60 protein-coding genes, 1 tRNA gene and 2 pseudogenes (2 of these 63 cut by a window edge) are annotated in these 55,137 nt (G+C 60.6%); 26 read left to right on the top strand and 37 right to left on the bottom strand.

All coding sequences use genetic code 11. The annotated features are described in order from the left end of the window. The 9 genes from ACSQ20_RS06700 to ACSQ20_RS06660 all read right to left on the bottom strand — a co-directional run. Positions 1-176: the start of a hypothetical protein gene (locus ACSQ20_RS06700; protein WP_436018377.1), read on the bottom strand. It extends 598 nt beyond the left edge of the window; the window shows 176 of its 774 coding nt (coding positions 1-176); it begins with the start codon at positions 174-176; the stop codon falls past the left edge of the window. Further along, positions 169-525, bottom strand: a complete 357-nt coding sequence (locus ACSQ20_RS06695) for a hypothetical protein (protein ID WP_436018376.1) — start codon at positions 523-525, stop codon at positions 169-171. The genes ACSQ20_RS06700 and ACSQ20_RS06695 overlap by 8 nt, the downstream gene beginning before the upstream one ends. Positions 526-559: 34 nt before the next feature. Further along, positions 560-1,327: an NAD(P)-binding domain-containing protein gene (locus ACSQ20_RS06690; RefSeq protein ID WP_436018375.1), complete on the bottom strand. Its 768-nt coding sequence runs from the start codon at positions 1,325-1,327 to the stop codon at positions 560-562. After that, positions 1,324-1,956: a hypothetical protein gene (locus ACSQ20_RS06685; RefSeq protein WP_436018374.1), complete on the bottom strand. Its 633-nt coding sequence runs from the start codon at positions 1,954-1,956 to the stop codon at positions 1,324-1,326. The genes ACSQ20_RS06690 and ACSQ20_RS06685 overlap by 4 nt, the downstream gene beginning before the upstream one ends. Before the next feature lie 17 nt (positions 1,957-1,973). Continuing rightward, complete coding sequence (locus ACSQ20_RS06680) at positions 1,974-2,543, bottom strand: adenylyltransferase/cytidyltransferase family protein (RefSeq protein WP_436018373.1); 570 nt, start codon at positions 2,541-2,543, stop codon at positions 1,974-1,976. Further along, on the bottom strand, positions 2,540-3,496 hold the full coding sequence (locus ACSQ20_RS06675; protein WP_436018372.1) for an NAD(P)-dependent oxidoreductase: 957 nt from the start codon (positions 3,494-3,496) through the stop codon (positions 2,540-2,542). Before ACSQ20_RS06675 ends, ACSQ20_RS06680 begins: the two co-directional genes overlap by 4 nt. Before the next feature lie 164 nt (positions 3,497-3,660). After that, the gene (locus ACSQ20_RS06670; protein ID WP_436018371.1) at positions 3,661-4,983 is read right to left on the bottom strand and encodes a hypothetical protein; all 1,323 of its coding nucleotides are present in this window, start codon (positions 4,981-4,983) and stop codon (positions 3,661-3,663) included. Between the two features lie 13 nt (positions 4,984-4,996). Further along, positions 4,997-5,200, bottom strand: a complete 204-nt coding sequence (locus ACSQ20_RS06665) for a hypothetical protein (RefSeq protein ID WP_436018370.1) — start codon at positions 5,198-5,200, stop codon at positions 4,997-4,999. A gap of 157 nt (positions 5,201-5,357) precedes the next feature. Next, a complete protein-coding gene (locus tag ACSQ20_RS06660) occupies positions 5,358-5,585 on the bottom strand; it encodes a dodecin domain-containing protein (protein ID WP_436018369.1) in 228 nt (75 codons plus the stop codon). A gap of 209 nt (positions 5,586-5,794) precedes the next feature. Here ACSQ20_RS06660 and ACSQ20_RS06655 point away from each other — a divergent pair. Next, positions 5,795-6,223, top strand: a pseudogene (locus ACSQ20_RS06655) (IS6 family transposase); the annotation flags it as partial. A 412-nt stretch (positions 6,224-6,635) separates the two neighbouring features. On the opposite strand, the gene ACSQ20_RS06650 reads toward ACSQ20_RS06655, so the two are convergent. The 4 genes from ACSQ20_RS06650 to ACSQ20_RS06635 all read right to left on the bottom strand — a co-directional run bounded on the left by ACSQ20_RS06650 (position 6,636) and on the right by ACSQ20_RS06635 (position 8,909). Then, complete coding sequence (locus ACSQ20_RS06650; protein ID WP_436018368.1) at positions 6,636-6,953, bottom strand: hypothetical protein; 318 nt, start codon at positions 6,951-6,953, stop codon at positions 6,636-6,638. Between the two features lie 62 nt (positions 6,954-7,015). Continuing rightward, a complete protein-coding gene (locus ACSQ20_RS06645) occupies positions 7,016-8,272 on the bottom strand; it encodes a hypothetical protein (protein WP_436018367.1) in 1,257 nt (418 codons plus the stop codon). Between the two features lie 88 nt (positions 8,273-8,360). Further along, on the bottom strand, positions 8,361-8,648 hold the full coding sequence (locus ACSQ20_RS06640; RefSeq protein WP_436018366.1) for a transposase: 288 nt from the start codon (positions 8,646-8,648) through the stop codon (positions 8,361-8,363). Between the two features lie 27 nt (positions 8,649-8,675). Continuing rightward, positions 8,676-8,909, bottom strand: a complete 234-nt coding sequence (locus ACSQ20_RS06635) for a hypothetical protein (RefSeq protein ID WP_436018365.1) — start codon at positions 8,907-8,909, stop codon at positions 8,676-8,678. A 324-nt stretch (positions 8,910-9,233) separates the two neighbouring features. Here ACSQ20_RS06635 and ACSQ20_RS06630 point away from each other — a divergent pair, with 324 nt between their 5' ends. After that, a complete protein-coding gene (locus tag ACSQ20_RS06630; protein ID WP_436018364.1) occupies positions 9,234-9,515 on the top strand; it encodes a tlde1 domain-containing protein in 282 nt (93 codons plus the stop codon). A gap of 149 nt (positions 9,516-9,664) precedes the next feature. Here ACSQ20_RS06630 and ACSQ20_RS06625 read toward each other — a convergent pair whose 3' ends face one another. Together ACSQ20_RS06625 and ACSQ20_RS06620 are read right to left on the bottom strand one after the other, a co-directional pair. Then, positions 9,665-11,002, bottom strand: a complete 1,338-nt coding sequence (locus ACSQ20_RS06625; RefSeq protein WP_436018363.1) for an MFS transporter — start codon at positions 11,000-11,002, stop codon at positions 9,665-9,667. 125 nt (positions 11,003-11,127) lie between these two features. Further along, complete coding sequence (locus ACSQ20_RS06620; RefSeq protein WP_436018362.1) at positions 11,128-12,087, bottom strand: MBL fold metallo-hydrolase; 960 nt, start codon at positions 12,085-12,087, stop codon at positions 11,128-11,130. A 177-nt stretch (positions 12,088-12,264) separates the two neighbouring features. On the opposite strand from ACSQ20_RS06620, the gene ACSQ20_RS06615 reads away from it, so the two are divergent. Together ACSQ20_RS06615 and ACSQ20_RS06610 are read left to right on the top strand one after the other, a co-directional pair. After that, positions 12,265-13,080 carry an IclR family transcriptional regulator gene (locus ACSQ20_RS06615; protein ID WP_436018361.1) on the top strand — a complete coding sequence of 272 codons (816 nt, stop codon included), beginning with the start codon at positions 12,265-12,267 and terminating at the stop codon, positions 13,078-13,080. Beyond that, complete coding sequence (locus tag ACSQ20_RS06610) at positions 13,070-13,906, top strand: IclR family transcriptional regulator (RefSeq protein WP_436018360.1); 837 nt, start codon at positions 13,070-13,072, stop codon at positions 13,904-13,906. Before ACSQ20_RS06615 ends, ACSQ20_RS06610 begins: the two co-directional genes overlap by 11 nt. An 11-nt stretch (positions 13,907-13,917) precedes the next feature. Here ACSQ20_RS06610 and maiA read toward each other — a convergent pair whose 3' ends face one another. Genes maiA through ACSQ20_RS06585 form a run of 5 tightly spaced genes read right to left on the bottom strand, consistent with a single transcriptional unit; the run spans position 13,918 to position 19,179 of the window. Then, positions 13,918-14,577 carry a maleylacetoacetate isomerase gene (gene maiA / locus ACSQ20_RS06605; protein WP_436022953.1) on the bottom strand — a complete coding sequence of 220 codons (660 nt, stop codon included), beginning with the start codon at positions 14,575-14,577 and terminating at the stop codon, positions 13,918-13,920. 5 nt (positions 14,578-14,582) lie between these two features. Continuing rightward, positions 14,583-15,890, bottom strand: coding sequence for a fumarylacetoacetase (gene fahA, locus ACSQ20_RS06600; RefSeq protein WP_436018359.1), 1,308 nt, complete (start codon positions 15,888-15,890; stop codon positions 14,583-14,585). After that, positions 15,887-17,221: a homogentisate 1,2-dioxygenase gene (gene hmgA / locus ACSQ20_RS06595; RefSeq protein ID WP_436018358.1), complete on the bottom strand. Its 1,335-nt coding sequence runs from the start codon at positions 17,219-17,221 to the stop codon at positions 15,887-15,889. The genes fahA and hmgA overlap by 4 nt, the downstream gene beginning before the upstream one ends. A 44-nt stretch (positions 17,222-17,265) precedes the next feature. Further along, positions 17,266-17,478: a DUF2783 domain-containing protein gene (locus ACSQ20_RS06590; RefSeq protein WP_436018357.1), complete on the bottom strand. Its 213-nt coding sequence runs from the start codon at positions 17,476-17,478 to the stop codon at positions 17,266-17,268. A gap of 6 nt (positions 17,479-17,484) precedes the next feature. Continuing rightward, positions 17,485-19,179: an FAD-dependent oxidoreductase gene (locus ACSQ20_RS06585; RefSeq protein ID WP_436018356.1), complete on the bottom strand. Its 1,695-nt coding sequence runs from the start codon at positions 19,177-19,179 to the stop codon at positions 17,485-17,487. A 533-nt stretch (positions 19,180-19,712) separates the two neighbouring features. Between ACSQ20_RS06585 and ACSQ20_RS06580 the strand changes: the two genes are divergently transcribed. Beyond that, positions 19,713-20,951, top strand: a complete 1,239-nt coding sequence (locus tag ACSQ20_RS06580; RefSeq protein WP_436022951.1) for an MFS transporter — start codon at positions 19,713-19,715, stop codon at positions 20,949-20,951. Between the two features lie 68 nt (positions 20,952-21,019). Continuing rightward, positions 21,020-21,673, top strand: a complete 654-nt coding sequence (locus ACSQ20_RS06575) for a SphA family protein (protein ID WP_436018355.1) — start codon at positions 21,020-21,022, stop codon at positions 21,671-21,673. 156 nt (positions 21,674-21,829) lie between these two features. Here the strand turns inward: ACSQ20_RS06575 and ACSQ20_RS06570 are convergent, their stop codons facing one another. Further along, entirely contained in the window at positions 21,830-22,849 is a 1,020-nt protein-coding gene (locus ACSQ20_RS06570; RefSeq protein ID WP_436018354.1) for an IS110 family transposase, read from the bottom strand. Positions 22,850-22,920: 71 nt separating this feature from the next. Here ACSQ20_RS06570 and ACSQ20_RS06565 point away from each other — a divergent pair, with 71 nt between their 5' ends. After that, positions 22,921-23,349, top strand: coding sequence for a SphA family protein (locus ACSQ20_RS06565; RefSeq protein ID WP_436018353.1), 429 nt, complete (start codon positions 22,921-22,923; stop codon positions 23,347-23,349). A gap of 70 nt (positions 23,350-23,419) precedes the next feature. After that, positions 23,420-24,118, top strand: a pseudogene (locus ACSQ20_RS06560) (acyl-CoA dehydrogenase family protein); the annotation flags it as partial. Positions 24,119-24,252: 134 nt separating this feature from the next. Here ACSQ20_RS06560 and ACSQ20_RS06555 read toward each other — a convergent pair. The 4 genes from ACSQ20_RS06555 to acs form a co-directional block, all read right to left on the bottom strand. After that, positions 24,253-24,343, bottom strand: a tRNA-Ser gene (locus tag ACSQ20_RS06555). A gap of 61 nt (positions 24,344-24,404) precedes the next feature. Next, the gene (locus ACSQ20_RS06550) at positions 24,405-26,423 is read right to left on the bottom strand and encodes a sodium:solute symporter family protein (RefSeq protein WP_436018352.1); all 2,019 of its coding nucleotides are present in this window, start codon (positions 26,421-26,423) and stop codon (positions 24,405-24,407) included. Next, positions 26,420-26,767, bottom strand: a complete 348-nt coding sequence (locus tag ACSQ20_RS06545; protein WP_436018351.1) for a DUF4212 domain-containing protein — start codon at positions 26,765-26,767, stop codon at positions 26,420-26,422. The genes ACSQ20_RS06550 and ACSQ20_RS06545 overlap by 4 nt, the downstream gene beginning before the upstream one ends. Positions 26,768-26,845: 78 nt before the next feature. Next, positions 26,846-28,828, bottom strand: a complete 1,983-nt coding sequence (gene acs / locus ACSQ20_RS06540) for an acetate--CoA ligase (RefSeq protein ID WP_436018350.1) — start codon at positions 28,826-28,828, stop codon at positions 26,846-26,848. A gap of 279 nt (positions 28,829-29,107) precedes the next feature. Here acs and ACSQ20_RS06535 point away from each other — a divergent pair, with 279 nt between their 5' ends. The 8 genes from ACSQ20_RS06535 (at position 29,108) to ACSQ20_RS06500 (ending at position 35,759) form a co-directional block, all read left to right on the top strand. Beyond that, positions 29,108-30,010 carry a DMT family transporter gene (locus ACSQ20_RS06535; protein ID WP_436018349.1) on the top strand — a complete coding sequence of 301 codons (903 nt, stop codon included), beginning with the start codon at positions 29,108-29,110 and terminating at the stop codon, positions 30,008-30,010. Between the two features lie 147 nt (positions 30,011-30,157). After that, the gene (locus ACSQ20_RS06530; protein ID WP_436018348.1) at positions 30,158-31,693 is read left to right on the top strand and encodes a fumarate hydratase; all 1,536 of its coding nucleotides are present in this window, start codon (positions 30,158-30,160) and stop codon (positions 31,691-31,693) included. A gap of 102 nt (positions 31,694-31,795) precedes the next feature. Further along, positions 31,796-32,275, top strand: coding sequence for a bacterioferritin (gene bfr, locus ACSQ20_RS06525; RefSeq protein ID WP_436018347.1), 480 nt, complete (start codon positions 31,796-31,798; stop codon positions 32,273-32,275). Between the two features lie 37 nt (positions 32,276-32,312). Next, positions 32,313-33,185 carry a glutamate racemase gene (gene murI, locus ACSQ20_RS06520; protein ID WP_436018346.1) on the top strand — a complete coding sequence of 291 codons (873 nt, stop codon included), beginning with the start codon at positions 32,313-32,315 and terminating at the stop codon, positions 33,183-33,185. A gap of 136 nt (positions 33,186-33,321) precedes the next feature. After that, positions 33,322-33,564: a (2Fe-2S)-binding protein gene (locus tag ACSQ20_RS06515; protein WP_436018345.1), complete on the top strand. Its 243-nt coding sequence runs from the start codon at positions 33,322-33,324 to the stop codon at positions 33,562-33,564. A gap of 278 nt (positions 33,565-33,842) precedes the next feature. Further along, a complete protein-coding gene (locus ACSQ20_RS06510) occupies positions 33,843-34,565 on the top strand; it encodes a TonB family protein (RefSeq protein ID WP_436018344.1) in 723 nt (240 codons plus the stop codon). 27 nt (positions 34,566-34,592) lie between these two features. Further along, entirely contained in the window at positions 34,593-35,321 is a 729-nt protein-coding gene (locus ACSQ20_RS06505) for a MotA/TolQ/ExbB proton channel family protein (RefSeq protein ID WP_436018343.1), read from the top strand. A gap of 15 nt (positions 35,322-35,336) precedes the next feature. Beyond that, on the top strand, positions 35,337-35,759 hold the full coding sequence (locus tag ACSQ20_RS06500; protein ID WP_436018342.1) for an ExbD/TolR family protein: 423 nt from the start codon (positions 35,337-35,339) through the stop codon (positions 35,757-35,759). 328 nt (positions 35,760-36,087) lie between these two features. Here ACSQ20_RS06500 and ACSQ20_RS06495 read toward each other — a convergent pair whose 3' ends face one another. Further along, on the bottom strand, positions 36,088-37,065 hold the full coding sequence (locus ACSQ20_RS06495; RefSeq protein WP_436018341.1) for a LysR family transcriptional regulator: 978 nt from the start codon (positions 37,063-37,065) through the stop codon (positions 36,088-36,090). Positions 37,066-37,189: 124 nt separating this feature from the next. Here ACSQ20_RS06495 and ACSQ20_RS06490 point away from each other — a divergent pair, with 124 nt between their 5' ends. The 5 genes from ACSQ20_RS06490 (at position 37,190) to hemP (ending at position 40,225) form a co-directional block, all read left to right on the top strand. Continuing rightward, positions 37,190-38,083: a pirin family protein gene (locus ACSQ20_RS06490; RefSeq protein ID WP_436018340.1), complete on the top strand. Its 894-nt coding sequence runs from the start codon at positions 37,190-37,192 to the stop codon at positions 38,081-38,083. Positions 38,084-38,226: 143 nt separating this feature from the next. After that, positions 38,227-38,655, top strand: coding sequence for an OsmC family protein (locus ACSQ20_RS06485; protein WP_436018339.1), 429 nt, complete (start codon positions 38,227-38,229; stop codon positions 38,653-38,655). Between the two features lie 31 nt (positions 38,656-38,686). Then, the gene (locus tag ACSQ20_RS06480; protein WP_436018338.1) at positions 38,687-39,169 is read left to right on the top strand and encodes an SRPBCC family protein; all 483 of its coding nucleotides are present in this window, start codon (positions 38,687-38,689) and stop codon (positions 39,167-39,169) included. Positions 39,170-39,290: 121 nt separating this feature from the next. Further along, complete coding sequence (locus ACSQ20_RS06475) at positions 39,291-39,869, top strand: hypothetical protein (protein ID WP_436018337.1); 579 nt, start codon at positions 39,291-39,293, stop codon at positions 39,867-39,869. A gap of 161 nt (positions 39,870-40,030) precedes the next feature. Further along, positions 40,031-40,225 (top strand): hemin uptake protein HemP, encoded by a 195-nt coding sequence (hemP, locus tag ACSQ20_RS06470; RefSeq protein WP_436018336.1) that lies wholly within the window; start codon positions 40,031-40,033, stop codon positions 40,223-40,225. A gap of 163 nt (positions 40,226-40,388) precedes the next feature. Here the strand turns inward: hemP and ACSQ20_RS06465 are convergent, their stop codons facing one another. The 5 genes from ACSQ20_RS06465 to uvrB form a co-directional block, all read right to left on the bottom strand. Further along, positions 40,389-41,804: a 4Fe-4S binding protein gene (locus ACSQ20_RS06465; protein ID WP_436018335.1), complete on the bottom strand. Its 1,416-nt coding sequence runs from the start codon at positions 41,802-41,804 to the stop codon at positions 40,389-40,391. Further along, positions 41,801-42,643, bottom strand: coding sequence for an FTR1 family iron permease (locus ACSQ20_RS06460; protein ID WP_436018334.1), 843 nt, complete (start codon positions 42,641-42,643; stop codon positions 41,801-41,803). Before ACSQ20_RS06460 ends, ACSQ20_RS06465 begins: the two co-directional genes overlap by 4 nt. Before the next feature lie 68 nt (positions 42,644-42,711). Beyond that, positions 42,712-43,068: a cupredoxin domain-containing protein gene (locus ACSQ20_RS06455; protein ID WP_436018333.1), complete on the bottom strand. Its 357-nt coding sequence runs from the start codon at positions 43,066-43,068 to the stop codon at positions 42,712-42,714. A 49-nt stretch (positions 43,069-43,117) separates the two neighbouring features. Continuing rightward, complete coding sequence (locus ACSQ20_RS06450) at positions 43,118-43,666, bottom strand: iron transporter (protein WP_436018332.1); 549 nt, start codon at positions 43,664-43,666, stop codon at positions 43,118-43,120. Positions 43,667-43,797: 131 nt separating this feature from the next. Beyond that, positions 43,798-45,888 (bottom strand): excinuclease ABC subunit UvrB, encoded by a 2,091-nt coding sequence (gene uvrB / locus ACSQ20_RS06445; protein WP_436018331.1) that lies wholly within the window; start codon positions 45,886-45,888, stop codon positions 43,798-43,800. Positions 45,889-46,163: 275 nt separating this feature from the next. Between uvrB and ACSQ20_RS06440 the strand changes: the two genes are divergently transcribed. Continuing rightward, entirely contained in the window at positions 46,164-47,363 is a 1,200-nt protein-coding gene (locus tag ACSQ20_RS06440) for an amino acid aminotransferase (protein ID WP_436018330.1), read from the top strand. A gap of 121 nt (positions 47,364-47,484) precedes the next feature. Here the strand turns inward: ACSQ20_RS06440 and ACSQ20_RS06435 are convergent, their stop codons facing one another. Both ACSQ20_RS06435 and ACSQ20_RS06430 read right to left on the bottom strand, forming a co-directional pair. After that, positions 47,485-48,735, bottom strand: a complete 1,251-nt coding sequence (locus tag ACSQ20_RS06435; RefSeq protein WP_436018329.1) for a DUF3734 domain-containing protein — start codon at positions 48,733-48,735, stop codon at positions 47,485-47,487. Between the two features lie 57 nt (positions 48,736-48,792). Continuing rightward, positions 48,793-49,590: a 3-hydroxybutyrate dehydrogenase gene (locus tag ACSQ20_RS06430; protein WP_436018328.1), complete on the bottom strand. Its 798-nt coding sequence runs from the start codon at positions 49,588-49,590 to the stop codon at positions 48,793-48,795. Positions 49,591-49,743: 153 nt separating this feature from the next. Between ACSQ20_RS06430 and ACSQ20_RS06425 the strand changes: the two genes are divergently transcribed. Both ACSQ20_RS06425 and ACSQ20_RS06420 read left to right on the top strand, forming a co-directional pair. Beyond that, positions 49,744-50,715 carry a potassium channel beta subunit family protein gene (locus tag ACSQ20_RS06425; protein ID WP_436018327.1) on the top strand — a complete coding sequence of 324 codons (972 nt, stop codon included), beginning with the start codon at positions 49,744-49,746 and terminating at the stop codon, positions 50,713-50,715. Between the two features lie 195 nt (positions 50,716-50,910). Then, positions 50,911-51,756 carry a 23S rRNA (adenine(2030)-N(6))-methyltransferase RlmJ gene (locus tag ACSQ20_RS06420; protein ID WP_436022949.1) on the top strand — a complete coding sequence of 282 codons (846 nt, stop codon included), beginning with the start codon at positions 50,911-50,913 and terminating at the stop codon, positions 51,754-51,756. Between the two features lie 10 nt (positions 51,757-51,766). Here the strand turns inward: ACSQ20_RS06420 and ACSQ20_RS06415 are convergent, their stop codons facing one another. The 3 genes from ACSQ20_RS06415 to cueR all read right to left on the bottom strand — a co-directional run bounded on the left by ACSQ20_RS06415 (position 51,767) and on the right by cueR (position 53,121). Beyond that, positions 51,767-52,114 carry a hypothetical protein gene (locus tag ACSQ20_RS06415; RefSeq protein WP_436018326.1) on the bottom strand — a complete coding sequence of 116 codons (348 nt, stop codon included), beginning with the start codon at positions 52,112-52,114 and terminating at the stop codon, positions 51,767-51,769. A 226-nt stretch (positions 52,115-52,340) separates the two neighbouring features. Next, entirely contained in the window at positions 52,341-52,487 is a 147-nt protein-coding gene (locus ACSQ20_RS06410) for a DUF3563 family protein (protein WP_436018325.1), read from the bottom strand. A gap of 211 nt (positions 52,488-52,698) precedes the next feature. Continuing rightward, the gene (gene cueR / locus ACSQ20_RS06405; protein WP_436018324.1) at positions 52,699-53,121 is read right to left on the bottom strand and encodes a Cu(I)-responsive transcriptional regulator; all 423 of its coding nucleotides are present in this window, start codon (positions 53,119-53,121) and stop codon (positions 52,699-52,701) included. 114 nt (positions 53,122-53,235) lie between these two features. Between cueR and ACSQ20_RS06400 the strand changes: the two genes are divergently transcribed. After that, positions 53,236-53,457, top strand: coding sequence for a heavy-metal-associated domain-containing protein (locus ACSQ20_RS06400; RefSeq protein ID WP_436018323.1), 222 nt, complete (start codon positions 53,236-53,238; stop codon positions 53,455-53,457). A gap of 7 nt (positions 53,458-53,464) precedes the next feature. Continuing rightward, a complete protein-coding gene (locus ACSQ20_RS06395) occupies positions 53,465-54,373 on the top strand; it encodes a dTDP-4-dehydrorhamnose reductase family protein (RefSeq protein ID WP_436018322.1) in 909 nt (302 codons plus the stop codon). 40 nt (positions 54,374-54,413) lie between these two features. Here ACSQ20_RS06395 and ltrA read toward each other — a convergent pair whose 3' ends face one another. Next, positions 54,414-55,137, bottom strand: the end of a protein-coding gene (gene ltrA / locus ACSQ20_RS06390; protein WP_436018321.1) for a group II intron reverse transcriptase/maturase. Its footprint extends 809 nt past the window's final position; the window shows 724 of its 1,533 coding nt (coding positions 810-1,533); its start codon lies beyond the right edge, outside the window — the gene reads right to left on this strand; its stop codon occupies positions 54,414-54,416.

Genomic DNA, 55,137 nt, shown 5'->3' with positions numbered 1-55,137 from the left:
AACGCGTCGCACGTGTCGGCCCAGCCTATGCTGAGGTCCAGCCGCCTCTCGATGGCTTGGGTGCGGCTGCATACATGCCCCGACTGTCCCATGCTGCCGAGCAGACCCTTGAAGGCAGCATTGACTGCCAATGCGAGGTCCCAGTCGATGCCAGACGGATCCGGCTGCTTAGTCATCGCGTTCCCCCGTAACGCCGGCGGCACTCCGCCTAATGGACGCGAAGAACTGTTGCGCGTCGCGCTCGACGTCAAGGAGCGCGCGCTGCAGTTCTTCATTGTCGCGCTCGATCAATTCAAAATCGGGTAACTCGCCCCAATCCAGTAGAGGTTGTTCTACGAGCTCGAGACTTTCGAGGAAGCGTAGACGCAGTGCGCGATCGTAATCGTGCGTTGACTGCGAGCGATGGCGCTCGAAGCTCGCCGATCTAGCGTGGCCGACACGCGCATCGAGCGCCGCCAGGTCGGCGGCCATGCGCTCGCTGCAAATTGCCTCGGCACAACGGGAACGTTGGAGAAGCAAGGCCATCAGTCGATCCATTGGACTGCCCTTGAGAGTGCTGTCAAATAGAGAGGAGCGGGCACGCGGTGTAGGGCTTGCTGCCATACTGAGCGTAATGAGCGGCAAGCTGCCCGAGATCGAACCCCGGCAGGCGTAGCAGCTCGGGAAACGACTGCTGCATTGCCTGAAGATCTTTGGCTACAAGCGCTGACGAGTAGCTTGAACATGGCGCGCGCGCATAGTCACGCGCTGCGGAGCTGCTGCGCAGCGACCGCCCGGCGGTGCCTGCTTCAAGTACATCGACCAAGTTTTCGACCCCGGCGCGATCAGCCAGTCCCAACGCTGTGCCAAGCGCCACGTTGGTCGCGATCAGTACGAAGTTGTGTAGCAGCTTCGCTGTTACCGCTTGCTCGAGCGTATCGAATCGCACGATGCAGCCGAGCGCAGCAAGATAGGCCGGCAGTGCCTGATTCGGCCCTATGCCCCCCAACAGCAACGAAAAGCCCGGTCTGCCGACTTCTCGCTCGCCGCCGGTGACGCCGCCCGCGAGATAGGTGGCACCTGCGGCCTCAGCGATGCGGCGCGATGCCTGCGCATCGGGCACAGACTGCGTCGTAAGGTCGACAACGAGCGCCCCCCGCGCAAATTCCGCGTTCGTCAGCACATCCTGCGACACGCGCCCGGAAAAGTGAGACATTACGACGGCACCCGACAAGGGCCCGACAGCCGACGATGTCTGAAATACCTGGAACTGCTTCGCCTGCCATACGCGTAGATACGCGCTAGCCATGCGGCCTTCGCCCACGAGCGTCACTGTATCGGCGGTCATGGCTCAACTGCCCGATGGGCGAAAACCATCCTGCTGTGGATGTCCCGAACGCGGCACGCGGCATCGCGTGCGCGCTGCTGCGCCGCCGTCGTACGCGCGAACGTTCTGAGCCCGAGATAGCCGAGTGCGACGTGAAAACGCTCGTCCGGATTGATATGCTCGCGAAACATCGTTGCCGTGACGGGATCGAAGCATTCGAGCGCGCGCTCGTTGCGTTTTAGCGATTGCGTCTCGACGGTGAACTGCTGTGCCGCGAAGAACTCTTCCGGATAGATCAGCGTGTCCAGATAATCTCCGAAGGCCAATTGCTCATCCGTCGGCTGATAGTCGTGTACGCTTGCGCCGAGCTCTTCTATTCGACGCCGACATACTTTTGCATGCTTCGCTTCGTCGCCGACCTGACGGCCAACAAGTACTTTGAGCGTGAGGTCAGGCACGCGACCGATAAAGCGGCCGATGATGTCGACGCCGCGAAGCTCGTTAAACCAACGCACCTGCAGCGCGCGAATCGCATCCTGCCTTGACATACCTGTGTGCCAATACTGAGTTGCGTCATCGGGCAGGGCCGTGAAGAAGCTTTCGTTTTCGCGTTTGAGGTCTTCGATGAACACATCGACATCGATGCTCATGCCGGTCTCCGGTCAGTCTAAATGTCCGCGGCGCAAAAGCGCTGGGGACCGTCGATAGTGCGGAAGTAGTCATGGCACGGCGGCGGCAGGAATTGCTCCCAATTATTGCCTGCCTTGAGCGCGCTCTTGAACTCGGTGGCCGATACGGTAGGCAGTCCCCGAATGTCGATGACCCGGGTCTCTTCTCCGAGCCCGCTCCAGAACACTTCCTTGCTCTTCTCATATGCATCCTTGCCCGTCAGGCAGATGAAGCGGCGGTCGGGATAGAACGCACTCGCGATCTCCCAGAAAAGATCGGGCCGTGGAATGCCGAGCAGGGTGATGCGCTCGGCGACGGGCAATGGCTGTAGCGCCAGCCGCAGCAGGTTGTAGCGTTCCCAAAAGGTCAAGGGATTGCGCGACCGCTTGTGATGCCGGTTTACTTCGGCGCTGTACGAGTCGCGTTCGCCCTCCGTTGAGTGAATGATCATCACCGCAAGGTCTGTGTCGAACTGCTCGATGATTGCCTGGATAACGGCGACGTGCCCTACGTGGAGAGGCTGAAACCGTCCGTCCCAGACGGCGGTCGGCGATGATGGTTTGATCATTCCCATGTGTCGGCAAAATGTTCGGTCAGTTCGACGATCTGCTGCTCGATCCGCGCGCGGCATTCGATGGTTTGCGCGCCCACGTGAGGCGTAGCAACAACGCTTTCCCGACTCAGGAAATCCCAGTCGGGTTCGGGTTCGTCGTAGTGCGCGTCCAATCCGACCGCATGCAGCTTTCCGGTAGCCACGGCTGCTTTCAGCGCGATTTCGTCGATCAGTTCCGCACGTGCGACGTTGACCAGAATTGCCCCGTCTTTCAGGCGGCTCAACGCATCGGAATTGAGCATGTTGCGCGAGCGGTCGTTCAGCGATGCGCACAGGATTACGATGTCCGCTCGGGCCAATCCCTCGTCAAGCGGCACCGCACTCCTGTCCGATAATAATTCCCACGCTTCGCGCTTGTCCGCCTTTTGCAGCGAAGAATCGGTCACGAGTACGCGAAGTCGAAACCCCTGCGCGATGCGCGCAACATGACGGCCGATTTGACCAAAGCCGATGATCAGCAGTGTCTTGCCATCAAGTTCAATGCCCCGTGCGCTGGCCTTTTCCCAACGTTGCGCGCGTATCGAGCGCGTCATGGCTGGAAGCTGTCGGGCTGCGGCCAGCAGCAGCGCAAAAGCATGCTCGGCAACCGACACGCCCGCGAAATTCAACCGGTGAAGCACGATCCCGTGCGCGGTGAGTGCGTCTGTGCAAATACCGTCCATGCCGGAGCCAGCGCGAATGACAACCTTGAGCTGCATCGTCAGTGTCAGCGATGTCGCTTGCAGGCGATAGGGAGAGCGGATCACCAGCACGTCGACCGAATGAAGATGCGATGCTGTCAGATCGACTGGACCGCCGTAACGTTCGACGTCGTAGCGCATCTCGAGTACTGATGCGAGTGCGTCGGAAATTGGACCACAGACAAGCAGGCGCGGGCGTCGCCGCGCGCGTGCCTCGTCAGGCTGCATGAGGGCGTCGCGCCTTGACAGCCAACGAGCGTCCTCTATTCCATTCGACTGAGCCGCCGATCGAAGATCGGCTCTGACGTGTTCCATTGATTTGCTGCCTTCATGACGAGACGACATCGAAAGGCCCCGCCATTGCGTGATGGGGTGCGTTGGTCAGATCGGCTTTATTCGGCGTGCGAGATGAGATCAGGGGTTAGCATGGCGCGGGTATCGACCTCAAGCCTTGCGTCTTTGCTGTCTACCGCCTCACGAAAACGCAGCGAGCTTTCCATCAGACTGTCCTCTATCCGGCGCCTCAATTGCGCACGATCCGCGGGTGGAGCCTGGACCAGGATCGTGACGATCGTCTGACCGCCCTCGTACCGATGAGCGATCGCGTAACACGGATGCCCTACCTGGAAGGGGTCCGCGACCTGCGACGCGTCCCGAAAGCGCGGAATCCGGTCAATGCCGTCGATTTCGTCCAGGGCTTCTAGGATTTCACTGGGTGCGACCACGAAAGCGTCGGCATCCGGGTAAGGTACGCCGTATCGCGCCCGCCCCAGAGGGCGAATGGCCAGCGTCCCGTCGCGGCTCGAGCGCGTATGCGTGACTTCCACGAGGTCGCCTGTCAGGTATCGTATGAGTGGCTGCACCTGCTGGAATGGATAGAGCGCGGTCAGCACCAGTTCGCCTATCCCTTCTCGGACACTGGTTCTGCTACGCGAGCCGACAACCTCCGGAATACATACGGGATCGAAGTGCCACCAGCCCGATTCAGGATCTTCGGTGGCACCGCCGAAGATTTCGCTGAGACCGAAACGGTCGATGACGGGGCAACCCCAATAGGTCTCGTGGCGTTGCCGCCAGCGGCGGGTGAGGTACTGTGAATAAGAAATGATCGATGTCAGCCGCGTCGCCATGCCGTCAGGCGCGATCCTCATCGCTTCGAGGGTGAAGGCACGCAGTGCGCGCTCCAGGCCAATCAGCAAGGAAATGTGGGGATTTACACCCGGGTCGGCGTGTTTCTCGGCCAAAAGCGTGCGGCCGTGACGGAAGCTACCCTCGTCATAGATGCCGATCTTGTGCGAATGAATCGGGACCGGTATCGCGACGAGGTGGCCATGATACGGATTGTTGATCTGCAGCGCGCGAAGCAGCGGCGCCTCGCGCCGTTCGGCAAACAGATTTTGATAAAAAGACTGGATGTAGCGCTGCTCGACATGTCCCTTTGGTGACACGAACGGTTGCCCGGTGGTGCCACTCGTGAACACTTCGTCGCAAATGGTGCCGTCCCTGATCTGCGCGGATACGCCAGCCGCCCGAATCTGCTGTTTCGATACGAATGGAAGCTGTGCAAGGTCGATAGTAGCCGTCGCTTCCGCGCAGCCGTATAACTCGCGATAGAACGGTGCGTGAACGGCATGTTCCAGCGTGGCGGGCAGCAGTGCAGCGTGAAACGCTTCCAACGCTTCTTTTGCCGTGCAATCCGAATCCAGCGCGATCATGTGTGAGCCCGGGTCAGACTTGATCGAGGAAGGCCGCAAGCGTGCGTGCCTCCGCGAGCGCGCCTTCACCAACGCTCGCTCGAAGCACGGCCTGTTCTGCTGCGAGTGCCGTGGTGCGGTCGTCCTTGCCCAATGCGCGTTGGTACAGCTTTCCGAGCTCGACGACATCAGGGACCGTAAGCGAGGTCGAGAACAGGAGCTTCGTTCTGTCAGTCATGGCAGCTTCTCCACAGAAAAAGAGCGCACGGGCGCCCGAAATCGTCGCGGGTAGCGAGAGCGTGGCGCCCGCACCGCCACGGTACGTAAAAAACAGCATGCGTTGAAACTGTTGCCGGCGCGGGCCGCGTCGATGCGACCGCCCCGCGCACCCGAGATCAACAATAGCCGATACGGACGGCGACTTGATACTGCAAGACGTCGCCTTCAAAGCCACCTCTCACTTCGGCTAGCTCGAGCCATTCAAGCGTCCGGCCGGGGAGCTTCTTTCGTGCAGCCGCGACGGCGCCGTCAACCGCCTTCGAAATGGACCCCGGGGCTTGCCCCCAGAAAATTTCCATCGCTCCGCCCTCAACGGATTCTCCGGCCTTCGATTTGATGAACATTTCATTCTCCAAGGTGGTTGGACAAAAACTGGACATGCGACCTAGCGCGCCGTGTCGGCGCGAAGCATCGAATCACGGGGACGAGAACGACAATGCCCAAGCCCACAGGCTGTGTAAACCTATCAACATTGATAGGGGGCGGGTGGTTCGCGGTTGGCCACCACACGCCTCGTTCAACGACGGGCTCTGGTGCAAATCGGAGGAGCCCGCGCTACAAGCTCAGCCTTCGAGACCTTGTTGAAATGATGGCCGAGCGCGGCCTGTCGATTGCGCACACGACGATCATGCGCTGGGTCAAACGGTTCACGCCGGAGTTCGTCAAGCGCTGGGATCGCTTTACTACAGCAGCCGGTCGATCGCGGCGAGTCGACGAGACGCATGTGAACGTCCGTGGCAAATGGGTCTATCTCTACCGTGCAGTTGACCGGGCAGGAAAGATTGTCGATTTCAGGCTCAGCGCCAAGCGCGATGTCGCCGCGGCCAAGGCCTTCTTCGCAAAGGCGATCAAGAGTCAAGGGCGCGCTCCGAAGCCCATCACGCTGGACGGCTACGCAGCGTCTCACCGCGCGGTGCGAGAAATGAAGACTGACGGGTTGCTGCCCGAGGACGTGACGTTGCGATCGTCGAAGTATTTGCACCAGAGCCGCTTCATGAAGGTCTCGTCGCGATGGCTCCGGCCATGTATTCCAGCGCCCAACTGCGCACCCTGCAACGCGGCGTGAAAGCGTGGCGATCGAATCGCGCGAGAGAACTGGGCACCCGGATACTCGGGGATGCCGACACCGTGAAGGCCGGCGCCGCCACGCAGCGCTAGCCTTCACTTGAGTTGGCCAGCCACGGCTATCACTCGCCAACCCCCACTACGAACGCGCCCCGGCCGGCCGAATTGACAAGGACCTTCCCGGATGACCGCAATGCGCCAGGATGAGCAAGCCCCTCTTGACGACGCCCAAAGCAGCATCAAACGACGAACGCAGCCAATCGTCGTTCCGTGTTATAGAAAACGGGTCACCCCATACTGCAAAACGCAAAACGACTCGACTACGACGATTACCACGCAGTAACATCAGCCGACCATGCTGCTTGACGCTGTCTATTCATCAGTTTTCCAGTTGAACAGTCGGCGTTTTCCCCAACGATCAACCCAAGTCCTTCAGCGCGACGCTTACAATCGTAGTAGGCCTCATTAGATGGTCCATCGTAGCGTGGGCCTTCCCATTCTTCGGCTTTCGGGACGCCCGTAACTTGCGCATCGTAATCAGCCTGCGACATCCCATGAAGATTTCTACCATAGGCTGGCATTGACAACTCCGCCGCCGAGAAAATGAGAGTAAGTGCCACACATAACCATATCTTCACTGCATTCATCGCGAGCACCTCGCACGTTCTTGGTTCACACTGGTCCAGCACGCAAACCTCACGCGACCACGTTATGGGATCATCTGCACCTCGGATTGCGCCGCCTGATTGCTGTTTTCGGCCCAGCCAGCCTCGTACACGCCCCCTTTCGACCATGCAGTAACACGAGCATTAGGACCGCCAGCTGGCGCGCCGTCATCAACGGCGGCCAGGCTGCCGGCTTCAACGTGAAACGGATGAACATCTCCCGCCGATGTCTCATAGTTTCCAACCATCTTGCCGTTATTTCCAATGCCAAGCACAACACCGTGAATGGCCCCGAACGGCAGGGCGATGGATGATGCATTGCTACTGGTGGGATTCCAGAGCGCGGGCTCATAGAATCCAGCCTGCCCGGCACCGGCCAGAAACTTCACAGCGACCAGCCCTGTATCACTCAGATCCATGCCGACCGTGCGCAAGGCCGGACTACCATTGATGGTCTGCAGGACCGTCGGTCCAGATCCTCCGCCTCCCCAGACAACCGTGCGGTTTGTATCCGATCCGTAGATGCACTCACCGAGAATCTGGCCATTCACGTTGATCTGGCGTGCACTGCAGTAACTGGCGCCGCTCGGCACCGGTAACGCCGAATACGCACTTCCCAACGTAGGCCAGAGCACCGCCACATTCTTGCCGCCACCGAGGCGACCTCCCGGGCAGTTACCCACGGCCGATGGTGTTTTCGCATCGTTGATGTCCACCGGCACGCAGTTTGCCTGCGGGGCGAGCAAAGGCGAGTTCAGCGGGGTCGCCGAGTTCGAGCCGGTCGCCCAGTACACAGGTAAGATTGAGTCGTTACCGTCGATACTCTTACCGATCACCACGCCTTGCACATTGACACCGGTTGCACCGGCTATCAGGCCATTACCGATGATGCCCAGCAGGCCGGCGAACGGCAGTAGTTGCGTTGGCGCCCCCGGCGAACTGGAGTTCCAGGACACCGCTTGGGACACGTTGTTGGCGTCCCGACACGAGCCAACAACGGTTTCCTTCCCGCTGCCCGCATTGTTGATCATGCTAACCGAGCAGGGCACTCCGCCCGCAGTACCCGGGAGCGCAGCCAGCTGTGCTGTCGAACCGGCGACCGTCACGAAGGCCGCGGAGGTGTTAGCGACTTTACAGTTCTCAACCACCGTCCCAGCATCATTCACATCGACTGCGGCGCATTGACTCGCGCTGCCGGGATTTTCGTTCGTCCAGGCGTAGGCGCTGGGGATATCAACAACTGACAGTACGACGCCAGCCAGACCACAAGTCAGCAAAGAAAAGCAACGAATCGATTTCATTACTCCCTCCATGAAAATGTGACCGCTTATAGCACCTAGTTATAGGCTTTGTTCGGCAGAGTAGGAACCCAGTTGGTTGCGGACGCAACTATGCATTTTTGACGCAAGCGGGCCTGCCGAACAAATTCCATAGGTTCAGCAGGTTGCCGATGACCACGCCCTCGCGCTGCTGCGATTCGATTTTGCGCGTCAGCAATTGCGCTCCGATGCAGCGCATGATTCGCGAGATCTGCGATTCGACCCATGCGCGCTGACCGTACCCGTATTTGTTTCGGAACGCATGAATGCCCTTGTCCTTGATGTACCGAACGAGATGGTCGTGCAAGCGTGTTGCCGGTTGATTATGAACGACCGTATTGGCCGGTGGCGGAATCACCGGCAGCACGCCGCGGGTTGACCACGCCTAGGCCTGCGCAATACTGTAGTACGCTGCGTCCGCAATCACGCAGTCGACGTTCGCTTCAACCGCCAGCACCGCATCCAGGCCCGCCTCGTCCGAGTCGCCGTCGGGGCAGTACAGGCTGAGCTGCCCGCGCCGCCTCAGGCTCTCGTTGTACTCGTGCGCGTTGGTTGCCGCGTAGTTCGGCATCGGCCGATTACGCGGCTCACCCGCTTTCAGTCTCGCCTTGTAAGGCATGAAATGTCGCAAGCCGGATAGGTCAATGTGCCTCTTTTTACCCGCCCTCCCGCCGCAGCGCAAGGACCCTCCTGAACAAAGCCGGGAAAAGCACCAAGCGAACCACCTTCACTAGGTCCTCGCCTATCTTCCCAGTTTCCTTCAGGCCCGGTTCGGGCCAAGAGCGATCGCTCCGGCGTACAACGCGAACGACCGCCCGCTGCATGATCGTTGATACGGTTTCACCTGTGACGTCACAATGATCGCGTAGCGCGTCTTTCAGCGGGCGTGATCAACTGACTTTGGTAGCGTGCGCAAATTGCTACGGATAAAACGAGTGCTGTTATGCCTGCTGCATGTACATTCAGTTTGAATTCTCAAAAAACGTCGGTGCTATCGTGTCCAGGTGCCGGGCTGTTCAGCGCATTTTCAGGCACGTCTACCGGGCATGATAATCCCAAGGCCGTCGCACAGCCAGATATTGGTCCGCTACCGCCGGGACGGTATTTCATAGTTGATCGTCAGTCAGGTGGTCGCGCCGGGTGGATTCGTGATCTGCAACGCGGCGAGCGCGCCCCCGATCGGCTCCCCAAGCGCGACGCAGCCGTGAGCCAGGCCCGCTACTGACAAAGCCGGCATCGATAACGTACCTCGCCGTACGCTGCCCACACGCTGCCGCCCGAGGTCACTACATGCAAAGATTCCTGAGTAGCACGCTGCGACCTCACCCACTTTCTTTTGCTATGCCGGCTGTTCACCCGAGCCGACGTCGCAATTCACTGTGGCTTGGTGGCCGTCTTCTTCACGCCTGCCATCAATGCGATGCCGCTCATCACGAGCAACCCGGCGAGCAGGTAGACCGCGAGATCCATACTTCCTGTGCTCGTGCGAATCTGGCCGATCACCCACGGACTCACGATCCCACTGGTAATGCCAATGCTGCTGATGAGCGCAATCCCCGAGGCCGCCGCATTGCCGGAAAGATAGCTGGCGGGCACGGCCCAGAAAATCGGCAGCGCCGCGAAAATGAGGGCTGCTGCCACTGAGAGGATTGCGAGCATTGCGGCAAAACTGCTCAGATGGAGGGTCAGCGCCGCCAGAGCGACACCACCGCCAATGGTGCAGAAGGCGAAGTGACGACGGCGCTCAGCTTTGCGGTCCGAGCGTCGTGCGATCAGAATGAGCCCGACCGCGCCGATTGCATTCGGAATGACGGTGTAGAGACTGACGTGCACGACGTCCTTGATGCCGAAATCGCGGATCATCAGCGGCATCCAGAAGTTCAGGGTCAGCGACGCGCACGTCAAAGAGAAGTAGATGAACGCAAAGAGGTACACACGCGGGTTCACGAGCGCCGCAACAAAGCTGCGCGTGTCGTGCGTGCTCCTCGATTGAGGGCCCCTATCGTTTTGCGTACACAGCGCGACCAGCCGTGTCTTTTGCGCGTCGCTCAGCCACCGTGCGTCCTGTGGCTTGTCGACCAGATAGAAAAATGCGACGAACGCGAGCAGCAACGCCGGAGCGCCCTCTAGAGCGAACATCCACTGCCAGCCGTACAGGCCTAATACGCCGCCCATGTCGCGCATGATCCAACCGGACATCAAGCCGCCTAGCACGCCCGCCACCGCAACACCGGCAAAGAACACCGACATGACCGCCGCACGGCGATTCGCCGGAAACCAGTAGGTCAGATAAAGCACGATGCCAGGAAAGAAGCCCGCCTCGAAAACGCCGAGCATGAAACGCAGCAAATAAAAATGCGAGGGCTTGGACACAAACATCATGCTGACCGATGCGGAGCCCCACAGCAGCATAATCCGGGTGAAGGTTCTGCGAGCGCCGTACTTCACCAGTAGCATGTTGCTTGGCACCTCGCACAGCACGTAGCCGATGTAAAAGACTGCGGCGCCCAGGCCATACATCGCGTCGCTAAACCCGAGGTCGTGCTTCATCTGCAACTGCGCGAAGCCGATGTTGATTCGGTCCAGAAACGATACGACATAGCAAACGAACAGAAAGGGAATCGTGCGCCAGGCGGCTTTGACGAATAGCTGATGGTCATCCACCGTCGCGCGCGACGCGCGCGACGAACCGAGGTCGAGGCTGTTCTGCATTTTCTGTCTCCGTGGCGCCGCTCCTACCAGAGCGGATCGCGCGTCTTCAGGTGTCTTGCGCACCCTGTTTGGTTTACTCAAAAAGAAGGGCCCCACGCGGGACCCTTCCTACAACGCGGATTCGTTCAGTCCTGAAGCGCACTCCACATCTCTTTGTCGCGCTGCGCTGTCCAGATACGCGGATGCGTGATGCCGCTTGCTTCGTCATAAGCGCGCGACACGTCGAAAGGCAGGCAATGCTCGTAGATAAAGACCTGGCCGAACTTCGGGTCCATCGTCTTGCGAGTCAACGCCATCGCACCCTTTAAATCGAGCCTTTCCGCAACGGCGTCACGGCCGGCTTGTAGCAGTGTCGTGACGAAGTCCTTCGTGTAGTCGAGACCCTTGTTCACTTCCGCCTGCGACAGCAGAGCGGGCCCTCGGCCCGGTACGAGCTTGTCCGCGTTCAGTGCGCGCAGCGCTTCCAGCGTCGCGGGCCATTGCTCGAGTTGGGCATCGCCGCAGTAGCAGGCTGCGTCGTATTCGACGAGGTCACCCGAAAACAACACTTTTTGCGATGGCAGCCAGACGACCGTATCACCCTTCGTATGGCCCGCACCCAGATGCGCAATCTTCACTTCGAGCTTGCCGAGCCACAACGTAATTTCCCTGTCGAAAACGAGCGTCGGCCATGTCAGCCCCGGCACCGTCTCGACGCCGGCGAACAGACGCGGAAAGCGCTCGATCTCCGATTTCATGTCCTGCTCGCCGCGCTCGACGATCATCTCGTAGGTCCCGCGACTCGCGATAACCTGCTGCGCGCCTTCCTTGAAGTACGCCGATGCGCCAAGCACACGGACCGCATGGTAGTGCGACAACACCACGTACTTGATCGGCTTGTCGGTCACGCTGCGAATCTTTCCGATGAGATCCTGCGCCATCGCGGGCGTCGCGGTCGTATCCACAATGAGGACGCCGTCGTCGCCAATGATGACGCCCGAGTTCGGATCCCCTTCCGCCGTGTACGCCCATGCGTTCTCGGACAACTGCGTGAAAGTGATCTTCTTTTCTTCGAGGTCCGCCTGCGATGCGAATGCTTTGGTCACGTCTGTCTCCGGTAAATCAACGATGGATGCTTCATCGTCGCGTCGGATGTGAAATTTGTCAATAGCTAATCTTGTTGCTATATGAAAACTGCGGGAAAATCCTCATGTCCGACGCGATCCCCCAAATGGGTTACGATCGAGCACCATGGTGTAAGCCTGTAGGAGCGAACTTCACAATTGAAAGAAGCAACCTCAAAAGCGCAACGAGGCATTCAGAGCGTCGAAGTCGCTGGACGCATCCTTGAAGCGCTCGTATCCCGGCGCGAGCCGCTGCCACTGAGTGAATTGGCGTCTGCTGCCGGTCTTTCGACAGCGCAGGCCCACACCTATCTGGTCAGCCTCACGAAGCTTGGTCTCGTAAAACGCGACGCTTTGACCAGCTACTATGAGCCTGGGCCGCTTTCGCTGCGGCTGGGCCTGATGCACGTCGAGGAACAACCGGCTTATCGCGTCGCAGTGCCCTATGCGACGCAGTTGGCCGAGCGCACCGGCTTTAGCGTGGCTCTCTGTATCGCCGGCGCACAGGGACCGACGATTGTCCGTTATGAGCGCGGCGGCAATCCGCTGCACGTCAACCTGCACGTCGGCACCGTTATGTCACTGGAGACCACGTCGACCGGCCGCGTGTTCAAGGCTTTTTTCGACGCGGACGAACTCGCCGTCATGATGGAGCGCCAGGGCCTTGGCCAGCCAAGCGTGATCGCCGACGATCCTTCATCGGGCGCGTCCCTGCGGGAGAAGCAGCAGACCAGCCTCGAAGCGATTCGGCGACGCTGCCTGGCACGCAGCATCGACATGCCAAGTCCCGGCATCAGCAGCATGAGCGCGCCGGTACTCGACGAAAACGGCAGGATGTTGCTCGCGCTGACCGTCATCGGGCCATCCGGCGCGATGGACGTCGGCTGGAGTGGAGCGATTGCTCGCGAGATGAGTGAAATCGCCAACCGAATCACTCAAGCCCTGCCTCACAGGACCCTGACCCATGCCATCTGATTCCACCGGCGTCCCGAACGACGCCACGGGACAGGCAGAGGCCAAAGCACAGCGCGGCATCAATGCGCTGGATAGCACCGGCGAACTTTTGACGGCGCTCGCAGCAGCCGGCCAACCGCTCAGTCTGCGCGATCTCGCTTTCGCGGCGGGCATGCCACCCGCGAAAGCGTTTCCTCACCTCGTAAGCCTGCAGAAGATCGGTCTGCTGTTGCGCAACGACGACGGCTGCTTCGCGGCTGGGCCGCTCGCGTTCCAACTGGGGTTGATCGCGCTGCAACGTCTATCGCCGACACGCGATGCGGAGCCGGAAATCGTCTCTCTAGCCGCGTCGACCGAGTTCACGGTTGCCGCGGCGACGTTGGGGCCAGTGGGTCCCACCGTGATCCGGTTAGAAGAGTCGGCACGACCGCAACACATCAGCCTACGTGTCGGCACCGTTTTGTCGCTCGTCAATACCGCAATTGGACGCGTGTTCGCCGCGCATATGACGGAAGACACCCTGAAAGGATTTCTGGTTCATGAGCCAATCAGGCTTGCAGGAGATGCGACTGCGCCAACTATTTCTCGTGCCTATCGGACACGCTTGCGCCATATCCGCGAGGCGGGCATCGACGAAGCTTTCGATACACCCGTGCCCGGCATCAGTGCACTAGCCGCCCCTGTCTTCGATCATACGGGCACCATCCGGCTGGTGATCGCGGTCATTGGGCCGTCAAGCGGTTTCGATCGCGACCCTCACGGCGCGATCGGTCGCGCCCTGCTAGGCGCGACGCAGCGGCTATCGTGGCGCTTTGGGCTGCTCACGCCCAAGTCAGCCCTGGATTGAGCGAGCGGACGTCACGCGCCTGCGTCGGGCTGCCTTCCGGGCTCAGCCGCTGCGAATGCCTCGTAGTCCATCGCATGATCCGCGATCCGAACGATGGTCGGATACGACGCGAGCGGAATCTCGAAGCGGCGCGCATTCCAGACCTGCGGCACGAGGCATATATCGGCGAGGCCGGGAGCCTCGCCGCACACGAAACGGCTCACTCGCGAATCGGAAGCCAAGCGCTGCTCCAGCGACGTGAAGCCCAAATCGATCCAGTGCCGATACCACGCCTGCTTTTGCCCTTCCGATACGCCCAATTCGTCCTTCAGATACTTCAAGACCCGCAGGTTTGCGATTGGATGTATCTCGCAAGCGGCCTGCAACGCTATCGCCCGCACAAATGCCCGATCAAGCGGTGATGCGGGCAGCAAGGGAGGCGTCGGATACATGTCGTCGGGATACTCGATAATGGCGAGCGACTGCGTGAGCACATTCCTCGCCGCACCGTCGCGAAACGATAGCGACGGCACGAGCCCATCGGGATTGATTGCACGATACGCCGGCTTCAACTGCTCCCCCCCGTCGCGCAGAAGATGCACGGTTGCCTGGTCGTATGCCACGCCTTTTAGGTTTAGCGCAATACGCACACGAAACGATGCGGAGCTACGAAAATACCCGTGTAGTGTCAGTTCGCTCATGCGGTCTCTTTTGCCGGCAATACCTGTCCGGCGCATGCGCCGAAACCAACGCGATAGCCGTCGCCTTGGCACCACCCGCGCAAGATCAGTTCATCGCCGTCTTCGATAAACGTTCGCTCTTGCCCGCACGCAAGGTGCAGCGGACGCTGGCCGTTCCAGGTCGATTCGAGCAGCGAACCGCAAGCGTCCGACGTCTCGCCGCTGATTGTCCCCGAGCCCATCAGATCGCCCACCCGCACGTTGCATCCGCCGCTCGTGTGATGCGCAAGCTGCTGCGCCATGGTCCAGTACATAAGCCGGAAATTGGTGCGCGAGATCGTCTGCGCTTGCTGCTCGCCCGCAGCTCGCAAATCCACTTCGAGCGCGACGTCGAAAGCGTGCGGTCCCGCGTGGCGCAAGTACGGCAAAGGCTGCGGCGATTGCTCTGGCTGCTGGCAACGGAACGGCTCAAGAGCATCGAGGGTGACAATCCATGGCGAGATGGTGGTGGCAAAGGCCTTGGAGTTGAACGGACCGAGCGGCACGTACTCCCACTGCTGAATGTCCCGTGCGCTCCAGTCGTTAAGCAGAACCATCCCGAAGATATGATCTTCTGCGCGTTCGCATGCAATCGCCTCACCCAACGCGCTACTTGCCCCGACAATGAAGCCCATCTCCAGTTCTAGGTCCAACTTGCGACATGCCCCGAAGATGGGCCGCTCGGCATCGGGCAACTTGATCTGTCCATTGGGTCTCGTCACCGGCGTGCCGCTCACCACCACCGAAGACGCCCGCCCGTTGTAACCGATCGGAATCTCCAGCCAGTTAGGCAACAACGCATTCTTCGGATCGCGGAACATCGCGCCGACATTGGTTGCATGCTCCCTCGACGAATAGAAGTCGGTGTAGCCTGGAATGTCGACGGGCCGATGCATACAGGCATCGGCTTGCCCCACCAGCGCCCTCTGGCAGACGTCGGCGTTCGCCCGCAGTTCGGTGTTTCGCGCATCGAGTAGCGACGACAGCCGTACTCGCAAAGCACGCCATTGTGTTCTGCCGGTTTCGATGAGCGCGTTGAGTGACGACCGCGCGAAGAGGTCGGCGTCCTGCACTAATAACCCTTCACGGGCGAGCACACCCAGATCGACGATCACGTCGCCGATTGCGACGCCCACGCGCGGCGATGCGTTCACGCTGTCGCTGAAGACACCAAACGGCAGGTTTTGGATCGGAAAGTCGCTATCGGAAGCGTTGGCCGATTCCACCCAGCTTCTCAGCTTGGCGTCGTTCGTGACTTCCCAATCGTTGGCATATCCGGCTGTCATGCTTTGCCTTCCATCGAGAAATTGCTTTGCAGTCCCTGCCAGCACTCGAAATATTCGGCCTGCAGTTGCGAGGTCGTCAGTGCAAACTCGGTCGGGCGAATCACGCGCGGAGTTTCGAACATGAAGGCCATCGTGTTGTCTACTTTGTATGGTTTGCTCGTGTCGCTGCTCGACGCCTTCCTAAACGTCTCAGCGTCGGGTCCGTGCCCGGACATGCAGTTGTGAAGGCTTGCCCCACCCGGCATGAACCCTTCTTCCTTCGCATCGTAAGCGCCGTGTATGAGCCCCATGAATTCGCTTGCGACGTTTCGATGAAACCACGGTGGCCGGAACGTGTCTTCGCCAACGAGCCAGCGTGGCGGGAAGATGACGAAATCCAACGAATGAACGCCGTCTGTCTCGCTTGGCGACTGAAGCACCAGGAAGATGGACGGATCAGGGTGATCAAAGCTGATGGACCCGATCGTGTTGAAGTGCCGCAAGTCATACTTATAAGGCGCGTAATTGCCGTGCCAAGCGACGACGTCGAGTGGCGAATGATCGATTTCTGCGCTCCAGAGATTCCCGCCGAACTTAGCGACGAGCTCGAACTTTCCTTGCCGATCATCGAAAGCGGCTACCGGCGTGAGGAAGTCGCGCGGGTTGGCGAGCCCGTTCGAGCCGATCGGCCCAAGGTCGGGGAGTTCAAGGAGCGCGCCGAAGTTCTCACACACGTATCCCCGCGCCGCTCCATCTGGCAAGCTCACGGTGAACCGCACTCCACGCGGGATCACGGCAATCTCGAATGGCTCGACATCAACCAAGCCCAATTCGGTCGCGAGCGATAATCGTCCCTCCTGAGGTACGATAAGCAACTCGCCATCAGCGGAGTAAAAGTAGCGCCCCTGCATGGACCGATTCGCCGCGTACATGTGAATGGCACAGCCGCTCATTGAGTCTGCTGAGCCGTTCCCGGCCATCGTCACGAGCGAATCGACAAAATCGATCGGCCCGTCGCCGAAAGGCAGCGGATTCCAGCGAAGCTGATTGGGCGGTGTCCTCGGGACAGTCGCAAAGTCACCGACCAATCGCTTGTTTTCGATCGGTTTGAAGGGAAGATGCACGGCCGCAGGACGGATCCGATAAAGCCAGGAACGGCGATTGTGCGCGCGCGGGGCAGTGAACGCCGTGCCCGACAATTGTTCGGCATAAAGGCCTTTCGCGACTCTCTGCGGCGAATTGCGGCCGATCGGCAGCACTCCGGCAATAACTTCCGTGGCAAATTCATTCCTAAAGCCGGATTGGTAGAGCGCCCCCTCTGCGTGCGTGAGGCCGTGATTAAAGTCCGACATAGTCGCTCCAAGTAAATTTCGAAACTGGGTCCGCGTACGCGGCCTCAGTCCTGCGAACTGCCGGTCATACCCGAGCGAGCCTTGAAAAATGCCTCTTTGAGTACGTCGATATCGCCGACGTGATTCGCGAGCAACAAGATGAGCTTTGCATTTAGTGCATGACTATCGGCGTCGCTCAATCCCTGATGGGTATCGATGAGTTGCTCGTAGAACGCATCCATGTCCGCGATGTTGGGGTCCAAAATTAGATGGCTCATGGTCGTTCAACCGTTGAAAGTTGCATTGCAGGTAGCGCGGTCGACGGCCGCGGAGATCGATCGTACATCCAGCACGCGCCAGCGCGCGCACACGTGTTGATCGGGACGGAGCAGATAAAAAGTGCCCGGACGGGCGTCGAACCGACTGGTGACGAGGCCCTCGACGTCTCCCACGAGCGTCACGCCAGGCATGCCCGGTACTTGAGCGCCTTGTGGGATCACGATCAATGAGCGCACGCCAATGGGCAAACAAGCAAGCGCAGCGAAGTCTTCGGACGCCTTGGCGAGGTCCTCATCGAGACCGAGAAAATAAATGCCGGTGAATGCGCTGCTGGCGGTTTGGTTGAGAAGCCACGCTCGCTTGCCGTCGACCACTACCGGCGCGTCGTTGCAGACGGCGCCCGGGACCATCGAGCCGGAGAAGGCATCGGCCGGACCATCGGGAGTATTCAACGGCGAGTTGGACAGCACGGCGGGTACCGATAGCCTGCCGCTGTTGACAATGCGCCGCGCGAATGGACAGTCTTTCGCGAGCTTGAGCGCTGCGTCGCGGAACAATCGCGAGACTGCACTCTTCGGCGTGATGAAATCGGTGGCGCGCGTCGAGTTGAGAATGTTTTCGTCAGCGGCGAATTCGCGTTCGGACGCATAGGTGTCGAGCAACGCCGACGGTGCGTCGCCGTTGAGCACAAGGCGCAGCTTCCAGGCGAGATTGTCGGCATCCTGAACGCCGCTGTTCGCGCCGCGTGCGCCGAACGGCGACACGCCATGCGCTGAATCTCCGGCAAACAATACGCGACCATGACGAAACGAATCCATCCGCAAGCACGAGAAGGTGTAGACGCTTACCCACTCGAGCTCGAATTCCGCGTTTTCGCCGAGCAGCGCCTTAACGCGTGGAATCACTTTTTCAGTGGCTTTTTCTGCGATCGGATCGGCGTCCCAGCCCAGCTGGAAATCGATGCGCCATACATCGTCCGGCTGGCGATGCAGCAGCACAGACTGATTGCGGTGAAACGGCGGATCGAACCAGAACCAGCGCTCCGTGGGAAAGGCCACTTTCATCTTTACATCTGCGATCAGAAAGCGGTCCTTGAACGTGCGGCCATAACTGTCTAGGCCGAGCATCTTTCTCAGAGGACTTCGTGCGCCATCGGCTGCGACGACGTACTGCGCCCGCAGCGGATAGGTGCCATCCGGCGTTTCGATTTTCAGCTCGACGTACTCGTTGCACTGCGTCAGCCCGACTACGTTGCTCTTCCACCGAACCTGTATGTTGTTGCGCTCCATTGCGCGTTCCGCGAGGTAGCCCTCGACGTAATACTGCTGCAGGTTGATGAATGCCGGGCGAGCATGCCCCGCTTCCGGCAGCAAGTTGAACGTATAGATAAGCTCGTCCTGGAAGAACACCTTTCCAACGTTCCAACTCACGCCCTTCTCGACCATACGGTCCGCGCAACCCAAGCGATCGAATATCTCGAGCGTCCGCTTGGCGAAACAGATCGCACGCGAGCCGCTCGAGAGCGTGTCATCGTTGTCCACGAGGATCACGTTGACCCCCTGCTGCGAAAGATCAATCGCCGCCGATAGGCCGACCGGCCCCGCCCCAACTACCACCACCGGGTGCATTGGCTGGGTTGGGGTGTCGTGCTCAGCGGCTCGAACATAGTCGAACCGCAGTTTTTGGTAGTCGATCCCCATGGTGTCTCCCAGACGCTTAATTAATTTATAGCAAGTTACATTGCTATATGCTAATATTAGATCGGCACGACCGCCGCAGGGCATCTGTGTTTACCCTAGGAGCAGGGGAGGCAGGCGCAGTAAAAGGCCCGAAGCTGGGCAGCTTCCATAAGTGCGACGGCAAAGGCGGCCCGCGCGCCGACAGCCATGAAGGTCAAGGGGCTTAGTCGATTGCAGCAGATGCATGACTCGCAAGACCCGTTGCGCAATAGAAGCTCCCTACTCCCACCGCCCGCCGTCCTCAACCCGCTTAATCGATCGGTGTCCTGCACGGGCAAGCGACGCGTCTCACGCGGGCAAACTCCGTCACTTTTGGTTTTCTACCTTGGTGTCTCTCACGCAAGCCGCGCATGCAGGCAAGCGAAATACAGCGGCGTCGGGCAAAACGCGCCGCTAAACCAACGAGGAGACAAGCCCATGGTTATCCAAACATTCAGGATTGCAGGACAAGGAAATCAGGCATTCCCTTCCCTTCCCGCCGTTTGGGAGGCGTGATGCGCATAGGTTATGAAAACAAACTGCTCGCGATCCTATCGCTCAGCTTCGGCTTCGTATTCTTCGATCGGCTCGCACTGTCGTTCTTATTCCCATTAGTGTCGACCGAACTAAAACTGACGAATGCGCATTTAGGCGTGCTCTCGTCGGCGCTCTCGCTGACCTGGGCATTGTCCGGCGCGACACTTGGCGCTTGGTCGGACAAGCGGGCGTCGCGCAAGCCGGTTCTTATCCTGGTCGTGATCGCGTTCTCGGTGCTCTCTTCGCTATCGGGACTCGTGTCCGGCTTTCTGTCCCTGCTGCTCTTTCGCGCACTGATGGGTGTCGCAAAAGGCCCGGCACTGCCGATCTCACAATCACTGCTCGCGGAAGCGTCCACACCTGCCCGTCGCGGGTTGAACATGGGGATCGTCAATGGTTCGGCGCCCGGCCTGTTAGGTGCGGTAATCGGGCCGCCAGTGCTGGTCTGGTTGGCGACAACGCACGGCTGGCGCACCGCGTTCCTCGTTTCGATCGTGCCCGGCATCATGATCGCGATCCTGATCGCGCTGTTCGTGAAAGATTCACGCTCGCGCAGCAGCTATGGGAACGCCGGCCATGCTGCACATCAATCGCGTCCGAGCTGGGCAACTTTGTTGAAGAACCGCAACGTCGCCTTGTGTGTCGTGATCGCATGCTTCTACCTGACCTGGTTCGTCACGATCATCTCGTTCGCGCCGACCTTCCTGATTCAGTACCGCCATTTCTCCCCGCAGACGATGAGCTGCATCATGAGCATGCTCGGTTTCGCGTGGGTCGGCTGGGGCTTCATTGTCCCGGGGATTTCCGATCGCATCGGACGCAAGCCAGCGATGGTGATCTTTTCGTTGATCGCTGCCGTTTGCCCGCTGCTGATGGTCTATGTGCCGAATGCCAACACGATGGCCCCGCTCATCTTGTTGACCTATACCGGGCTCGGCTGCTTCACGCTATTTATGGCAACCATTCCTGCGGAAAGCGCCAATCCACGCGCAATCGCGACAGCACTCGGCTTGATCATGGGCGTCGGCGAACTAGTCGGAGGGTTTCTCTCGCCCACGATCGCCGGTTTCGCTGCCGATCACTACGGTATGCCGGTCGTGATGTGGATTTCAGCCGCTGGCGCACTCGTTCCCGCCTTGCTTTCCTGCTTCTTACGCGAAACGGCGCCCGTGCGCATCAGTCATCAGAGCGTGAGGCCCATGGCCAATGTGGACTGATTCGACCGCATGTCAACGCGCAAACACACAAAAATTTCAGCTACCAAAACGATACTGAGGAGTCACGCATGAAGTGGTTCACGTGGAGAGCGGCCTTCGCCGTCTCGCTGCTCGCGTGCGTTACGGGCAACGCCTTCGCCACCGAGGGCGGCGGCGATACCATCGGCGCTGGCGCGGAGGGGTTTCTTGCCGGCGCACTGCCACCGCCGGGATTCTATGGCGTCCTTTACTACAACTACTACCATGCCAGCCGCTTCAACGACAGCCACGGCAGTTCGGCCGTTCCGGGTTTCGATCTCAACGCGAATGTCGTGATTCCGCGCTTGTTGTACATGTCGAACGTCAAGGTGTTCGGCGGACGCTTGGGCGGATATGGTTTCGTCGCGTTCCCGGCGTTGAATGTTTATGCAGCGGGAACGCACGACAGCCGTGCAGGGCTTAGCGACACAGTCGCCGGCCCCTTGTTGCATTGGGGCGAAAGACAGCGTCTTTCATACCGTCGCGGCACTCGACATATCGCTTCCGACCGGAAGCTACGACAAAGACCGAGCGCTGAATCTCGGCAAGCATTATGCGTCGTTCCGTCCCATCATCGCGTTTATATGAACGCCTCCCGTTTGCGAAGGTTTTTCGTGTGTTGCGACTACGACAGGATGGGTTGCAGCTTTATATCCGGGCTTGTTGCAGCCCGATGCGCTGCGGCCCACCATGAAATCCGCTGACCCGCACCTCATTTCTCCGGCGAGCTTGAAGCTCGAGCGATGATTCAGGTTTAGCGAGTCCCGGTCCGACCTGTCTTGTCATTACATACGATTGCCAGCGCAACCTTTCGACGTGTCATCCTGTAAAAGTTGATCTTTCTGCGCGTCGTTCGCCATTCAAATCGGCTTCACGCTCACGTAACCTTTTTCATATGGCCGGTCATGTGCCAGGATTGCCCAGATCGTGCGGGCCATCTTGTTGGCCTGCGCCACGACCACTACATTCATCGGCCTGCGTGTCCTGATCTGCTCAAGCCACGGCCCCGGCTCCTTCGAGTGGAAGAGCACGCTGCGCGCACCGTGGATCAGCAGCTTGCGCAGATATGTATCGCCTCGCTTGCTGATGCCCAGCAACTGAACCTTGCCGCCCGACCCCGTTTGCCTCGGGACCAGCCCAATCCAGGCTGCGAACTCACGCCCGGATCTGAACGTCTTCGCGTCCCCCATCGTCGCGATCGCCGCAGTCGCCGTCAGCAGACCGACACCCGGTATCGCAACGATTGCCTTGCACGCCTTGTCCTCTTTCAGCCATGTCTGCAGGCGCCGTTCGATTTCGGCAATCTGCCGGTCCAGATCCGTCAAGCCGTTCCATTGCTCGCGCAGCGTGTCGATCAGAATCGTCGGCAGACGGTCCACCAGTCGCGCCAATACATCTGGTATCGCCTTGTCCAGCGCAGCTCGACCCTTGCCCATCACTTCACCGTATTCGGTCAGCAGGCCGCGCAGACTGTTGATCTGCATCGTGCGAAACTTCACCAGCTGTTCGCGCATCCGGTGCAGCCCCAGCACTGCCTGCTGCGTCTCGGTCTTCACCGCAACTGACTTGCCCGGTTGCTGCGCGGCCATCCAGATCGCTCGCGCATCAGCCGCATCATTCTTGTTACCCATCACGAACGCCTTGACGAACTTCGCCGGCATCAGCTTCACCTGGTGGCCCATCGCCGTGAGCTTGCGGGCCCAGTGCTGCGAACCGCCACACGCCTCCATCCCGACCAGGCACGGCGGCAGGTTCGCAAAATGCTCGAGAAACGCCGCCCGCTTTATCGGTTTGTTCACAATCTCGCCTGTCTCAGCGTCGATGTAATGGAGCTGGATCACGTTCTTTGCAATGTCCACACCAACTGTCGTAAGCTTCATTTCGGACCCTCCGGTTTGCCTGTGAAGACCTTGATGATCTTCCACCTTGGGCACTTCGATGCCGTCGGCCCGTGAGGGTCCACCCTCCTTCTTCGCTTCCACCTCTCACGGGTGGGAGGCGTTCATATCATTTCTCATATCTGCCTTCAAACGGCTTTGAGGCATCCGCGAAGGTGACTTACACGTTCAATACGAAGAACCACGCCACCGACTATCAATCAGGCCAGCTGTTCCACTTCGATTACTCGCTGAGCTATGCCGTGACACCGAAGGCAAATGTCGGCGTGAACGGCTACTTCATCAAGCAAACGACGAACGATACACAGGATGGCAGCGTCGTCGACGGCGACGGCTTTCGTGGTCAGGCGCTCGCGATCGGCCCTGCGTTTCGCTATCAGTTCTCCAAAGCGGCCATTGAGTTCCGCGTGCTCAAAGAATTCGCAGTGCGAAACCGGCCCGAGGGAACATCGATCTGGATGAAGACCGTCTTTCCGCTCTAACGCCCCCTTGCGCGGCCGGTGCCATCGCGGCCGCGCCTCATCTGCCCTCTCTTTTGCAGGAACAACCTTCGTGGCAATCGATTTCACGTTGAGCGGCGCGCAGGAAGCACTACGCGCCGAAGCACGGGCCTTCGCGCATACAGTACTGAGCGGCGTGCCCGATCTACTCCGGCCGTGTACGTCGGCCGAGGAGCGGTTCGCCGCAACTCGCCCCGCCTACGAGGAGCTGGTGCGGCGCGGTTTCCTGCGCAAGCTGATCCCCGTGCCAGTCGGCGGCGACTGCATGAGCCTTGTCGACATGGCCGTAATCGTCGAGGAGTTTCATGCCGTTGACGTGAATGTGTCGCTTACCGCGCTCGCGACGGTGCTGGGCCTGACGCCGGTGATCCTCGCCGGCACGCCGAAGCAGCAGCGGACTTTGCTAGCCCCGTTCCTGCTGCAAAGCGGCGCGCCGCTGGCGGCCTTCGCTTTCAGCGAACCGGGCGGGAGCGCGAACTTCGCCGCACCGGCTCCCGCCGAAAGCATGCGTACGGTCGCTCGCCGCGATGGCTCGCAATGGCGCATCACTGGGACCAAGCACTGGGTGTCGAGCGCGAGCGGCTGGGACAAGCTCGGCGCGGACCTGATAACGGTCGCCTGCAGGACGTCGAGCACCGACGGCGCTGAGAACTTTTCGGTATTTGCCGCGCAACCGCGCGGCACCCGCGGATTTCATCACGAGCGCACGTATGAAACCATGGGCCATCGCGGACATCAAACGCCGCGGTTCCGCTTCGACAGCCTCGAGGTGTCCGGCGACGCGAGAGCTGTGCGCTCACGATCGGCCTTGCGTGCATCAATGGGATCGACGCCCTCGGCTAACATCTTCCGGCAGGCAGCGGTAGGCCATGGGAGAAGCTTGACTGGCGGAGAGACGGGGATTCGAACCCCGGATAGGTTATTAACCTATACACGCTTTCCAGGCGTGCGACTTAAACCGCTCATCCATCTCTCCGAGAACCGCGGATTATAGCAAACTTCGCGCGCTGCAAAGCAGCAACTTTCCGCGCGAGCCCCTACGGATGCCTGATGTAATCCACCAGCGCGCGCGTATAAGCATCAGGTTTCTTATCGAAGAGACTCGCCACAATCGTCGCCGCAAAGCCCGCCGGCACACCAAAAACGCCGGAGCTGATCGGCTCGATGCCGAACCACCGCGGTCCCGCCACGCCCGTCAACCGCGCAAAATACGGATGCGTCGAGACGATGTAGTAGACGCATACCCCGAGCCCCGCCACCATACCCGCCACCGCACCGCGCTTCGTTGCCCGCTTCCAGAAGACACCCAGCACGAGCACCGGAAAAAGGCTCGACGCAGCCAACGAAAACGCCGCCCCCACCAAAAACAAAATGTTCCCTGTGTTGAGCGAAGCCACATACGACGCAAGCAACGCCACGCCCAACAGCAAAATCTTCGAGATCGTCACGCGTCGCTGACTCGTCGCGGCTGGATCGACCATGTGGTAATAAAAATCGTGCGAAAGCGCATTCGCAATAGTCAACAACAAACCATCCGCTGTCGAAAGCGCAGCCGCCAGCGCCCCCGCCGCAACAAGGCCCGATATCGTATAAGGCAACCCGGCAATTTCCGGTGCCGCAAGCACGACCATGTCCGGCTGCATTTGGATTTCCGACCATCGAATAATGCCTTCGCCGTTGGCGTCGACAATGCTCATCATCACCGGATTGACGCGATTCCATTGCACTACCCACGTCGGCCAATCAGCGAACAAGTGCCCCACGAGATGCGTCATCACCTCATATTTGATGAGCACCGCCAGCACCGGCACACTCAGGTAAAAAAGCGCGATAAAAAAGAGCGTCCACCCGACCGAGCGCCGCGCGGACGCCACCGAACTCGTCGTGTTGTAACGCACGAGAATATGCGGCAGGCTCGCGGTGCCCAACGACAGACAGAGCAGCAACGACAAGAAATTGCGCTCGTGTATGCGTCGCTCGTCATCGCTCGCAGCGGAAAACGGCGCTTGCATCGGCACCGGGTCGGTTGCGCGCGCAAGCAAATCGTTGCGGGCACGCGTCCACATAACGCGTGCCGCGGCCGTATCACGTGGAAACGCGGCCAGCATGGCCTCATGCTCGTGCACTTCGCGCAACGGCCCGTTGCGGCGCCGCAACTCGTCAAGCTCACGCGTCAGACGCGCTTTCTCGTCGACATACGAACGTGGAAGCGCCGCGATCTGCGCATCGATTTGCGCCGCACGCTCGCGATACCGTGCCCGCACGCTGCGCTCTTCACGCGCATCGCGCACCTGCAACTCGAGCGTTTCCATCCGCGCCATCAGTCGACCGTACGTGGCCTGCGGTATGAGCCCGAGCCCGTCCTTATACGCAATCATCGAAACAGGGACAAGCAGCGCGCCGATCATGATCACGTATTGCGCCACCTGCGTCCATGTGACGGCCCGCATCCCGCCCAGAAACGAGCACACCAGAATACCGGCCAACCCGCAAGCAATACCGATCGCGAAATCGACACCGATAAAGCGCGTGGCGATCAACCCTACGCCTTGAATCTGAGCGACGAGATAAACGAACGAACAAAGGATCGCCGACACCGCGGCAATACCCCGCACAAGGTTGCTCGAAAACCGCGTACCGAGAAAGTCGGGAATGGTGTAGCGCGCCAGCTTGCGCACATACGGCGCGAGCAAAAATGCGACGAGGCAAAAGCCTCCGGTCCAGCCCATCAAGTAAGCAAGGCTGTCATAGCCAGTCGCGTACAGCGAGCCCGCGAGGCCAATGAACGAGGCCGCCGATAACCAATCCGCAGCTGTGGCCATGCCATTGAAAAAAGCCGGAACACGACGCCCCGCCACGTAATATTCGACGACGTCCGAGGTCCGGGAGATCAAGCCGATCACCGCATAGACCGCGATCGGCAGGAACAGGAACACATAGCCGATCCACGCGCCCGCGCCGAACGCGCGCTCGATGCGCCACATCAGATAAACGAAGACGGCGAGGCCGAGTGTGTAGATCGCGTACGCCCGCGTGAGACGCGTAACGAGCTTCACAATACGTGCTCGCGCGACAAATCGGTTGCCGCGGCGCGCCGCAATGCGCGGTCAGCCAAAGTCATCAATGCAATGTAGATAACGATCAAAGCGAGGTAGATCAAGACAGCGCCTTGCGCTCCGAGATAAAACGGCAAGCTGAAACCGGCAAAGTGAACATTGGCCAAGTCGCGCGCAAAAAGCGGCACGACGAACGATACGCAAAAACCGATCACCATCAACACGCCAATCAACACGAGATTGAAACGCCAGTAACGACGATGCGCGAGCGCCATCGCGCACGATACCGGCGGCGGCTCGGGCAACGGTGACACAGGCGGATCGGAAAGGTGCGGCGCAACCATGCGCCTATGTATCAAAAAGGCGCGGCGCGGACAATCGGGGTTATCCGCGCCGCCCATTTGCTGAGTCTCTCTGCGCTCTCAACGCACCTCGCTGAGCTGATCGAGAATAGCGGGGTTTTCGAGCGTGGAGACGTCTTGCGTAATCGCCTCGCCTTTGGCCAGCGAGCGCAGCAACCGCCGCATGATCTTGCCCGAGCGCGTTTTCGGCAGATTCTCGCCAAAACGGATATCGCGCGGCTTGGCGATCGGCCCGATCTCCTTGCCCACCCAGGCGCGCAGCTCGTTGGCCAGTTTCACCGCCTCTTCGCCTTCCGGACGCGTGCGCTTGAGCACCACGAACGCCACCACCGCCTCGCCCGTCGTCTCGTCGGGCCGCCCCACCACCGCCGCCTCCGCCACCAACGGGTTCGAGACCAGCGCCGATTCGATCTCCATCGTCCCCAAGCGGTGCCCCGACACGTTCAACACGTCGTCGATGCGGCCCATGATCGTGAAGTAGCCCGTGTCCTTGTCGCGCACCGCGCCGTCGCCCGCCAGATAGAGCCGACCGCCCAACTCGTCGGGAAAGTAGCTCTTCTTGTAGCGCTCCGGGTCGCCCCAGATCGTGCGGATCATCGCGGGCCACGGCCGCTTGACGACTAAAATGCCGCCCTGCCCGTGCGGCACGTCCTGCCCGGTCTCGTCGACAATCGCCGCCTCGATGCCCGGCAGCGGCAGCGTGCACGAGCCCGGCACCAGCGGCGTGGCGCCCGGCAGCGGCGTGATCATGTGCCCGCCCGTCTCCGTTTGCCACCAGGTGTCGATGACCGGACAACGCGACCCGCCCACGTTCTCGTGATACCAGACCCACGCCTCGGGGTTGATCGGCTCGCCCACCGTGCCAATTACGCGCAACGTCGACAAGTCGTAGCGTTTCGGATGAACCTGCGGGTTAGCATCGGCAAGCTTGATCAGCGAGCGGATGGCCGTGGGCGCCGTATAGAAAATGCTCACCTTGTGCTTGGCGATCATCTGCCAGAAACGCCCGCCGTCCGGGTAGGTCGGCACGCCTTCGAACATGACCTGTGTCGCGCCGCACGCGAGCGGCCCGTACGCGATGTAAGTGTGGCCCGTCACCCAGCCGATGTCGGCCGTGCACCAGAATACGTCCGCGGGCTTGCAGTCGAACGTCCACTTCATCGTCTGCGCGGCCCACAGCAAATAGCCGCCCGTGCTGTGCTGCACGCCCTTGGGCTTGCCCGTGGAGCCCGACGTGTAGAGCACGAACAGCGGATGCTCGGCGCTCACCCACTCGGGCTCGCACGTGTCGGCCTCACCCTGCGTGATCTCGTGCAGCCACACATCGCGCCCGGCTTGCCACTGCACCGCGCCGCCCGTGCGCCGATAGACAATCATGCTCTTGACCGCCTCGCACCCGCCCAGACTCAGCGCTTCGTCGGCAATGCTCTTGAGCGGCAATGCTTTGCCGCCGCGCATTTGCTCGTCGGCCGTGATGAGCGCCACGGCGCCCACATCGACGAGCCGCTCGTTGAGCGACTTCGACGAGAAGCCGCCGAACACCACCGAGTGCGTGGCGCCAATGCGCGCGCACGCTTGCATCGCCACCACGCCTTCGACCGACATCGGCATGTAGATGACCACGCGGTCGCCCTTGCCCACACCGCGCGCTCTCAATGCATTGGCCAGCCGGCACACGCGCTGCAGCAGCTCGCGATAGCTGACCGACGTAACGGTGCCGTCATCGGCTTCGAAAATGATCGCTGCTTTGTCGGCATGACCATTGGCCACTTGGCGATCGAGGCAGTTATACGACGCGTTCAGCTCGCCGTCTTCGAACCAGCGGTAAAACGGCGCGTTCGACTCGTCGAGCACCTTCGTGAACGGCTGGTGCCAGCTCAGCGTCTCGCGAGCGAGCTTCGCCCAGAAACCTTCGTAGTCGCGCGCCGCGTGCTCGACCAGCGCGCGGTACGCGTCCATGCCCGAAATCGTCGCGTTGGCCACAAGCTCAGCGGGCGGCGCGAATACGCGCTTTTCGTGAAGAACAGATTCAATCGCAGACATCGACCACTCCCTTATCGACAAACATAACAACCTGATCCCGGCGCCCGCGCAAGCCAATGATAGCCAGGCGCCCCGCTCGGCGAATGCGGCGGCGCAACACACCGAACACACAGCTGCGCTCATCAGCGCGAGATGCAACGCCCCCCAGAATATTCCCTGCACCGTCCATGCCGCAACTCGCCATCGCACAGACCGCGGGAATGTACGGGTAAGCGCGTTTGGTTTACGCGCCCGCCAGCGCCCCCCTACAATGCCGGCTGAACCTCCATTCGCCACTCCATGAATCGATACGCTTGGTTTCTCATTGCCGCCATGTTGCTTGTCGGCAGCAACGTCGGCATAGGAAAGTCGATTGTCGCTTTTGTTCCCGTGCCACTCTTTGCCCTTTTGCGCTTTGTCATTGCGCTCGCCGTACTCTGGCCGCTTTTTCGCATCGGCAAAATGCGCCAAGTCACAGGCGGCGAATGGCTCAATCTCTTCTTGCAGGCACTATTCGGCACATTCGGGTTCACATTGCTGATGCTGGGCGGCGTCGCGCGCACGAGCGCGGTCGCGGCGGGCGTGATCACGAGCACGATTCCGGCGGTGGTCGCGCTCTTCGCGTGGATCTTTCTCGGCGAACGACCCGGGACCCGCGCGCTCGCATCGATTGCGCTCGCGATAACGGGCATCGTCGTGGTCAACCTTTCGCAAGCCAGCGCAGCGTCGGGTTCGATGTCGGCCACCGGCTCGCTCGCCGGCAATCTGATGGTGCTGGGCGCGGTATGCTGCGAATCGCTTTACGTGATCCTGTCTCGCCGGCTCACGCAGACACTCGCCCCCATCGACATCTGCGCCTACACGCATCTTTTCGGCCTGCTGCTGATGCTGCCGCTCGGTGCCGGCATGCTTGCGCATTTCGACTATGCGAGCGTGCCGGCCGACGTCTGGGCGCTGCTCTTATGGTACGGGCTGTCTGCCAGCATTTTTTCGTTCTGGCTCTGGATGAAAGGCATTCGCCATGTGCACGGTAGCCTCGCCGGCGTGTTCAGCGCCGTGCTGCCGATCGCCGCGGCCGCCTACGGCATGCTTTTTCTCGACGAGCGTCCGACGTTCGCGCATGGCATCGCGCTCGCCTGCGTCATCACCGGCATTGCGCTGGCGAGCGTCAAGACCAAGCGCGTGCCGCCCGTCGCCTCCTGAGCGCCCACGCGACGAGCAAAGCGGCGCGGCCACGGTGTACTGCTGGCGCGGTACAATAACGCGTTTTTTTGCGTACCGGTTTCTGCCTTCTTGGCGCCCCGGTTCCGCCGATTCGACAAGCCGCTCCGTCCCCACAGCATCCAAGCCATGACAGTCATCAAACAGGAAGACCTGATCCACAGCATCGCCGATGCGCTGCAATACATCAGCTACTACCACCCGCTCGATTACATTCAGGCCCTCGGCCGCGCATATGAACTCGAAGCAAGCCCGGCAGCGAAAGACGCCATCGCGCAAATCCTGACGAACAGCCGCATGTGCGCGGAGGGCCACCGACCGATCTGCCAGGATACGGGCATCGTCACGGTGTTCGTAAAAGTGGGCATGGACGTGCGCTGGGGCAGCGCAAGCGGCGCGGCAACCATGGGCGTCACCGACATGATCAACGAAGGCGTGCGCCGCGGTTACCTGAACCCGGACAACGTGCTGCGCGCCTCGATCGTCAATCCCCCCGAAGGCGCACGCAAGAACACGAAAGACAACACGCCCGCCGTGATCCACTACGAGATCGTGCCGGGCGACAAAATCGACATCCAAGTGGCCGCGAAAGGCGGCGGCTCGGAAAATAAATCGAAGTTTGCAATGCTGAACCCGTCCGACTCGATCGTCGATTGGGTGCTCAAGACAGTGCCGACGATGGGCGCGGGCTGGTGTCCGCCCGGCATGCTCGGCATCGGCATCGGCGGCACGGCGGAAAAGGCGATGGTGATGGCCAAGGAATCGCTGATGGATTCCATCGATATCCAGGAAATCATCGCGCGCGGCCCACGCGACTGGATCGAAGAATTGCGCATCGAGCTTCACGAGAAGGTCAACGCGCTCGGCATCGGCGCGCAAGGCTTGGGCGGTCTCGCTACCGTGCTCGACGTGAAAATCATGGCTGCGCCCACGCACGCCGCCTCCAAGCCGATCGCGATCATTCCGAACTGCGCGGCAACCCGCCACGTACATTTCACGCTCGACGGATCGGGCCCCGCCAAGCTCGAGGCCCCGTCACTCGATGCCTGGCCGAAAGTGCAGTGGGTCGCCAATACGGAAACGAGCAAGCGCGTCGATTTGAATACGCTCACGGCCGCCGAAGTCGCGAGTTGGAAGCCGGGGCAAACGTTGCTGCTCTCGGGCAAGATGCTCACCGGTCGCGATGCGGCGCATAAACGGATCGCCGATATGCTCGCGAAGGGCGAAACGTTGCCGGTCGACTTCACGAATCGCGTGATCTATTACGTTGGGCCGGTTGATCCGGTGCGCGACGAAGTGGTAGGCCCGGCCGGCCCGACAACCGCCACCCGCATGGACAAGTTCACCGAGACGATGCTCGCTCAAACCGGGCTCATCTCGATGGTCGGCAAAGCCGAGCGCGGTCCAGTGGCGATCGAAGCGATCAAGAAGCATCGGGCGGCCTACCTGATGGCGGTGGGCGGTGCAGCCTACCTCGTCTCGAAAGCGATTCGCGGTGCGAAGGTGCTCGCGTTCGAAGACCTCGGCATGGAAGCCATCTACGAGTTCGACGTGCTCGACATGCCGGTGACGGTCGCCGTCGATTCGACGGGCACTTCGGTGCATGAAACAGGGCCGAAGGCGTGGCGTGCGAAGATCGGCAAGCTGCCGATCGTGCCCGCGTAACGCATGCGGTTCGCCACGCGCTGACGGCACCACAAATCTTGGCTTTTGCGGTGCCAGCGATTATCGTTGCCACACCGAGGCCCCCACAACACAGGACATCTCATGCAAAGCGATCCCAAGGTCATCGAATACCTGAACCAGCAGCTGAAGAACGAGTTGACGGCGATCAATCAATACTTCCTGCATGCGCGGATGTACAAGCACTGGGGGCTCGAAAAGCTCGGCAAGCATGAATACGATGAATCGATCGGCGAAATGAAACACGCTGACCTGCTGATCGAGCGCGTTTTCATGCTCGACGGTCTGCCGAATCTGCAAGATCTCCACAAGTTGCTGATCGGCGAAGAGACTCGCGAAATCCTCGAATGCGATTTGAAGCTCGAGCAAGGCTCGCAAGCGACGTGCAAAGAAGCCATTGCCTACTGCGAATCGGTGCGCGACTTCGTTTCGCGCGGCATCTTCGAGACGATTCTCGACGACACCGAAGAGCACATCGACTGGCTCGAGACGCAACTCGACCTGATCGATAAAGTCGGCATCCAGAATTATCAGCAATCGGCAATGGGCTCGACCGGGTCCTGACACGGGCGGTTCCACTCTCGCGCGCTTGGCTCATCCCATGACGACGAACCATCACGCTGCAGCGGCGACCGACGCTGCCAGCGCACCGGTCGGCATCTTCGATTCCGGCTTGGGCGGCTTGTCCGTGCTGCGCGCGGTGCGTGCGCAATTGCCGAACGAGGCACTCCTTTACGCAGCGGATTCGGCACACGCACCCTACGGGCCACGCGACAACGCGTTCATCATCGAGCGGACACTTACGGTTGGCGAATGGCTGGTTTCGGAAGGCGTGAAGGTGCTCGTCGTCGCGTGTAATACGGCGACCGCCGGGTCGATCGCCGTCTTGCGCGACCAACTGCCGATTCCGGTCATTGGCGTCGAGCCGGGCATCAAGCCCGCCGCGCTGCAATCGAAAACGCGTGTCGCCGGCGTCCTCGCCACCCAAGCCACGTTGGGCAGTGAGCGGTTCCGGCAATTACTGGCACGCCACGCCGCCGATTGCCAATTCATTTGCCAACCGGGGCACGGCCTCGTGGACGCCATCGAGCGCTGCGACATCGACTCACCCGAAGTGATCGCCCTGCTGACGCGCTACATCGAACCGATGCTCGAAGCCGGTGCTGACACGCTCGTGCTCGGCTGCACGCATTACCCGTTTCTCGATGCCGCCATTCGGCGCATCGCAGGCGACCGACTCGCACTCGTCGATACGAGCGTGGCCATCGCCCGACAACTCGAACGGGTGCTCGACACGAACGGGCTGCACGCACCGACCTTCGCCACGCCCGCCGCTTTGCGGCTCTGCTCGACAAACGAGGGCACGCATCTGCGCCAATTGGTCAGCGCACTGCTCGGGCTAGAGTTGCCCGTCGAACGGATCGTCGCAAAACCGTGCTCGCCTGCTCCGCCGCGCCCGCCGGAAGCGGCCTGAGCACCGCGCCCCGCGAGGCGCTCAACGAAATCGCACCCACCCCATTTGTTTGTTACAAAAAACGCGACGATTCCCTTGCCAACGACGCAGAACGAAATGATAATAGTTCGCATTAACGTTAGCTATCGCATTAGTCATGATCGTCTGCGTCTGCAAATCCGTTTCTGACCGGAAAATCCGAGCCGCCATCGCGGACGGCGCCGATTCGTTCGACGAACTCCAATTCGAACTGGGTGTCACCACGTGCTGCGGCAGGTGCGAAGCATCGGTGCGGGAAGTTATGGCGCAATGCGGTGTCTGCGAAACGCACTGCGGTGTCGAACGCTCGGCGCCTCTGCATCCGGTGGAAATCACGTTTTACGAACGCAAGGCCGCCTGAGCGTTGTCGCATTGCCGGTTAGCGGTCGGCGCTCCCCCGTCATTTTGGTCTGCAAGCCAGTCTCGCAATCAGCCAGCAGCCACTCGTTTTCCCAACAAGGGTTCGAGATGGAATTGCTTATCGGTTTTATGGCGACGCTGTGTATTTCCTTATTGATCTTCCGTTCATGAAGTGGGAATGTTTCGGCCTTTCCCATTGACGCAACGGTGTCCGGTCACGGCAACATGCAGCCCTCGTTCAACGCCCCGTCAGATAGCACAGCGTCAATACCATTGTTCATGCGTGCGCGAGTCGTCTCGACGATCGGCGTGGTGGCTTTGCTTCACGCTGCGCTGATCGTTTCGTTCATGCGCGTGAACGAGCGGCCATCACCACCGTTGGCGCTCGAATCGCCCGTCATCCGAGCGCAGTTATTGAGCGCGGCCCCGGCCACGACCGCCCCGGCAGCGCTGAAGTCTTTGGAAACGCCGCCCGCACCTGCACCGGTGCCAAAGCTGGCAACAAAGAAAAAAGGTCAGCCACACCCGCCAGTCGCCGCCCAGCAGCCTGCAGCGCCCGCGCCGCAGGCTGCGGCGCCTGCCGCCAATCCAATGCCCGCGCAAACGGCAGCACCTGACGCCGCGTCGTCAAAGCCGAATCAAGCGGCCAATTCGGCAGACAATCGTCAGCCGGCGCAAGCAGCTACACCGTCAGAAGGACGTGAAACGCTCGCCATCAGCGCGCCGAAGAACGTTCGCCATATCGACTGCCGCATCGTCAAGCCGGAATACCCGGCGTTGTCGCGCCGCCGCGGCGAGGCCGGAACAGCCGAAATCAAGTTCGTGATCGGATTGACGGGAGCCGTCGAAAGCATCGCACTCGCGAAGAGCAGCGGTTATGCGCGGCTCGATGACGCAGCGCTCGCCGCCATGCGCGCAAGCGCGTGTCAGCCCTATATCGAGGATGGCGCACCTGTGCGCGCCGCCTACACGCAACCGTTCGCGTTTGCGCTCGACGACTAATCATCCGCAAGGAAAACGAGGAAACCAATGCAGAGCTATGGTGTGGCCCACGTTTGGGCACAAGGCGATATCGTCACACGCAGCATTGCCGTTGCGCTTTTGATGATGTCGCTTCTGTCGTGGAGCGTGATGCTCGTGAAGAGCTGGAACGTCGTGCGGCTTCGCTATCTGACGAAGCACGCCGAACGCGATTTCTGGCACTCCGATGATTTGGCAAGCGGCATCGACAAGCTCGGCGCATCGTCGAAGGCCCCCCATGACAATCCGTTTCTCGCGCTGGCCGTGTCCGCGCAGGAAGCGGCCGATCACCACAGGGAAACACGTCCGCATTTGCACGATCAACTCGACGTCTCGGAGTGGATATCGCGTTGCCTCAAGGACACGATGGACAACCGCGTGGCGCAACTGCAAAGCGGCCTCGGCGTGCTTGCGTCGATCGGATCGACTGCACCGTTCGTCGGGCTCGCGGGCACGGTCTGGAGCATTCATCGCGCGTTGCTCTCGATTGGCGCAAGCGGCGCCTCATCGATCGACCAGATCGCCGGCCCCATTGGCGAGGCGCTGATCATGACCGCATTCGGCCTCGTTGTCGCCATTCCCGCCGTGCTCGGGTACAACGCGCTCACGCGCTCGAACAAGGCCATCGTCGGCGGCCTGCGCCGATTTACGCACAGCTTGCATGCTTATTTCGTCACGGGCGCACGCCTCGGGTCGTCCGGCAGCGGCGGTTTGCGGCTTGCCGCGCGCTCGCATTGATGCACGGGGCGACACATGACAATGCAAGCTTTCGAGGATGACGACGACGAGCTGATGACCGAGATCAACATGACGCCGTTCATCGACGTCATGCTGGTACTGCTGATCGTGTTTCTGGTCGCCATCCCTGCGATTCATCATGCGATCAAAATCGATCTTCCTCGCGTGGGGACGAACGCCGGCACGTCGGCGCAAATACCGGCCCATGCGAATGTCTCGATACGCGCAGATGGCACTTTGCTTTGGAACGATGCGCCGGTCACACAACAAGCGCTTGCCGAGCAAATTCGAGCCGCGGCAAACAGCGATCCTCAAACCGAACTGCATCTCGAAGCTGACCGGCTGGTACCGTACGAGCGCGTGGCCGAAGTGATGTCGATGGCACAAGCGGGCGGCCTGACGAGAATCGGCTTTATCACCGTGCCGAAGCGAAAGTAGCGTTGGGAGGTGCACACAAATAAAAAAAGGCCCCCATCGACGATGAGGGCCTTTTTGATGCGCACGCGGCGCCTTCGGGCAGCGGGCTCGTTCGCCATCGGGGCAACGAGAGCACCGCATGCGACAGCCGTGTTCTCCACGGACAGCGCGTTTGTGCCCTATCCGGCTTGCTATAAGAGCAGCCGAGCATTTCCGCACCGGACACTCCGGCACGAAGGGATTTCAATATAGGCTTCGTCGCCGACCCGTTCAAGCGAACGGTCATAGAAAGTACTGATCGTCGGCGACGTTTAAATGACAAAAGCGATGTTGGGCTGCGCAAACGAGTTCAGTCGGCCACGGCCGCCGCCTGGGCGGCAAGGACTTGCTCGCGAGTCGGGCATTCGCGCGGAGGATGTTTATCCGGGCCCAGCACCTCGACGAGATAGTCGACAAACGCGCGCACCGCAGGCGCCATACCCTGCCTCGAAATGAATACCGCGAAAAGCTGCGGCGTCGGCAATGTCCAGCCTGGCATGACCGGTGACAGTTGCCCTGTTCGCATGGCAGCGCCATACATCATGACGGGCAGCACGGCAATCCCGACACCGGCAAGCACTGCTTCGCGTATCGTCGTTAGATCGGCCGTCACGACGCGAGGCTCGTGTTCGTGGATATAGTGCTGACCATCGGGCGCGATCAGATGAAAGAGATGGCGGCCATCGCGACTCGGCGTGTCCAACGTTTGGAAGCGCGCGAGATCGGCAGGAACCACCGGCGGCGCATGTTGGCTCAATAGGCTCGGCGCGCCGACGAGCAACTGTTCGGTGCGCCACAGTGGCCGCGCGACGATATTCGCGCTATCGGGCGGTTCGGAGCGCACGCGCAACGCAACGTCCACCGAATCTTCATAGAGATCGATGACGCGGTTCGTCACACGAATCGATACCTGCACCTCGGGGTAACGCAACAGGAATTCGGGGAGGATGTCGGTCAATATCGTCTGCGAGACCGTGACAGGCACGCTGACGCGTACGGTGCCGCGCGGCGACGAGCGCAACTCCTGCACCGCGTTCATCGCTGCCTGGGCTTCGGACAGCATGGACTGGCAATGCTGATAGAACAATTGCCCCGCTTCGGTGAGGGCGAGCTTGCGAGTCGAGCGTTGCAGCAAACGCACCCCAAGCGCTGCTTCGAGTTCGGCCACGCGCCGCGACAGCCGCGACTTCGAAATGCCAAGCTTGCGCTCGGCTGCGGAGAACCCGCCGTGTTCGACGACGTGCGCGAAATACATCAGGTCGTTCAGATTGTGCGAATCGAGCTGCATCTCATTGTTCCACGGGTGAGACGATCCATTGCTCCGAACCGGGGTGGAATAGAGAGGACCGCTTCATATAATAGCCGCATGCAAACAATCCGATGCACATCCCCCAACGCCCAAGGTAGGCAGCATGTCCACGATCGGCAGCACCATCCGCAGCATCAAATTCACGATTCCTGCCGCCCGCACCACCGAGGGCGGCGGCTTCGTCGTCCATCGTCCTTTCCCGACCCGCGTGCTGATGGATTTCGATCCCTTCTTGCTGCTCGACGAGATGGGTCCTGTCGATTACGCACCGGGCGAAGCGAAAGGCGCGCCCGATCACCCGCACCGCGGCTTCGAAACGGTGACATATCTGCTCGAAGGACGTTTTAGCCATCGCGATTCCGCAGGCCATTCGGGTGTGCTGCGTCCGGGCGACGTTCAGTGGATGACGGCCGGCGCCGGTGTCGTCCATAGCGAGATGCCAGACCCCGAATTCGCACGCGAGGGCGGTCGTGTGCACGGGCTCCAGCTATGGGTGAACCTGCCGCGTCAGGACAAGATGATCGCGCCGCGTTACCAGGAAATCGCATCGGAGCACATTCCGATCGGGGTCTCCGATGACGGGAAGGTACGCGTTAAAGTCATCGCGGGCGAGGCGCTCGGCGCCAAGGCCGTAATCGAAACGCGCACAGCCATCCTGTTCCAGCACTTTTCGATCGAACCGGGCGGCTCGATCATCCATTCAGTGCCAACCAATTTTCGCGTATTTGCCTATCCCCTTTCGGGCACCGGCCGATTTGGCGTAACGAAGCAGGCGGTTACGGCGCAGCAGATGATTGCGTTCGATAACGATGGCGACGCCGTCATGCTGGCAGCCGCCGAAACACCGCTCGAGGTGCTGTTGATCGGTGGCATGCCGCTGAACGAGCCGATTGTCCGGCACGGCCCTTTCGTCATGAATACAGAAGACGAAATCCGGCAAGCGGTCCTCGACTATCAAGCCGGCCGCATGGGTCGCGTAAGCCCGGAGTCGCACTAGACGGTCACCTGACGCTCGCACACGTGCTGCGCGAGCGCCGGCGAATTGCGTCACAATAACCGCTCGTGCCGACGGCCGCCGTGTCATCGGCACTGATCGGCTTTCGCCGCAGCGCCCTCTCGATCGATCCTGGAGCCTTCAATATGAGCGAACGCACCGTGCATGCAACAAGCGGCGCAACGAATTATCAAGTCTTGTTCGACGACGGTGCCCACTTGTGGCATGCGGACGAGCCTACCGTGCTGGGCGGCGGCGATCGCGGGCCGACACCGGACTCGCTGCTGCTTTCCGGGCTCGGCGCATGCACGTCGATTACATTGAAAATGTATGCGCAGCGTAAAGGCTGGCCGCTCGAGCACGTGAGCGTCACGCTTTCGCTCGAAGCGACGCCTGAAGGCTCGACGATCCAACGCGCGATCGTTCTTGAAGGTCCTCTTTCGGACGAACAGCGCGAGCGGCTGCTGCAAATCGCCATTGCGTGCCCGGTTCACAAGATTCTGACGCGTCCGATCGGCATCAATACCAGCCTCGCCGCGCTCGCGCCTTCGATCCCGAACGCTTCCGAAGCGTGAATGCCTGAATGCCTGAAAGGAAGGACTTGTTTTGAATTTTGAACATCTCATTCAGATCAACGACCCGCTCAACCCGCTCGTGGAAACGCTGACCCCGGAACAACTCTGGGAGGGGCTCGTTTTGCGCGCCGAGCAACCGCAGCTCTTCGTCATTGGCCTCGACAGTTGCACCATCCTTTCGCGAACCGATCACACGCTGGAGCGCGAACTCCATTACGGGTCGGCGACCGTTCGAGATCGGGTGACGCTGACGCCGCACAAGAGTGTGCGCTACGACATCCACGCGACCGAAGCGCACGTCGGCGGTTCGCTGACGATGACGATCGAACAGCCCGACGAGGTGCAGCTCTTCTTACGCTTTGAGTATGCGACGACGCTGCCCAGCGCCGATACGGAAGACGCGAGACAGACCACCGAAATCGTCAAATCGGCTTATCGCGAGGCCGATATCGATACAGTGCGCCTCATTCGCCAATATGCGGCCAACCCCGATAAGCCTGGGGCTTTGCATTAACGGGCGCGCTCGCCTCACTGCCGTTTCGGGCATATGGGTGTGTCTTCGGCTTCGGCCAGATTTCGCGCGAGATTTCAGGAATGATGAATACGTTTTCATTCCCTTCTCGGATTTGTTCGCTATGTCGAGACTCACTCCTGTTCGAAGCGAAGGTGTCCGGCCGCAGCCAACGCAACCCGACGCCAATCGAAGGCTGGAGCATGCAGTGGCGTCGCCCGCCGCGCAGGCGCCGCTTCCGCCGCAACTCGCGCAACTGAGCGAGCGCTCAGCGCCACATTTGACAGGTACGCCGAGCCGCATCGCCATGCAAGGTTCTGCGAACGTCCGTATTCCGGATGCGGCGACGCGTTCTAACGGCGACGTCGCAGGCGCCGTGCGAATGTTTGCTAAAGGTAACGGTAAAGGTAGCGACGGAAACGAGCCAGCCGGACGGTTTTCCAAGGAATACAACATTCCGCCCAAGCACGCGTCCGACATCGAGGATAAGGACTCGCGGGTGAACAGATCGGCAGAGCAGATAGCGGACACCCAACCCTGGAACCCTCCCGGGTCACAAAGCCTCGCGCTGCTTCCACGCGATTGGCGCTCGCGGCTCGCCGCACGAGTCATCACACTGCGGAACACGCTCGAACTCGAACTACCGCTGGCGCGGATTCGGCAATTGTTGTCGAGGCTCATCAGGGAAGTCGATTTCGGGTAGCGCCTGCCCCGTGACGCGCCGCCTATCGGCGCTCAATCTCGATCAAAATCTTTTTTACAATCGATAATGATTCTCATTTATTATTCCTTCCATCGAATCGAAACCCCCATGCGCCAATGAGTGAGTTCAACCGCCCGTCCACTTTGACTTTGCGAGGCTCCATGCACAATGTGCCGCGTCACCTGATCTCGGGCACGCCTCAGCCGCAAATGACCGATGGAGGACAAAACCGCGAGCCGCGCATCGTGCGCAGCGATGCGCTGTTGCAAGGGCAAACGCATGTGCTGATTGCACATAATGGCGAGACATACCAGTTGCGCGCCACGCGCCTTGGCAAGCTGATCCTGACGAAGTAAGACCGAGTATTGTGGGGACCACCTCCTCGGGAGGTGTTGGGCAGTAGCCAGCCACGACAGCATCGCACGTTAGTCTAGACCCCTTCGTGCACGCCGCTTTCTGCAACGGTCGTAGCCAGCCATGCCGCTTTTTTTTTGCGCGCGTTTATTAGCGTTTTACGTTTTACCAGCGCGCGAAGCCCCAGAACATCAACCACCAAGCGCTATCCGCCACGGCCAATGCGGCGATGAACCATAGCGTTGCAGCGCCGCGGGTGAGCACCGACGCCGAGTACCGGCTCGTAACACGCCACGCCAACCATGCGCTCCACGTGTTCGCGATTGCCAGTACGGCAATACGCACGTCGGACGCCCAATCGACCGGTATATGCTCGGCGCGCAGTAACGACAACGTCGTTGCCGAAAGCCCGAGAAACACGCCAGCACCAGCAACCGGAATCAGCGCCTGCGTGAGATGGTGCAATCGCCTGATGTCGAAGCGCCCGAGCACACGAGCCGCGAGTGCGAGAAGCGCAAGCAAGACAGTGCCATAAACGAGCGCCGTCGCGACGATATAACCGACGACAAGCCCGCCATCGAGCCACGAAAAGACATCGTTTTGCGCCGGGTAATGGGTCAGCAGAAACCACGGCGCGTTGGTCGCGAGCGGCCACGTGATGTCGTGATCGATGAGCCACATCGCCAGAAACTGCTTGAGCCCGATGAACCACGGGCTGACGGTCCAATGAAATGCGCCGATCGCAATGCCGAGCAGACCATACAGGACGAGCGCCGTGTCCCAGCCGCTCGCGGCTTCCCGCCCGCGCTCCACGACTTCCTGCGACGGCGAGCGCCAACTCAATGCAATGGCGTCACGATGGCCGCTACAGCGCCCGCACATATGGCAAGCTGCCGCACCCTTCATATTCCGAAGCGGCACCAGTGGCGCGCAGTTGACGGGAATGACGCGATGGCCGCGTTCGCCTTGCTTGTACGAACGCCGCCAGGCATCTTCATCGACCTTGTAATGAAACGGCGCCAAGCGCGCCAGCAACGAGAAAACGCCGTTGACCGGACACAGATAACGGCACCAGACACGCTTCTCGCGCCCATATAGCAAGCCGATCACCATCGCGGCCAGTGTCGAACCGCCGAGCACCAGCAAGACGGCCAATGGATATTGGTAGACGCTGACCATCTGGCCATAGATGGTCGTCAATCCGAAGGCGACGAATGGCCAGCCTCCCCACCGCATCCATCGAGGGATGGCTCGGCCAAGGCCATGCTTGCTGGCGAACTCGGACAGCGCGCCCTCTGGACACAGCACGCCGCACCACACGCGGCCCAACATCACCATCGAAAGCAGAACGAACGGCCACCAGATTCCCCAAAAGACGAACTGTGCGGCCAGCGTCAGATTGCTCCAAAGGTGCGCGGTCCCATCGGGCAACGGCAGACAGACTGGCACGATGATCAGAAAAGCATAGATGCCGACAACAAACCACTGAATGGCGCGCACGACCGCGCCATGCCGCTGCATCCATGCCCCGGCTCGTGCAAGCCGGCTCGCGCGCAACGTAAGACTGGCCTGGCCGCTCATGCCGTGCGGCTCGCAGCGGGCGCCGGCGCGCGGCTCGCGCGGCGCAAGAGCCAAGCGACGACGGCCCAATACAACACGTAGGCCGCGAGATTCGTCAGCGAAGGATGCGCGCGATAGCCGGTCAGCGCGGCGACGAACGAACCTGACGTGCTGGAGTCGTCGAGCAATGCCGACGTGTCCCACAGCTGCGCGATGCCGAGCGGGAGAATTTCCTTGTCGATCAGCTTATCGACGCCCGTTTGCAGCAAGCCCGCCCCCAGCAACAGCAGCATGATTTCGGTAACGCGAAAAAAATGCCGCCAGGAGAAAAACCGGCCGCCAAGCTGCAAACCGTAAAAGGTAAGGAATGCGAGCGCGAGGCCGAGTACTACGGCGAGCACGTCGTTGCCACCGACGTGCCCCGACTGGCCGAAACCGAGCCCATACAGAAAGATGACCGTTTCGCTACCTTCGCGCGCAATGGCGAGGGCCACCAGAATAGCGACACCCCATCCGTTTCTGTCTCGAGTATGCGCCTGCAGCGAGCGCTCCATGTCGCGCTTGAGCGTGCGCCCATGGCGCTTCATCCACAGCACCATCTGCACGATCAACACGCAGGCGACGAGCACCATGCCGATCTGGAAATAGTCGGCTGCGTCACCCGACAAGAACTCGCTGAAACCGACGAGCAGCGCACCGAGCGCGACCGCCGCTACAAGCCCCGCACCGACACCGGCCCACAAAAACGGCAGGCTGCGGCGCGCCGCCGCGTCGCCGTTTTTCAGCCACGCGTAGAGAATGCCGACGACGAGTAACGCCTCCACACTTTCCCGCCATACGACGAACAGTACTTGCCCCATCCGAACCTCTCCGGGCGCGCAGCGAAAGCCTGCCGCCGCCGCGCGCAAATGCCACTGCCCTAACTACCCTACTTTGCGACGATTACACCCTGCGCCGTTTGATGAAAATCATCGAAGAACTTGTATTCCCCCGGCGACAACGGCGCAATCACGACGAACGAATCAGCACCGGGCGCAAGCACCTTCTCCTTTCGCAACTGCACACTTTCGAACTCGACTGCGCCCTTGCCGGTATTCCGGATTTCGATCTTGATCCGCTTGCCCGCAGGCACCTCGATGCGCGTGGGGTTGACCTTGCCGTCCGCCATCTCCAGCTTGAAAGTCGGCAGGTCTTCGGCGTGCGCACCGGCACTGGCGACGCCGATGGCGCCCGCCGCAAACACGAGCCAAAACCAAAGCCATGCGAACCTACGATGCAACTTCATGCGCGTTTTCCTTCCTTAACAAGGAGCCATCGAAGACCGCGGCCTTCTTTTAGTACCCGCCCTTCTTGCCAATGCCCGCGAACGGGAAATCGTATTCAAGCGTGATCGGCTTGAACCACGGGCCGACGCCCGTTTCCTTGTCGACATGCCGGCCAAACGCCATGTGACCGCTTTGCATCGGCGGATTGACCGTGAGCTTGAGGTGGTACTTGCCCGGGCCGGCCAGCTTGACGTTGTCGCCATAATGAGGGCCGTCGTCGGCCACCATCGGCATCAAGTCGCCTTTCGCCGCGTAACTCGAGCCCGCCTTCGTCAGCTCGTACGTCACTTGCAAATAGGGCATCCAGTCCCCTTCCGCGAAACCCGTCGGATTGTTCTTCACGGCGTGAATGTCGGCCTCGAGATGGACGTCCGAGTCCGAAGCTTTGCGCATCATGCCTTCGGGATCCATCGTGATCGGCTGCAAATAGACAGCGCCGATTTCCATCCCACCCGCGATTTTTTGTTTGCCAATCGGATATTCGGCGGCCGAAGCCCCCACCGCGGCCATCGCAGCAACCATCACGAGGCCGCCACGAATCCAGGAAGAACGCTGCATCTATGCTCCTTAAAGAGGATTGTTCGCGAATGCTGAATACTAACGCGAATGCGAACGATTATCAATTGAGCATAAGTCTAGCACGATCTGGCGCGGAATAAACCCGTGAAGGCGGAACGCACTACGAGGGCTCAGTCATTGCCGATGATGGAGTCGCCGACATTCGCGCCAAATACTCGCGCGCGGAGCACCGCCAGTTGATCGCGCGCCTGAGCCGCTTTTTCGAATTCGAGATTTTTTGCGTGCTCCATCATCTGCTTCTCGATGCGTTTGATTTCTTTGGCGATCTGCTTTTCCGACATGTCCTCGAATTTCGCGCGCTGCTGCATTTCCTTTAGCTCGGCTCGCGCTTCGTCGGCACTGTAGACGCCGTCGATGATGTCCTTGATTCGCTTGATCACGCCACGCGGCGTAATGCCCATGCGTTCGTTGTGCGCGATTTGCTTCGTGCGCCGCCGCTCCGTTTCGTCGATTGCACGGCGCATCGAATCGGTGATTCGGTCCGCATAGAGAATCGCGCGACCGTTGACGTTGCGTGCCGCTCGGCCGATCGTCTGAATCAGCGAACGCTCTGCGCGCAAGAAACCCTCCTTGTCGGCATCGAGAATCGCGACCAGCGAAACCTCCGGGATGTCGAGCCCCTCTCGCAGCAAATTGATGCCGACCAGCACATCGAACGTGCCGAGGCGTAAATCGCGAATGATTTCGACACGCTCCACAGTGTCGATATCGCTGTGCAGATAGCGCACCTTCACACCGTGATCGGCGAGAAACTCGGTCAGTTGCTCGGCCATGCGCTTGGTCAGCACCGTGACGAGCACGCGCTCGTTCGCGGCAACGCACACGTTGATTTCCGATAACACATCATCCACCTGCGTACGCGCCGGCCGGACCTGCACCTCGGGATCGACGAGCCCCGTCGGCCGCACCAGCTGCTCGACGACCTGCCCCGCCGTTCTTTTCTCGTAGTCCGCCGGCGTAGCCGAAACGAATACCGCTTGCCGCATTTTTCGCTCGAACTCGTGGAACTTGAGCGGGCGGTTATCGAGTGCGGAGGGCAAACGAAACCCGTAATCGACAAGGTTTTCCTTACGCGCGCGGTCCCCGTTGTACATGCCGTTCAGCTGGCCGATCAGCACGTGCGATTCGTCAAGGAACATCAATGCGTCCGGCGCGAGATAGTCGACGAGCGTCGGCGGCGGCTCGCCAGGCGCGGCGCCCGAAAAGTGTCGCGTATAGTTTTCGATGCCCTTGCAAAACCCCAGCTCCTGCAGCATTTCGAGATCGAAACGCGTGCGCTGCTCGAGCCGTTGGGCCTCGACGAGCTTGCCGCCTTGATGGAAAAACTCGAGACGCTCGCGCAACTCGGTTTTGATCGTCTCGACCGCGCGCATCACCGTCTCGCGCGGCGTCACGTAGTGCGACGATGGATACACGGTGAAGCGCAGAATTTTCTGGCGCACCTTGCCCGTCAGCGGATCGAATAAATGCAGCGACTCGACTTCATCGTCGAAGAGTTCGATGCGCAACGCCATTTCCGCATGCTCGGCCGGAAAGACGTCGATTGTGTCGCCGCGCACCCGAAACGCGCCGCGCTGAAAGTCGGCCTCGTTGCGGCTGTATTGCATCGCGATGAGCCGAGCAATCACGTCGCGCTGCCCGAGCTTGTCGCCCGTGCGCAGCGTCAGAATCATCTTGTGATATTCGCTCGGGTTGCCGATACCGTAGATGGCCGAAACGGTGGCGACGATGACGACGTCACGCCGCTCCAACAGGCTCTTCGTCGCGGACAGCCGCATCTGTTCGATGTGCTCGTTGATCGACGAATCCTTCTCGATGAAAAGATCGCGCTGCGGCACATACGCTTCCGGCTGATAGTAGTCGTAGTACGAAACAAAATACTCGACCGCATTGCGCGGAAAAAACTCGCGAAACTCCGAATAAAGCTGCGCTGCCAACGTCTTGTTCGGCGCAAAGACAATCGCGGGCCGGCCGAGCCGCGCAATGGTATTAGCCATCGTGAACGTCTTGCCCGAGCCCGTCACACCGAGCAAAGTCTGAAACGACAGGCCGTCTCCGATCCCCTCCATCAGCATGCGAATGGCATCCGGCTGGTCGCCGGCGGGCGGATACGGCTGGTAAAGGTGAAACGGGGAACCCTCGAATTCGATGAATTTCGATTCGTCGAGAGCCTCGGCGGTATGCGGAAGATGTTCGGACATGAGGAAGAAAGAGGCGTCCTTCGCCGACGAAAATCGCTATTTTAGCCTTTTGCGCCGTCGCGAGCAGCGCAGCGCCCGCTTATCTCGCCGATATCCCCGCCGACAACTTACGAGCGAAAACGGCACGCCTGCGGGCCGGGATTCGATACAATTGCGTTCTCTGCGCCCGCCTTCGGCCGTGCCGCGCTCGTCAAAACAAGACGACAACGTGGTCCTGTCGCCGCTTGCGCTGCGATGCTGCCCGTTTCCTACTCAGTGCTCAGCCGATATCAACCATGTCACTTTTTTCCGCTGTCGAACTCGCCCCTCGCGACCCGATCCTCGGCCTCAACGAGGCGTTCAATGCCGATCCGCGCCCGACCAAGGTCAACCTTGGTGTCGGCGTCTACACCAACGAAGAAGGCAAGATCCCGCTGCTGCGCGCAGTGCGGGAAGCGGAAAAGGCGCGTGTCGATGCGGCCCTGCCGCGCGGCTACCTGCCGATCGAAGGCATCGCCGCCTATGACGCTTCCGTGCAAAAGCTGCTGCTTGGCGAGAACTCGCCACTGATCGCAGCGGGCCGCGTCGTCACGGCCCAAGCGCTTGGCGGAACGGGCGCACTGAAGATCGGCGCCGATTTTCTGCGGCGCGTCAATCCGAACGCGAAGGTGGCCATCAGCGACCCGAGCTGGGAAAACCATCGCGCGCTGTTCGAAAGTGCCGGGTTCGAAGTGGTCTCGTACCCGTACTACGATGCGCACACGCATGGTGTCAATTTCGACGCCATGCTCGACGCGCTGAACAACTACCCGGCCGGCACGGTCATCGTGTTGCACGCATGCTGCCATAACCCGACCGGGGTCGATCTGAACGAAGCGCAATGGAAACAGATCGTCGAAGTCGTGAAGACCCGCGCGCTCGTGCCGTTCCTCGACATCGCCTACCAGGGCTTCGGTGACAGCATCGACGCAGACGCGTTTGCCGTACGCCTTTTCGCGGCTGCCGAATTGAACACGTTTATCTCATCATCGTTCTCGAAGTCGTTCTCGCTTTATGGCGAACGTGTCGGTGCGCTTTCGATTGTCACGGACAGCAAAGACGAGGCCGCTCGCGTGCTCTCGCAATTGAAGCGCGTCATTCGCACGAACTATTCGAACCCGCCGACGCATGGCGGCTCGATCGTTGCGGCCGTGCTCGGCGCGCCGGCGCTGCGCATCACGTGGGAGCAGGAGCTCGGCGAAATGCGCGAGCGTATCCGCGCCATGCGTAGCGGCTTGGTCGAGCGCTTAAAGGCAGCCGGAATCGATCGCGACTTCAGTTTCGTCAACGCGCAGCGCGGCATGTTCTCGTATTCGGGGCTGACCACCGCGCAAGTGGACCGCCTGCGCGATGAGTTCGGCATCTACGCAGTGGGCACAGGGCGCATTTGCGTGGCTGCGCTCAACACGCGCAATATCGACGTCGTGGCAAACGCTGTCGCGCATGTGTTGAAGTGATACACAAGACGAAGTGATGCGCAAAACGGCACCTGGATGGTGCCGTTTTTTTTTGCGAAGCGCTGCAGGTTTTGCGCCTGGCACGCCCGCCCTCCCGCGTATCAGCGCAAATCAACGCGCGTCAGCGCGAATCGCGATGGATGTCGTGCGTCACAAAGCCGGCTTCGTTATCGGGCATAGCGAGCCAGCCCGGCTGCGCGAGGCTGTTGCGAATATCCTGCAAGCCGCTTTCCCAGTGATACCGCATCGTCGATAAACCGAACTGATAGTCCTTGTAATTGCCGTCGAACTCCTTATTGCGATAGATGAGCTGAAACACGTTGTAGCGGTGCGAGGTGATAAGCTCCGCTGCGAGCTTGCACCACGGGTCGTCCCGATATTCGGGCGGCACGCGCGCCAGCACTTCGCGCAGCACGTGCCGAAAGCGCTGCGAATGCTGGAGCATGTCGGTTACAAGCCGCGTGCGGCTTGAATATTGGATGTCTTTGATGCGGCCTTGCACATCGGTGATGTTATCGGGCACCGGGCCACGAGCGCTCCATAAGTCCACCTGAAACGCGAGCGTGTCGCGTCGCGGCGTACTCTGGACGACTTCCGAGAGCGGCGTGTTCGACATCAGGCCGCCGTCCCAGAAATACTCGCCATCGATTTCGGTCGCGGCAAAGCCCGGAGGCAGCGAAGCCGATGCGATGAAATGCTCGACACGCAGCTTCGTGCACGTGTTATCGAAATAGGCGAAGTTGCCGGTACCCACATTGACCGCGGCAACGGAAACCCGCGTTTCCTTCGAGTTGATCCGATCGAAGTCGCACAGGCGTTCGAGCGTGGCTTTGAGCGGCGAGGTGTCGTACCAACTCGCTGTTTGCGGCGTGCTCAGCGTAAAAGGCAAAGGCGGCGGCACGCGCGGGACGAAGAAGCCTTTTTGCCCGTCGACCAATGCGCTCACTGCTTGCAGGGTAGTGAACGCAGTCCGTGCGATCGTGTTCGAATCGAAGAAGGCATTTTCGACAGCCGAAGGCACCGGAAAGCCGTAAGCGGGCTGGCAAATGGTTTCCCAGAACTCGCGTAACTTCGCCAGACGATCGGCCGGCGCATTGCCCGCGAGGATGGCGGTATTGAGTGCACCGATGGAGATGCCGGCAATCCAATTCGGCGCAATGCCGGCTTCGTACAAGCCCTCGTAGACACCCGCCTGGTAGGCGCCAAGCGCGCCCCCACCCTGAAGCACCAGCGCGATGGTCTCATAGGGAGGCAAAGCAACCATGCGCGAGCCCTCGGTTGCTTCCCCCGTGCGCGCCCCGGATCGTGCGCGATGCGCGCGCTTGGTGGAAGATGCGTCGGCATGCAACGTCGCTGCGTTTTGGTCGGTCATCGACGGCTCCTGTTATGGCGTGTTCCTGCGCTGTTATTGCGCTTCTGCCCGCCTCGCTTATTGCATATGCCAGCCGTGACTCAGGACGATGGATTGCCCCGTCAGCACGGCGCTTGGGAAAGCGGCCAAAAACAGTACCGTTTGCGCTACATCTTGAACGGTCGTAAACACGCCGTCGACCGTATGCCCGAGCATGACGCGCTTGACCACCTCTTCTTCGCTGATGCCGAACTCCTTCGCCTGCTCGGGAATCTGCTTCTCCACAAGCGGCGTGCGCACGAAGCCAGGGCAGATGACGTGCGAACGGACGTTGTGTGCCGCGCCCTCTTTCGCGAGTACGCGCGCCAGACCCAGCAGCGCGTGCTTGGCGGCGACGTAAGCCGATTTGAGCGCGGACGCCTCGTGCGAATGCACCGAGCCCATGTAAATCACCACGCCGCCGCGATCGCCCCGATACATGTATTTGAGCGCGGCCTTCGTCGTGAGAAAGGCGCCATCGACGTGAATGGCCTGCATTTTCTTCCAATCGGAGAACGCATAGCTTTCAATCGGATTGACGATTTGTATCCCAGCGTTGGAAACGAGAATATCGACGGAACCGAACTGCTCGGCCACCGCATCGATGCCGCTGGTGACCGACTCTTCGTTGGTGACGTCCATCGCCAGTGCGAGCGCTTTTCCGCCCGCCTTCGTGATTTCGTCAGCCACCGCCTGCGCCCCGGCCAAGTTAAGATCGGCAATGGTCACTGCCGCGCCCTGCGCCGCAAGCGTCAGTGCGATCTCTTTGCCGATGCCGCTAGCCGCGCCTGTTACGACCGCGGCCTTCCCACTCAAATCGGTATTCAACATGGACATTCGTATCTCCATTGATTCGGGCACCATGACACCACGACACACGATGCGAAGCAACCGGCCAAACGGCATATGCCGCACGGCCGCCTCCCGCGTCGCAGCCAACTCCGCTATTGTGCATGAACGGCCGCACCCCTGTACCAAAAGGAGATTGCAATGAACTACCGGCGACTCGGACGTTCCGGGCTTCAAGTCAGTGAGCTGTCTCTCGGCTCGTGGGTCACTTACGGCAACCAGGTTGATCGCCGCGCGGCGCGCGAATCGCTGGCGGCCGCGCGCGATGCAGGCGTGAATTTCTTCGACAATGCCGAGGTCTACGCGGGCGGCCAAGCCGAAGAAATAATGGGCGTAGCACTAAAGGAACTGGCGTGGCCTCGCGTGAGCTACATCGTTTCCACGAAATTCTTTTGGGGGCTGCACGAAGCGCCGAATCAGCATCACACGCTCAACCGAAAATATCTGCTCAATGCAATCGACGGCTCGCTCAGCCGCATGCAGCTCGACTACATCGATCTGGTGTTTTGTCATCGCCCCGATCCGCACACGCCCATTGAGGAAACGGTATGGGCCATGAGTGACATGATTACGCGAGGCAAGGCGCTTTACTGGGGTACCTCCGAATGGCATGCCGACGAGATTCGAGCGGCGTATGAAATCGCTGAACGCCATCATCTGCATAAACCCATCATGGAGCAGCCTCAGTACAACCTCTTTTGCCGCAAGCGGGTCGAAGAAGAATATTCGCGACTTTACGACGACATCGGGCTCGGCCTGACTACTTGGAGCCCGTTGGCTTCCGGCATTCTGACCGGCAAATACCGCGAGGGCGTACCGCGTGGGAGCCGCGCCGAGCTGCAGGGCTATGACTGGTTGCGAACGCAACTAACCGATACTGCAAAAAACGAAATCGTCCGCAAGCTCGCCGCGATTGCCGACAGCGTCGGCTGTACGGTCGGCCAGTTAGCGATTGCCTGGATTCTTCAGAACCCGCGCGTCAGCACGGTCATTACCGGCGCATCCCGCGTCGAGCAAGTCAGCGAGAACATGAAAGCACAGGAGGTTGCATCGCAAATCACGCCTGAAATCAAAGCGCAGATCGAGCGAGCCGTCGGCCCGTCCTACGACTAGGCACAGCGTGACACCTCGCAAGACCCGTAGCGCACGTCACGCGGCTTGCGCACCGCGCTCGGCGTACAATACCCGCCCTCGGCATGCTCCGCTTCATGCGTGCCGGCGGCGGGGGCCGGGCTGCTTGGTGCCGCTGGTTCGCTCCGCTCGTTCGGTGCGCGCCGTTTGTCTTATTCGTTGCTTTTTCCGTTCGCCATGCTCAGCTACCGCCACGCGTTTCATGCCGGCAATCATGCCGATGTCCTCAAGCACGCCGTCGTCGTGCAACTGCTGCGCTACCTCGGACAGAAAGATAAACCATACTGGTACATCGATACGCACGCTGGCGCCGGTGTTTACTCGCTCACGGAAGGGTACGCTTCGAAGACAGCTGAGTTCGAGACGGGCATCGGCAAACTCTGGCAAAGGCGCGACCTGCCCGCACCGCTCGCCGATTACGTGGACGAAGTCAGCGCGCTCAATCCCGATGGCCAGCTACGCTTTTATCCAGGGTCGCCCTACCTCGCTTGGCGGTTGATGCGCTCGCAGGACCGGATGCGACTCTTCGAGTTGCATACCACCGAGATCGACATCCTGCGCCACAACTTTCGCGATGCCGGCCGCCGCGCCATGCTCTATGCCGGCGACGGCTTCGAAGGTATCAAGGCGCAATTGCCCCCCGCTCCGCGGCGGGCGCTCGTGCTCATCGACCCGTCGTTCGAGGACAAGCGGGACTATGCGCGCACAATTACGTGCCTTGAAGAGAGCCTGAAAAGGTTCGCCACAGGTGTCTATGCGGTGTGGTATCCGCGCGTCGTTCGACCGGAGTCGCAGCGGTTTGCCGAGCAATTGAAGCGCCTGCAAACCACCGACTGGCTGCACGTGACACTGACAGTCAGTCGCCCGCCCGAAGATGGCTTCGGCCTCTATGGCAGCAGCATGTTTGTGCTCAATCCGCCTTATACGCTCGTCGCGGCAATGAAAGAGATGCTGCCGTTTCTTGCTGACGTATTGGGCCAGGACGATGCTGCGCAATTCGAGGTCGAATCGCGCGTGTCTTAGGGTTTTATCGTCATTGGCCGGAATTCAAGCGCGGGCGAAGAACAGGCCGCGCCACGGCAGCGGGCGCGCCGCCGGGCACCTCAACGTACGGCGCAACGATAACGGCCGGCTGCTGCTGGGGCGCAAACTCTTGCAACGACGCGGTTGGCTGAGCGGCCACCATCGGCTGACTCACGAGCGGCGCGTTTTGCAGGACAACCCCGCTGCGTCCGTCGTGGATACCCGTTTGTGTGTCGAGAATGACCGGCTGGCGGTCGGACTCGGCAAAAGCCGGAAATGCCTGGACCAACAACAAGAGCGCTAGCCCGGCCGCAATGCGCGCGAACGGGAAAGCGTAGAAACGACAGAGAGAACGCATGGCTAAGGAATCCACAAGCGGCGCAGTCTGGATTTGCGCGGTCCCTCATACCTTAACGCCACGACAACATTCCCGCCAGCGGCACTGCGATCGCGCAATGGGGCGCGATACGTACCTAAGCCCTACCGGGCGAGGCTCCACTTGCCGAGGGTGCAACGACGGTGCGAACCCAGCGTCTTCCGGGCGATCGTGCAGCCGCATTCGGCAGCAACGACCGTCGGGTGCGTTACAACGTGTAGCCGTTGCTTTCAAGCGCACGCAGGCGCCGTTCGAGATCGACGACGTCCGACGAGGAAGCCAGATACGCTTCGCGGCGGGTCCGCTCAGCCGACTCAAACCAAAAACTGATCTTTTCGAGGATGTAGGCAAACATGAGGTGCTCCAGGGGTCGGGAAAACCCCGAGCCATCATGGCATCAGGGATATCCCGTAAAAGGGTTAACCCGGATTATAGTCGCGCGCCCAAAACTTGCCAGTGAAATGCTCGAATGCCGTGCATTCCGCTTTGGAATGGTGCAGCGTCGCGCGCGTTCGATCGGCGCATAAGCACCAGGTTGGTGCGCTGCCCGCTGCCCCTTCACGGCGTCAGGAAGCCATCGGTGCCGGCTTTTCGCGTTGATCAACCTGCGTCAACTGATCGAGAATCGGACATTCGGGCCGGGCGTCGCCATGGCAATTACGTGCGAGATGCGCGAGCGTATCGCGCATCTCCGTAAGCTCCCCGATGCGTCGCTCAAGTTCGGCAACGTGTTCCAGCGCGATGCGTTTGACTTCGGCGCTCGCGCGCGACCGGTCTTGCCACAGCGCGAGCAGCTTGCGAATGTCCTCGACGAGAAAGCCCAGGCGCCGCGCCTGGCGAATAAAACGCAACGTATGCACTTCGGCGGCGCCGTAGATGCGATAGCCCGCGTCGCTGCGCGCCTTTGGCACCAGCAAACCCACGCTTTCGTAATAGCGGATCATCTTTGCCGTCATACCGGACGCACGCGCGGCTTCGCCAATGTTCATGAGTCGCCTTGCTCGAACTGAAATTTGAAAAGAATATGAGCGTATACCTTCCCACGATGGCAAGGTATACGCTTATCGGCACCATCACCCTGTATCACGTAACAAGGACTTCAAATGATCGAGTTTCAAGTAGAAGGCATGACGTGCCAACACTGCGTCGCCGCGATCACGCAGGCTGTCCAACGTGTCGCCAGCGCAGCTCGCATCGAGGTCGACCTACCAAGCGGCCGAGTACGCGTGGCGTCAAACGGCCGCGCAGAGCCATTCGAAGCCGCTATTGCTGAGGCCGGGTATACGGTGAAGCAGACCGCGACGAGCCCGGCCAGCCGGGATTGACGCGCCGATGTTTACAGTTGCGGTTATAGGGGCGTCGGGCCTTGTTGGAAGAGCCGTCGTCGAAGCGATAAGCGGCTACGCCGGCTGGCGCGTCGTCGGCACGGCGCACCGCCGAGCCAACGCTAAAACGGTGGCCCTCGACATCCGTGACGTCGCGGCTATCGATGCTTTCGTCGATTGCCACGCGCCCGATGCAATTGTCATTGCGGCTGCAGAACGCCGGCCAGATGTATGCGAACGCCATCCTGAGCTGGCACGCCAACTCAACGTCGACGCCGTGAGCGCCACTGCCGCGGCAGCACGCCGCCGCGGCGCGTGGATTTTGTCGATCTCGACCGACTACGTGTTCGACGGCACGCGCGCGCCTTACCGCGAGGATGACGCGCCCTGCCCGATCAACGCTTACGGCCGCAGTAAGCTCGAAGGCGAAAAGGCGCTCGCCGACACCACCAATTTCGGCTGCGTCCTTCGTCTGCCGCTGCTGTTCGGCCATATCACCGACTGGCAGGAATCCGCTGTGACTAGCCTCGTGCCGGCTGTGCTGGCGTCGGCGGCGCCCGGCGCCGCGCCCGTGTTAATGGATGCCTGGGCGACGCGATATCCGACGTTCACCGATGATGTCGCTCATGTGATCCGCCAGTTGCTCGAACGCACAGCCAGCGGCAACGCGGTGTGCGGGCTCGCGCAATGGTCGGGCGACGAACCGATGACGAAGTTCGACATCGCCACCCGGCTTGCGCGTGCGCTGGATGTCAACGCGCGTCTTACCGCTTCGAACACGGACGCCGGTGCAACGCCTCGCCCGCGCGACTGCCATCTCGATTCGAGCCGCCTCGAAGCGCTCGGCATCGGTCGTCGCACCCCATTCGACATGGCCCTTGAACAAGTCCTCGCGCGCTTTTCCGGCGCGCGATAAAATGCGCAGCGACCCGTGAACGTCGCGGTAGGAATGTCCATTACTGGACACCCCCCGCACAGATCCCGGCGTGCGCGATTCGCGCACCGGGCTCCTGCCTCGGGTAGTTGGCGTCAAACCGCACGACCGGCCAGGGGTGAAGGATGCGAGCCTTGGGTATCCACTGCTTCGCAAGCCGTTGCATCTTCGCCCACGTGGTGTCGTCCTTCTGACTGCGGCGCCGTAGCGCCAACCTCCAGAGGTCAATCACGCGTGCGCGCAAGGCCCGCAGCGCAGCGAAGTTGGTCGGCACCGCGTGGTAGTTGAAGTACCCTTGGACCACGCGGCGTAACCAGTCCCCTTGCTCGGGAATCGACTGGTGCCATCTGTGCCGCAACTCATCCTTGATCCCCTTCAGCGCCGTGCGGAGTCGGTCGCTCCGCGTTTTGCGCATGAGCATGAACCTGCCGTCTCTAGCACGGCCGCTGATGTGGGTGAATCCGAGGAAGTTGAACGTCTCGGGTTTGCCCAGCCCTCGGCCGGCTCGGTTGCGGGCCGCAAAGCGCCCGAACTCGATCAGCCGGGTTTTCTCCGGGTGCACCGACAGCCCAAACTGCTCCAGTCGCTGTTGCATGGCCCGCCTGAACCGCTTCGCATCATGTGGTTTATCGAAACCAATCACGACGTCGTCGGCGTATCGGACGATCACGACGTTACCCTCGGCATGGCGCTTACGCCATTGATTTGCCCAGAGGTCGAAGACGTAGTGCAGGTAGATATTCGCC

The sequence above is a fragment of the Trinickia sp. LjRoot230 genome, assembly GCF_964253315.1.
Classification (GTDB): Bacteria; Pseudomonadota; Gammaproteobacteria; order Burkholderiales; family Burkholderiaceae; genus Trinickia.
The sequence above is the reverse complement of the archived record's forward strand: the minus strand, read 5'-3'. Positions and strand labels throughout refer to the sequence as shown.

Bases quoted from the DNA above. Each gene is read 5' to 3' on its own strand.
- ACSQ20_RS06695 (WP_436018376.1), bottom strand. From the start codon at position 525: ATGGCCTTGCTTCTCCAACGTTCCCGTTGTGCCGAGGCAATTTGCAGC.
- ACSQ20_RS06690 (WP_436018375.1), bottom strand. From the start codon at position 1,327: ATGACCGCCGATACAGTGACGCTCGTGGGCGAAGGCCGCATGGCTAGC.
- ACSQ20_RS06685 (WP_436018374.1), bottom strand. From the start codon at position 1,956: ATGAGCATCGATGTCGATGTGTTCATCGAAGACCTCAAACGCGAAAAC.
- ACSQ20_RS06680 (WP_436018373.1), bottom strand. From the start codon at position 2,543: ATGATCAAACCATCATCGCCGACCGCCGTCTGGGACGGACGGTTTCAG.
- ACSQ20_RS06675 (WP_436018372.1), bottom strand. From the start codon at position 3,496: ATGCAGCCTGACGAGGCACGCGCGCGGCGACGCCCGCGCCTGCTTGTC.
- ACSQ20_RS06670 (WP_436018371.1), bottom strand. From the start codon at position 4,983: ATGATCGCGCTGGATTCGGATTGCACGGCAAAAGAAGCGTTGGAAGCG.
- ACSQ20_RS06665 (WP_436018370.1), bottom strand. From the start codon at position 5,200: ATGACTGACAGAACGAAGCTCCTGTTCTCGACCTCGCTTACGGTCCCT.
- ACSQ20_RS06660 (WP_436018369.1), bottom strand. From the start codon at position 5,585: ATGTTCATCAAATCGAAGGCCGGAGAATCCGTTGAGGGCGGAGCGATG.
- ACSQ20_RS06650 (WP_436018368.1), bottom strand. From the start codon at position 6,953: ATGAATGCAGTGAAGATATGGTTATGTGTGGCACTTACTCTCATTTTC.
- ACSQ20_RS06645 (WP_436018367.1), bottom strand. From the start codon at position 8,272: ATGAAATCGATTCGTTGCTTTTCTTTGCTGACTTGTGGTCTGGCTGGC.
- ACSQ20_RS06635 (WP_436018365.1), bottom strand. From the start codon at position 8,909: ATGCCTTACAAGGCGAGACTGAAAGCGGGTGAGCCGCGTAATCGGCCG.
- ACSQ20_RS06630 (WP_436018364.1), top strand. From the start codon at position 9,234: ATGCCTGCTGCATGTACATTCAGTTTGAATTCTCAAAAAACGTCGGTG.
- ACSQ20_RS06625 (WP_436018363.1), bottom strand. From the start codon at position 11,002: ATGCAGAACAGCCTCGACCTCGGTTCGTCGCGCGCGTCGCGCGCGACG.
- ACSQ20_RS06610 (WP_436018360.1), top strand. From the start codon at position 13,070: ATGCCATCTGATTCCACCGGCGTCCCGAACGACGCCACGGGACAGGCA.
- fahA (WP_436018359.1), bottom strand. From the start codon at position 15,890: ATGACAGCCGGATATGCCAACGATTGGGAAGTCACGAACGACGCCAAG.
- hmgA (WP_436018358.1), bottom strand. From the start codon at position 17,221: ATGTCGGACTTTAATCACGGCCTCACGCACGCAGAGGGGGCGCTCTAC.
- ACSQ20_RS06590 (WP_436018357.1), bottom strand. From the start codon at position 17,478: ATGAGCCATCTAATTTTGGACCCCAACATCGCGGACATGGATGCGTTC.
- ACSQ20_RS06585 (WP_436018356.1), bottom strand. From the start codon at position 19,179: ATGGGGATCGACTACCAAAAACTGCGGTTCGACTATGTTCGAGCCGCT.
- ACSQ20_RS06580 (WP_436022951.1), top strand. From the start codon at position 19,713: ATGCGCATAGGTTATGAAAACAAACTGCTCGCGATCCTATCGCTCAGC.
- ACSQ20_RS06575 (WP_436018355.1), top strand. From the start codon at position 21,020: ATGAAGTGGTTCACGTGGAGAGCGGCCTTCGCCGTCTCGCTGCTCGCG.
- ACSQ20_RS06570 (WP_436018354.1), bottom strand. From the start codon at position 22,849: ATGAAGCTTACGACAGTTGGTGTGGACATTGCAAAGAACGTGATCCAG.
- ACSQ20_RS06545 (WP_436018351.1), bottom strand. From the start codon at position 26,767: ATGGTTGCGCCGCACCTTTCCGATCCGCCTGTGTCACCGTTGCCCGAG.
- acs (WP_436018350.1), bottom strand. From the start codon at position 28,828: ATGTCTGCGATTGAATCTGTTCTTCACGAAAAGCGCGTATTCGCGCCG.
- ACSQ20_RS06535 (WP_436018349.1), top strand. From the start codon at position 29,108: ATGAATCGATACGCTTGGTTTCTCATTGCCGCCATGTTGCTTGTCGGC.
- ACSQ20_RS06530 (WP_436018348.1), top strand. From the start codon at position 30,158: ATGACAGTCATCAAACAGGAAGACCTGATCCACAGCATCGCCGATGCG.
- bfr (WP_436018347.1), top strand. From the start codon at position 31,796: ATGCAAAGCGATCCCAAGGTCATCGAATACCTGAACCAGCAGCTGAAG.
- murI (WP_436018346.1), top strand. From the start codon at position 32,313: ATGACGACGAACCATCACGCTGCAGCGGCGACCGACGCTGCCAGCGCA.
- ACSQ20_RS06515 (WP_436018345.1), top strand. From the start codon at position 33,322: ATGATCGTCTGCGTCTGCAAATCCGTTTCTGACCGGAAAATCCGAGCC.
- ACSQ20_RS06510 (WP_436018344.1), top strand. From the start codon at position 33,843: ATGCGTGCGCGAGTCGTCTCGACGATCGGCGTGGTGGCTTTGCTTCAC.
- ACSQ20_RS06505 (WP_436018343.1), top strand. From the start codon at position 34,593: ATGCAGAGCTATGGTGTGGCCCACGTTTGGGCACAAGGCGATATCGTC.
- ACSQ20_RS06500 (WP_436018342.1), top strand. From the start codon at position 35,337: ATGACAATGCAAGCTTTCGAGGATGACGACGACGAGCTGATGACCGAG.
- ACSQ20_RS06495 (WP_436018341.1), bottom strand. From the start codon at position 37,065: ATGCAGCTCGATTCGCACAATCTGAACGACCTGATGTATTTCGCGCAC.
- ACSQ20_RS06490 (WP_436018340.1), top strand. From the start codon at position 37,190: ATGTCCACGATCGGCAGCACCATCCGCAGCATCAAATTCACGATTCCT.
- ACSQ20_RS06485 (WP_436018339.1), top strand. From the start codon at position 38,227: ATGAGCGAACGCACCGTGCATGCAACAAGCGGCGCAACGAATTATCAA.
- ACSQ20_RS06475 (WP_436018337.1), top strand. From the start codon at position 39,291: ATGTCGAGACTCACTCCTGTTCGAAGCGAAGGTGTCCGGCCGCAGCCA.
- hemP (WP_436018336.1), top strand. From the start codon at position 40,031: ATGCACAATGTGCCGCGTCACCTGATCTCGGGCACGCCTCAGCCGCAA.
- ACSQ20_RS06465 (WP_436018335.1), bottom strand. From the start codon at position 41,804: ATGAGCGGCCAGGCCAGTCTTACGTTGCGCGCGAGCCGGCTTGCACGA.
- ACSQ20_RS06460 (WP_436018334.1), bottom strand. From the start codon at position 42,643: ATGGGGCAAGTACTGTTCGTCGTATGGCGGGAAAGTGTGGAGGCGTTA.
- ACSQ20_RS06455 (WP_436018333.1), bottom strand. From the start codon at position 43,068: ATGAAGTTGCATCGTAGGTTCGCATGGCTTTGGTTTTGGCTCGTGTTT.
- ACSQ20_RS06450 (WP_436018332.1), bottom strand. From the start codon at position 43,666: ATGCAGCGTTCTTCCTGGATTCGTGGCGGCCTCGTGATGGTTGCTGCG.
- uvrB (WP_436018331.1), bottom strand. From the start codon at position 45,888: ATGTCCGAACATCTTCCGCATACCGCCGAGGCTCTCGACGAATCGAAA.
- ACSQ20_RS06440 (WP_436018330.1), top strand. From the start codon at position 46,164: ATGTCACTTTTTTCCGCTGTCGAACTCGCCCCTCGCGACCCGATCCTC.
- ACSQ20_RS06435 (WP_436018329.1), bottom strand. From the start codon at position 48,735: ATGACCGACCAAAACGCAGCGACGTTGCATGCCGACGCATCTTCCACC.
- ACSQ20_RS06430 (WP_436018328.1), bottom strand. From the start codon at position 49,590: ATGTCCATGTTGAATACCGATTTGAGTGGGAAGGCCGCGGTCGTAACA.
- ACSQ20_RS06425 (WP_436018327.1), top strand. From the start codon at position 49,744: ATGAACTACCGGCGACTCGGACGTTCCGGGCTTCAAGTCAGTGAGCTG.
- ACSQ20_RS06420 (WP_436022949.1), top strand. From the start codon at position 50,911: ATGCTCAGCTACCGCCACGCGTTTCATGCCGGCAATCATGCCGATGTC.
- ACSQ20_RS06415 (WP_436018326.1), bottom strand. From the start codon at position 52,114: ATGCGTTCTCTCTGTCGTTTCTACGCTTTCCCGTTCGCGCGCATTGCG.
- ACSQ20_RS06410 (WP_436018325.1), bottom strand. From the start codon at position 52,487: ATGTTTGCCTACATCCTCGAAAAGATCAGTTTTTGGTTTGAGTCGGCT.
- cueR (WP_436018324.1), bottom strand. From the start codon at position 53,121: ATGAACATTGGCGAAGCCGCGCGTGCGTCCGGTATGACGGCAAAGATG.
- ACSQ20_RS06400 (WP_436018323.1), top strand. From the start codon at position 53,236: ATGATCGAGTTTCAAGTAGAAGGCATGACGTGCCAACACTGCGTCGCC.
- ACSQ20_RS06395 (WP_436018322.1), top strand. From the start codon at position 53,465: ATGTTTACAGTTGCGGTTATAGGGGCGTCGGGCCTTGTTGGAAGAGCC.